General features: G+C 41.9%; 45 protein-coding genes and 2 pseudogenes (2 of these 47 cut by a window edge). 25 read left to right on the top strand and 22 right to left on the bottom strand.

Annotation, left to right across the window (positions count from 1 at the left end):
* Nucleotides 1–340 carry the 5' portion of an ATP-binding protein gene (locus tag CQ839_RS10385; RefSeq protein WP_103668206.1) on the bottom strand. It extends 1,841 nt beyond the left edge of the window, so 340 of the gene's 2,181 nt are visible here — the first part of the coding sequence; its start codon is at nucleotides 338–340; the stop codon falls past the left edge of the window.
* Nucleotides 341–761: 421 nt separating this feature from the next.
* Between CQ839_RS10385 and CQ839_RS10375 the strand changes: the two genes are divergently transcribed.
* Nucleotides 762–1,259: a TIGR02652 family protein gene (locus CQ839_RS10375; RefSeq protein WP_103668204.1), complete on the top strand. Its 498-nt coding sequence runs from the start codon at nucleotides 762–764 to the stop codon at nucleotides 1,257–1,259.
* 79 nt (nucleotides 1,260–1,338) lie between these two features.
* On the opposite strand, the gene CQ839_RS10370 is transcribed toward CQ839_RS10375, so the two are convergent.
* Nucleotides 1,339–2,280: a glycosyltransferase family 2 protein gene (locus CQ839_RS10370; RefSeq protein ID WP_103668203.1), complete on the bottom strand. Its 942-nt coding sequence runs from the start codon at nucleotides 2,278–2,280 to the stop codon at nucleotides 1,339–1,341.
* Nucleotides 2,281–2,301: 21 nt separating this feature from the next.
* Nucleotides 2,302–3,480 carry a glycosyltransferase family 4 protein gene (locus CQ839_RS10365; protein ID WP_146048721.1) on the bottom strand — a complete coding sequence of 393 codons (1,179 nt, stop codon included), beginning with the start codon at nucleotides 3,478–3,480 and terminating at the stop codon, nucleotides 2,302–2,304.
* A gap of 175 nt (nucleotides 3,481–3,655) precedes the next feature.
* Here CQ839_RS10365 and CQ839_RS10360 point away from each other — a divergent pair, with 175 nt between their 5' ends.
* Both CQ839_RS10360 and CQ839_RS10355 read left to right on the top strand, forming a co-directional pair.
* Nucleotides 3,656–5,101 (top strand): glucose-6-phosphate isomerase, encoded by a 1,446-nt coding sequence (locus CQ839_RS10360; protein ID WP_103668201.1) that lies wholly within the window; start codon nucleotides 3,656–3,658, stop codon nucleotides 5,099–5,101.
* Nucleotides 5,102–5,109: 8 nt separating this feature from the next.
* On the top strand, nucleotides 5,110–6,228 hold the full coding sequence (locus tag CQ839_RS10355) for a glycosyltransferase family 4 protein (RefSeq protein ID WP_103668200.1): 1,119 nt from the start codon (nucleotides 5,110–5,112) through the stop codon (nucleotides 6,226–6,228).
* Here the strand turns inward: CQ839_RS10355 and CQ839_RS10350 are convergent.
* Nucleotides 6,225–7,838 (bottom strand): SagB/ThcOx family dehydrogenase, encoded by a 1,614-nt coding sequence (locus CQ839_RS10350; protein WP_103668199.1) that lies wholly within the window; start codon nucleotides 7,836–7,838, stop codon nucleotides 6,225–6,227. The two genes, CQ839_RS10355 and CQ839_RS10350, sit on opposite strands and share 4 nt — an antisense overlap.
* Before the next feature lie 195 nt (nucleotides 7,839–8,033).
* Here CQ839_RS10350 and rpmF point away from each other — a divergent pair, with 195 nt between their 5' ends.
* Complete coding sequence (rpmF, locus tag CQ839_RS10345; protein ID WP_103668198.1) at nucleotides 8,034–8,210, top strand: 50S ribosomal protein L32; 177 nt, start codon at nucleotides 8,034–8,036, stop codon at nucleotides 8,208–8,210.
* Nucleotides 8,211–8,245: 35 nt separating this feature from the next.
* Here rpmF and CQ839_RS10340 read toward each other — a convergent pair whose 3' ends face one another.
* From CQ839_RS10340 to CQ839_RS10330, 3 genes are all read right to left on the bottom strand, one after another.
* Complete coding sequence (locus CQ839_RS10340; RefSeq protein WP_103668197.1) at nucleotides 8,246–8,923, bottom strand: hypothetical protein; 678 nt, start codon at nucleotides 8,921–8,923, stop codon at nucleotides 8,246–8,248.
* A 148-nt stretch (nucleotides 8,924–9,071) separates the two neighbouring features.
* On the bottom strand, nucleotides 9,072–9,941 hold the full coding sequence (gene argB, locus CQ839_RS10335) for an acetylglutamate kinase (protein ID WP_103668196.1): 870 nt from the start codon (nucleotides 9,939–9,941) through the stop codon (nucleotides 9,072–9,074).
* A gap of 152 nt (nucleotides 9,942–10,093) precedes the next feature.
* Nucleotides 10,094–11,242 carry a glycosyltransferase family 4 protein gene (locus CQ839_RS10330; protein WP_103668195.1) on the bottom strand — a complete coding sequence of 383 codons (1,149 nt, stop codon included), beginning with the start codon at nucleotides 11,240–11,242 and terminating at the stop codon, nucleotides 10,094–10,096.
* A gap of 94 nt (nucleotides 11,243–11,336) precedes the next feature.
* Here CQ839_RS10330 and CQ839_RS10325 point away from each other — a divergent pair, with 94 nt between their 5' ends.
* Both CQ839_RS10325 and CQ839_RS10320 read left to right on the top strand, forming a co-directional pair.
* On the top strand, nucleotides 11,337–11,573 hold the full coding sequence (locus CQ839_RS10325; RefSeq protein WP_103668194.1) for a DUF2281 domain-containing protein: 237 nt from the start codon (nucleotides 11,337–11,339) through the stop codon (nucleotides 11,571–11,573).
* Complete coding sequence (locus tag CQ839_RS10320) at nucleotides 11,573–12,055, top strand: type II toxin-antitoxin system VapC family toxin (protein WP_258040693.1); 483 nt, start codon at nucleotides 11,573–11,575, stop codon at nucleotides 12,053–12,055. The genes CQ839_RS10325 and CQ839_RS10320 overlap by 1 nt, the downstream gene beginning before the upstream one ends.
* 40 nt (nucleotides 12,056–12,095) lie before the next feature.
* Here the strand turns inward: CQ839_RS10320 and CQ839_RS10315 are convergent, their stop codons facing one another.
* On the bottom strand, nucleotides 12,096–13,076 hold the full coding sequence (locus tag CQ839_RS10315; protein WP_181016166.1) for a DUF928 domain-containing protein: 981 nt from the start codon (nucleotides 13,074–13,076) through the stop codon (nucleotides 12,096–12,098).
* Between the two features lie 65 nt (nucleotides 13,077–13,141).
* Between CQ839_RS10315 and CQ839_RS10310 the strand changes: the two genes are divergently transcribed.
* The 5 genes from CQ839_RS10310 to CQ839_RS10290 all read left to right on the top strand — a co-directional run bounded on the left by CQ839_RS10310 (nucleotide 13,142) and on the right by CQ839_RS10290 (nucleotide 17,635).
* Entirely contained in the window at nucleotides 13,142–13,735 is a 594-nt protein-coding gene (locus CQ839_RS10310; RefSeq protein ID WP_103668192.1) for a Uma2 family endonuclease, read from the top strand.
* A gap of 30 nt (nucleotides 13,736–13,765) precedes the next feature.
* The gene (locus CQ839_RS10305; RefSeq protein ID WP_258040692.1) at nucleotides 13,766–14,677 is read left to right on the top strand and encodes an ABC transporter substrate-binding protein; all 912 of its coding nucleotides are present in this window, start codon (nucleotides 13,766–13,768) and stop codon (nucleotides 14,675–14,677) included.
* Nucleotides 14,590–15,474, top strand: coding sequence for a DnaJ domain-containing protein (locus CQ839_RS10300; protein ID WP_103668191.1), 885 nt, complete (start codon nucleotides 14,590–14,592; stop codon nucleotides 15,472–15,474). The genes CQ839_RS10305 and CQ839_RS10300 overlap by 88 nt, the downstream gene beginning before the upstream one ends.
* Before the next feature lie 103 nt (nucleotides 15,475–15,577).
* Nucleotides 15,578–16,552 (top strand): diguanylate cyclase, encoded by a 975-nt coding sequence (locus tag CQ839_RS10295; protein WP_181016165.1) that lies wholly within the window; start codon nucleotides 15,578–15,580, stop codon nucleotides 16,550–16,552.
* A gap of 12 nt (nucleotides 16,553–16,564) precedes the next feature.
* Nucleotides 16,565–17,635 (top strand): DUF1517 domain-containing protein, encoded by a 1,071-nt coding sequence (locus CQ839_RS10290; RefSeq protein WP_103668189.1) that lies wholly within the window; start codon nucleotides 16,565–16,567, stop codon nucleotides 17,633–17,635.
* 67 nt (nucleotides 17,636–17,702) lie between these two features.
* Here CQ839_RS10290 and CQ839_RS10285 read toward each other — a convergent pair whose 3' ends face one another.
* Nucleotides 17,703–18,674 carry an ABC transporter ATP-binding protein gene (locus CQ839_RS10285; RefSeq protein ID WP_103668188.1) on the bottom strand — a complete coding sequence of 324 codons (972 nt, stop codon included), beginning with the start codon at nucleotides 18,672–18,674 and terminating at the stop codon, nucleotides 17,703–17,705.
* Nucleotides 18,675–19,116: 442 nt separating this feature from the next.
* Between CQ839_RS10285 and CQ839_RS10280 the strand changes: the two genes are divergently transcribed.
* Nucleotides 19,117–20,160: a hypothetical protein gene (locus tag CQ839_RS10280; protein WP_103668187.1), complete on the top strand. Its 1,044-nt coding sequence runs from the start codon at nucleotides 19,117–19,119 to the stop codon at nucleotides 20,158–20,160.
* A gap of 106 nt (nucleotides 20,161–20,266) precedes the next feature.
* On the opposite strand, the gene CQ839_RS10275 is transcribed toward CQ839_RS10280, so the two are convergent.
* On the bottom strand, nucleotides 20,267–21,163 hold the full coding sequence (locus tag CQ839_RS10275; protein ID WP_103668186.1) for an ABC transporter ATP-binding protein: 897 nt from the start codon (nucleotides 21,161–21,163) through the stop codon (nucleotides 20,267–20,269).
* Between the two features lie 82 nt (nucleotides 21,164–21,245).
* Complete coding sequence (locus CQ839_RS10270) at nucleotides 21,246–23,675, bottom strand: NACHT domain-containing NTPase (protein ID WP_103668185.1); 2,430 nt, start codon at nucleotides 23,673–23,675, stop codon at nucleotides 21,246–21,248.
* 168 nt (nucleotides 23,676–23,843) lie between these two features.
* On the opposite strand from CQ839_RS10270, the gene CQ839_RS10265 reads away from it, so the two are divergent.
* Entirely contained in the window at nucleotides 23,844–24,563 is a 720-nt protein-coding gene (locus CQ839_RS10265; RefSeq protein WP_103668184.1) for an ROK family protein, read from the top strand.
* Between the two features lie 21 nt (nucleotides 24,564–24,584).
* Here CQ839_RS10265 and CQ839_RS10260 read toward each other — a convergent pair whose 3' ends face one another.
* From CQ839_RS10260 to CQ839_RS10250, 3 genes are all read right to left on the bottom strand, one after another.
* On the bottom strand, nucleotides 24,585–25,169 hold the full coding sequence (locus tag CQ839_RS10260) for a Uma2 family endonuclease (protein ID WP_103668259.1): 585 nt from the start codon (nucleotides 25,167–25,169) through the stop codon (nucleotides 24,585–24,587).
* 89 nt (nucleotides 25,170–25,258) lie between these two features.
* Nucleotides 25,259–27,544: a bifunctional (p)ppGpp synthetase/guanosine-3',5'-bis(diphosphate) 3'-pyrophosphohydrolase gene (locus tag CQ839_RS10255; RefSeq protein WP_103668183.1), complete on the bottom strand. Its 2,286-nt coding sequence runs from the start codon at nucleotides 27,542–27,544 to the stop codon at nucleotides 25,259–25,261.
* Nucleotides 27,545–27,733: 189 nt separating this feature from the next.
* Entirely contained in the window at nucleotides 27,734–28,171 is a 438-nt protein-coding gene (locus tag CQ839_RS10250) for an ATP-binding protein (RefSeq protein WP_103668182.1), read from the bottom strand.
* A gap of 171 nt (nucleotides 28,172–28,342) precedes the next feature.
* On the opposite strand from CQ839_RS10250, the gene mrdA reads away from it, so the two are divergent.
* Nucleotides 28,343–30,172, top strand: a complete 1,830-nt coding sequence (gene mrdA, locus CQ839_RS10245) for a penicillin-binding protein 2 (protein ID WP_103668181.1) — start codon at nucleotides 28,343–28,345, stop codon at nucleotides 30,170–30,172.
* 71 nt (nucleotides 30,173–30,243) lie between these two features.
* Here the strand turns inward: mrdA and ilvC are convergent, their stop codons facing one another.
* Complete coding sequence (gene ilvC / locus CQ839_RS10240) at nucleotides 30,244–31,239, bottom strand: ketol-acid reductoisomerase (protein WP_103668180.1); 996 nt, start codon at nucleotides 31,237–31,239, stop codon at nucleotides 30,244–30,246.
* Between the two features lie 319 nt (nucleotides 31,240–31,558).
* The gene (locus tag CQ839_RS10235) at nucleotides 31,559–32,065 is read right to left on the bottom strand and encodes a GNAT family N-acetyltransferase (protein WP_374937740.1); all 507 of its coding nucleotides are present in this window, start codon (nucleotides 32,063–32,065) and stop codon (nucleotides 31,559–31,561) included.
* 216 nt (nucleotides 32,066–32,281) lie between these two features.
* Between CQ839_RS10235 and petB the strand changes: the two genes are divergently transcribed.
* Together petB and petD are read left to right on the top strand one after the other, a co-directional pair.
* Complete coding sequence (gene petB, locus CQ839_RS10230; protein ID WP_103668178.1) at nucleotides 32,282–32,929, top strand: cytochrome b6; 648 nt, start codon at nucleotides 32,282–32,284, stop codon at nucleotides 32,927–32,929.
* A gap of 83 nt (nucleotides 32,930–33,012) precedes the next feature.
* The gene (petD, locus tag CQ839_RS10225) at nucleotides 33,013–33,498 is read left to right on the top strand and encodes a cytochrome b6-f complex subunit IV (protein WP_094528536.1); all 486 of its coding nucleotides are present in this window, start codon (nucleotides 33,013–33,015) and stop codon (nucleotides 33,496–33,498) included.
* Nucleotides 33,499–33,556: 58 nt separating this feature from the next.
* Here the strand turns inward: petD and CQ839_RS10220 are convergent, their stop codons facing one another.
* Both CQ839_RS10220 and CQ839_RS10215 read right to left on the bottom strand, forming a co-directional pair.
* Complete coding sequence (locus CQ839_RS10220) at nucleotides 33,557–35,308, bottom strand: ShlB/FhaC/HecB family hemolysin secretion/activation protein (protein WP_258040691.1); 1,752 nt, start codon at nucleotides 35,306–35,308, stop codon at nucleotides 33,557–33,559.
* 181 nt (nucleotides 35,309–35,489) lie between these two features.
* Entirely contained in the window at nucleotides 35,490–39,857 is a 4,368-nt protein-coding gene (locus CQ839_RS10215; RefSeq protein ID WP_103668177.1) for a CHAT domain-containing protein, read from the bottom strand.
* A gap of 386 nt (nucleotides 39,858–40,243) precedes the next feature.
* On the opposite strand from CQ839_RS10215, the gene aroC reads away from it, so the two are divergent.
* Nucleotides 40,244–41,326, top strand: a complete 1,083-nt coding sequence (gene aroC, locus CQ839_RS10210) for a chorismate synthase (RefSeq protein WP_103668176.1) — start codon at nucleotides 40,244–40,246, stop codon at nucleotides 41,324–41,326.
* Nucleotides 41,327–41,483: 157 nt separating this feature from the next.
* The gene (gene uvrC / locus CQ839_RS10205; protein WP_103668175.1) at nucleotides 41,484–43,367 is read left to right on the top strand and encodes an excinuclease ABC subunit UvrC; all 1,884 of its coding nucleotides are present in this window, start codon (nucleotides 41,484–41,486) and stop codon (nucleotides 43,365–43,367) included.
* Between the two features lie 29 nt (nucleotides 43,368–43,396).
* Here the strand turns inward: uvrC and CQ839_RS10200 are convergent, their stop codons facing one another.
* Nucleotides 43,397–44,326, bottom strand: a complete 930-nt coding sequence (locus CQ839_RS10200) for a glycosyltransferase (protein ID WP_181016164.1) — start codon at nucleotides 44,324–44,326, stop codon at nucleotides 43,397–43,399.
* Between the two features lie 116 nt (nucleotides 44,327–44,442).
* On the opposite strand from CQ839_RS10200, the pseudogene CQ839_RS10195 reads away from it, so the two are divergent.
* Nucleotides 44,443–44,544 (top strand): annotated as a pseudogene (locus tag CQ839_RS10195) (dTDP-4-dehydrorhamnose 3,5-epimerase family protein); the annotation flags it as partial.
* Nucleotides 44,545–44,746: 202 nt separating this feature from the next.
* Here CQ839_RS10195 and CQ839_RS10190 read toward each other — a convergent pair.
* From CQ839_RS10190 to CQ839_RS10180, 3 genes are all read right to left on the bottom strand, one after another.
* Nucleotides 44,747–46,078: a hypothetical protein gene (locus CQ839_RS10190; RefSeq protein WP_103668172.1), complete on the bottom strand. Its 1,332-nt coding sequence runs from the start codon at nucleotides 46,076–46,078 to the stop codon at nucleotides 44,747–44,749.
* A gap of 143 nt (nucleotides 46,079–46,221) precedes the next feature.
* Nucleotides 46,222–47,445: a glycosyltransferase family 4 protein gene (locus CQ839_RS10185; RefSeq protein WP_103668171.1), complete on the bottom strand. Its 1,224-nt coding sequence runs from the start codon at nucleotides 47,443–47,445 to the stop codon at nucleotides 46,222–46,224.
* A 16-nt stretch (nucleotides 47,446–47,461) separates the two neighbouring features.
* On the bottom strand, nucleotides 47,462–48,556 hold the full coding sequence (locus CQ839_RS10180) for a hypothetical protein (RefSeq protein WP_103668170.1): 1,095 nt from the start codon (nucleotides 48,554–48,556) through the stop codon (nucleotides 47,462–47,464).
* Nucleotides 48,557–48,780: 224 nt separating this feature from the next.
* Between CQ839_RS10180 and mfd the strand changes: the two genes are divergently transcribed.
* From mfd to CQ839_RS10150, 6 genes and pseudogenes are all read left to right on the top strand, one after another.
* Nucleotides 48,781–52,209, top strand: a complete 3,429-nt coding sequence (mfd, locus tag CQ839_RS10175) for a transcription-repair coupling factor (protein ID WP_103668169.1) — start codon at nucleotides 48,781–48,783, stop codon at nucleotides 52,207–52,209.
* Nucleotides 52,210–52,455: 246 nt separating this feature from the next.
* Nucleotides 52,456–56,724 (top strand): tetratricopeptide repeat protein, encoded by a 4,269-nt coding sequence (locus CQ839_RS10170; RefSeq protein WP_103668168.1) that lies wholly within the window; start codon nucleotides 52,456–52,458, stop codon nucleotides 56,722–56,724.
* Nucleotides 56,725–56,732: 8 nt separating this feature from the next.
* A pseudogene (locus CQ839_RS10165) lies at nucleotides 56,733–56,900 on the top strand (tetratricopeptide repeat protein); the annotation flags it as partial.
* Nucleotides 56,901–57,003: 103 nt separating this feature from the next.
* Nucleotides 57,004–57,225, top strand: a complete 222-nt coding sequence (locus CQ839_RS10160; RefSeq protein WP_103668166.1) for a hypothetical protein — start codon at nucleotides 57,004–57,006, stop codon at nucleotides 57,223–57,225.
* Nucleotides 57,222–57,503 carry a plasmid stabilization protein gene (locus CQ839_RS10155; RefSeq protein ID WP_103668165.1) on the top strand — a complete coding sequence of 94 codons (282 nt, stop codon included), beginning with the start codon at nucleotides 57,222–57,224 and terminating at the stop codon, nucleotides 57,501–57,503. The genes CQ839_RS10160 and CQ839_RS10155 overlap by 4 nt, the downstream gene beginning before the upstream one ends.
* Nucleotides 57,504–57,556: 53 nt before the next feature.
* Nucleotides 57,557–57,671 carry the 5' portion of a DUF4926 domain-containing protein gene (locus CQ839_RS10150; RefSeq protein ID WP_103668164.1) on the top strand. 134 nt of this gene lie beyond the right edge of the window, so the window shows 115 of its 249 coding nt (coding positions 1–115); the start codon lies at nucleotides 57,557–57,559; its stop codon lies beyond the right edge, outside the window.

Genomic DNA, 57,671 nt, shown 5'->3' with positions numbered 1-57,671 from the left:
GCTGGACATCCCACTGAAAATTACTAGCCGATTCTCCGCGAAATGTAATCTCAACTTCTGCTGTGTAATGCATCTGACCACCACTTAAGCATCGCTCTAATCCATGTCTATGGGAGAGCGCTTTTGGTAGTGATTCATAGAGATTTGTGCCAATCAGCTTAAGGCGAGGAATACCAAGCATTTTGACCCAAGGCTGACTAACTAATATGTAATTTAGATTGCGATCAAACATCGCGATCGGTATTGGACAAAACTCAACGAACCACCGAAGATACTTTTCTGCGTGGTTTGCGCGGTTTAAAACTGATCCCCACTGGGCTTTTGGGTTGGCTTTTGCCATCCTAACCTGACTTGTTTTTAACGACTATTAGTACTTAACGTCAAAATTGTAGCGGGTTACATGTTGTTAGAGTGTGTCATCTGAACTATAAAATGGAAATTTTTGATTCATTAAAGATAAGCACTTCTTATTTTGGAGTTTTCAGAGCCCTAGTCGCTGAAAACTCTATAGGATAGGGTTCATATTTGCTTTTGCCTTTTGATCTAGCGCAGCTATTCTCATTTTAAAAATCAGTTTTGATGAAAGTCCGCCAAAGGCGGGCTTTCATCAAAACTGATTTTAGATTTTTCAGCGCCGTAGGTGCTGAAAAATCTAAAATCAGTTTCATAATGAGAATTGACGTGTCTAACTCGAATGGCAACGGCCATCGTAATGAGCATGTTAAGATCCAATATAAGAATCTCTTACATTTTTATAAGTCATGAGGACAGTCACTTCGGTGCAGCAATATCCGATTTTTGGTTCTGAGATTAAATGTCCTCACTGTCGGCAAATTATTCCTGCCTTGATTTTGACTGACACATATCTTTGTCCCAGACATGGGGCTTTTGAAGTTCAGCCCAACTGCAAAGATTTAGTCCATCTCCAATCCGATCGTCAATGGCGGCTATGGAACGACGAATGGTATCGGCAACATACCCATCCTGATGGGATTCGTTTTGAAATTCATGAAAGTATAGATCGCCTTTATACTCAGGGTTATCGAGCAATCAAGGTGACTATTGCTCATCGCTACATTGGGCTAGTTGATCCTTATCTTGAAAATACGTCCATAGTTTCTAGTTCCCAAAGTTTGTACGGCTTAAACGTAGAGTTTAGCCCACCAGAAGAACAAGAGCCACGCTGGGGAATTATTAACTTTGAATTAGAAAAGGAATTGGGAGTCCCCAAAGGATATCCATATTTTCGTTCTTTCTAGGATTAGAGAGCAAAGCTCTCAAACAAACCCAAACCAGTAAATTTTTTACAAGTGTTGCAAAGCAACACTTGTAAAAAATTTACTGGAGTTTGTTTGAGAGCTTTACGCTGTAAGTTTGCCAACCCTGCCAGCGGCCAAGCCAAGAAGCCCATAATTTTTGTCGCGCCATATCCCCTTCTTTAGGTAAGTATCTCAGCCACTGCAATACGCCAAAAGCTTCCGATGTCCCGATTGCGATCGCCCAAATCGCAAAAACAAATCTTCGTAAAGGTGGTAAATAGCCTAATAATGCCACAGTCTCATTATGTACAGCATTGATCTTCGCCTCAGCATTAAAAGAATTTCTTTGATCTTCATCAAAACGCTGAGCAGGAAAGTGATCTACAGCAATCTGGGGATCGTATATTAATTTCCAACCCTGCTGCCTTAAGGTTAACGAAAAGACCACCTCAAAATGCACCTGAGCACCCGATCCTCGCATTCTTTGATCGAAGCGTAAATCAGCGATCGCCTTACGTCGAAAGCTCATGTTTACGCCCTTAAGTACATCTACTTCGCGTCCCTCCCCGATCCCAATATGATGATTACCAATCAAGCGCCCAAACCAATGTAACTTACCCACAACGGGCTTAGAACCATCTTCTAGTTGTGTACCATGATACACCCAATCCCGCCCACCAACTCCTCCAACTTTCTTGTCTGCCAGATAGTAAGCTTCTATCTTCTGTAACCAACTAGGATGGGGTGCAGCATCATCATCTGTAAAAGCCACAATATCGCCAGTTGCTGATTCCAGACCAATATTCATCGCCGCAATGACTCCAGATGCTGAGACTGTCGCTATCTGCAAAGGCAAATTCCCTCGTTCATAATCTTCCAAAAATTGCCAAGTTGCATGATCTGTATCACGAACAATCACCCACAATTCATCTACTGAACGAATCTGTACTTTAAATGCAGTCAAGCAGCGGGCTAGGTCTAGCGGACGTTGATAAGTCGGAACAACCACAGTTATTTTCATAAAATTATGCATAGGAATTGTTTATGTAATTGCCTCTTCATAGGCGGCGATTGTCTCGGCAGTCATCGTTTCTAGGGTAAACTTTTGTGATAATTTAAGCGTTGTTTCCACCATACGCGATCGCATCTCAGGATTTTCAGCCAGTTGGAGCAGTTTTGATGATAGAGCTTCTAAATCATTAAAAGGAATTATGAACCCACTTATTCCATCTTCAATTTGATCATAAGCTCCAGCAGCAGGTGTGCGTATTGGTAATACCCCACAAGCCATTGACTCTACAATTACTAGAGGAAAGCCTTCAGCTTGGCTTGGTAAAACAATAACATCTGAACTCCAATACACATTACGGGGTTCGTTCACATAGCCTAAAAACATAAATATATGACAATTTTCTTTGTTAGATAATGCATAATTTTCTATCTCTACTTTCTGGTCGCCTGAACCAGCAAACATACATTTAAAAGAATAGCTGGGATTACTGTTGGCAATCTGATTAACTGCATCAATTAAAAGCTTGTGTCCTTTTTCCCATTGAGTTCTCCCAACTAAAGTGATCACAAAATCTTGATTAGATAAATTAAGCTTAGCTCTTGTTTGTTCTATCTCTTCATTACTAGGAGGACGAAAATAGTTAGAGTCAATACCATTAAAAACTTTTTTAACTTTTGATTTAGCAATTCCAATATCTTGAATTAACCATTGCTCAATCTCAGAGGAAATAGCAATGAAAACATGGGGAGAAAAAATCTTGAGATATGTTTGCAAAAAAGATTTTTGAAATCTACGATCTTTGCCTTCTAGAGATTTACCTAAGTGTATAGATTTGAGAAGATGAAATGTCGAAATGCATCTGATACCAGTTAACATCTTAAGCACAAGCGCTAAAAAAAGCATTGAGTAACCATGAACATGGAAAACCTCAATTTTATGCTTCTTGACAGCAGTTAAAATTTTAGAAAGGTGAGCTAAACTTGGGAATACACGCTTAAAACCATCAATTACAACCCATTCTTCGGATAATTCTTTTAAGGCTTCAAAACGCTTTAAAGAATTATCGTCAAAACTGACTTGACCCGTTATCAAAACCACTTTCCATCCAGAATTCTTCAATCCACGGATCAGAGTTTCACAATGAGAAGCAATTCCATCATTACAATCAACTCGATTGAGTAAAAAACCGACAATTTTTTGAGGTTTCACAGCCAAGTTTATTCCTAGATTAACAATATTTAAACATTAAAATAATATAATCATATTATACGGATGGATATTTCCACAAATTGTTTAAGACTGCGATGGAATCTCGATTTCTTAACAAATAATATATAAAAATATCTAAATCCTAATCACGCCTTGATGTAATAGAGTTATAAATATGAGTTACGATCCAGATTTTCCTCATCTTTTAAACCCTAATCAAGACTCTCAAGCTAAATCGACATCAGAAGCATGGCTTGTTCTGAGCTTGTTTGGCTTGACAACCATATTGCTAATTGCACTTGGAAGCTTTGGCAGCAAAATTTTAAATATTTTATTCCCATTGGGATCGTTTTCTGTTGGATGTTTTCTCTATTTCCGACATCCACCATTTTATATTGGCTTTGTATGGTGGAATATATTTTTAACTCCTCTAATAAGACGATTAGCAGACTTTCGCATGGGAGCCTTTACTGATTCTAGTCCAATTTTGTTAGCACCTACCTTAGTAATTTTGGTTTGTCTACATACCCTATATGTAAATTTGCCTAAAGCAAAACAGCAAAACACTTTACCATTTGCTATAGCATTAGTCAGTATTGTATACAGCTATTTTGTGGGATTACTCTATCCATCAATTACTTTTGTTAAAGCAACTGTAGCTTTTTTGGGATGGATAACGCCAGTCTTATTTGGTTACCATTTATACGTAAATTGGCGTAGATATCCTGAGTACAGTCAAACTTTTAAACGGGTTTTTTTATGGGGATGCCTGATAGTTGGGCTTTACGGAATCTATCAATATGTGGTTGCTCCTGAGTGGGACAGATTGTGGCTAGTTGGTTCTGGAATGGATTCTAGCTCTGGCAAGCCTGAGCCTTTCGGAATGCGTGTATGGAGCACGATAAATTCACCTGGACCATTCGCAGATATGATCACAAGTGCACTATTGATACTATTCAGCTGTAAAAGTGGATTGGTTGTCCCTGCCGCTGGAGCTGGGCTTCTCTCATTACTATTGAGTTCAGTACGTACTGGTTGGCTAGGTTGGGCTGGTGGATTACTTTTTTTTAGTTCTTCATTAAAACCTAAACAACTTCTTCGTTTAGTCTTAACTATTGTGGCTTTGGCATTATGCATAATCCCTTTAAGTACCATGGAGCCATTTGCTACTACTATTTCCACTCGGTTTTCCTCACTCAGTAATCTCCAAAATGATACTAGTGCTGTGGGGAGGCAGGGTATTTATCAGTATTTCTTTGAGAATGGAATTTTCAACTTTATCGGGGATGGAATTGGTGTTAATGATACTGTCGATGCTGGGATTATGTCTTTGGTATTAGACTTGGGTTGGATTGGAGCTTTACCTTATACAGGTTCACTTTTACTGTGTGGTGTAACATTGTTTAAAAATTTAGGTAAATATCCAAACGACTTGTTTCTAAGAACTGCTTGTGCAGTGCTTATTAAATCGATCGCATTCTTTCTTGCCGCTAGAGTTACGGCTGGTATTCACGGAGTTATTATTTGGAGCTTTATAGGTATTGGGTTAGCAGGGCAACAGTATTGGAATCGACAACACAATCTAGAATTAGCTCTAATTTACAATAAGCAAAAGAGTTGAATATATCAATGAAAATATGCATAGTTACGCCTTATGTGATTAAAAGTGACGGTCAAGGTCGAGCCAATTATGAAATTGTTTTGGAAGCTATTCGTTGCAATCATCAGGTTAGTCTAGTAACAAGAAAAATAGAACCTGATTTATGTGATAACCCTCTTATTGAATTCGTTAGTTTAACTGTTGACAAATTTCCTACGGAGTTATTACGAGGAATAATATTCGCCCAAAAAAGCGCTAGATGGTTACAATCTCATCGCCATAAATTTGATGTCGTTTTAGCTTGTGGTGCAGTGACAGACGCTGCAAGCGATGTAAATGTAATCCATTTTGTGCATAGTTCTTGGTTGAGATCGCCTTCCCATACTTGGAAAATTCATCACAATCTCTATGGTGCTTATCAGTGGCTATTTACAGCTTTAAATGCTTATTGGGAAAAGAGGTCTTTACTGAAAACTAAAGTAGTGGTGGCTGTCTCCGACAATATCAAGTGCGAATTAAGTGAAATTGGTGTTTCTAGGGATCGCATTCGGGTAATTTATAATGGTGTAGATCTTGATGAATTTACACCGCTATCTAGCGATCGCAGTCAATTTGGTCTTCCTGACAAAGTATGTTTAGCTATGTTTGCTGGGGATATTAGAACTAATCGTAAGAACTTAGATACGGTTCTTAAATCTCTGGTGAATATTCCTAATTTACACTTAGCAGTAGTAGGTAATACGGAGCGAAGCCCATACCCAGAGCTATCTAAACAACTAGGTATAAGCGATCGCGTTTATTTCTTGGGTTATCGGCGTGATGTTGCCAAAATTATGCAAGCAGTTGATTTTTTTGTCTTTCCATCACGGTATGAACCTTTTGGTATGGTCGTAAGTGAGGCCATGGCAACTGGCTTACCTGTAATTACAACAGCAGTGTCAGGCGTAGCTTCAATCATTACGACTGAATGCGGAATAGTTTTAGCGGATCCAGAAGATGGCAAAGCCTTAACAGATGCTCTGATGAAATTAACAAATGATGTTGATTTGAGAGTAAATATGGGTAAATCGGCTAGGACTGTAGCTGAGCAGCATAGCTGGAGAGTTAAGTCAGAACAATATATTCATTTATTAGAAGAGTTTTGCTAACGATGTCTGCCGAGGGTTGTGATGTATAAAACGGCTTCATCACTGGGAATGCCAAGAACTTCATTAACAAGATCGTCAAAAAATCCTGCTATGCCGCTTACCCCAACACCTAAGCCGATCGCAGCCAGATTTAGGCGTTGCCCTAGATGTCCTGCATCCATATGTAAATAACGATAGACGCGATCGCCATATTTGGCCACAGCTTTTTGAAGATCGGCAGTATGGAAAATGACGGCTCCTGCATCGCGTCCAAGGTCTTGACCGAGGCAGAGATAATGCAATTCATCGCGGAAGTTTTTAAAGCGAATTTGGCGTAGCTCTTGTGATTTGGGAGCGTAGTAATAGCATCCTTCTTCCAATCCAGCTACGCCTGTTACGGCGACGAAGGTTTCAATGAGACTCAGATCGAAATAGTCAGGATTACCATCAATACCCTGATCGGTATAGTGTTGCGGCTGATAGGTAAAGTCAAGAATTGCTTTGAGCTCGGCTAGTTCTAACTTCGCGCCGCTATATTCACGGGTTGATCGCCGTTGCAAGATTGTATTCTCTAGCATTTCCAGATCATCGCCCCAGTGAATACTTTCAGTTTTAGTACTGACTTTTGTGCAAAAAGGAAAGTTGTACTTATCGAGATCTTGTTCAGGAATTTGTTCGATATCATCTGATTTTTGGCCATCTATCTGCTCTAAAAGCTTCTGCATATTTGGCTGTTCAGAAATTTGAGTAGATCGGTGTAGATATTCTAAAAGCTGACCATCAGGTAGCTTAGGATAACTGATGACAGTTGCTGATGGCAGGGCTGTCATAATTCCTCTAGAAATATTGAGCGATCGCTGCATTGGTTCTCGCGATTCCTGACCTCTGCCAATGCGCTCTTCATCTTGCAGGTCGAGGATTGGCACGATCGCGATCGCCCCTTCAACCTCCTTATCCAAAAACAACAGCTCATTTACGGCTGCATCGGCAAAGCCGCCAATTAGTGATGATTGATAATCCTCAATTGAGCTAGCAAGCTCAATATTTCCGAGCAGATGCCCCGTATCCAGAAAAATTCGGCGATAAGCCCGATCTTGATAGCGCCATGCTGATCGGTGAAATACTGCGGTAATGGCGATCGCCATGCGGGTATTTTGTAAGGCATGGTGACCGAAACAAGCCTGTTGCAAACTAGGCCAAACATTATTGTCTTGCCAAAAATGGATCAAGCTATGGGTGCGGACTTGATAGTTATAGATTCCTGCGGACAAAAGCGGTGTCCCTGCTGAGATCAGATACAACTCTGCTGGATATAATCCACCAGCCGAAGGAGCTGATCTCAAGTAAAAGGCATCACCTGTTACTGTCGGCACGCGAGCCGTCAATCCATAGCTGCAAAATAGCAGCCGCGATAGCCGCCGCCAACGACTCGCTAGTAACCCATCGCGATCGGACTGAATTTCTTCAGTTAGATAAGGCTTTAGATCATAAACCGTGCCGATTTTATAATCCTTATAAGGTGATGGCTGGGTACTCCAATCTAGCCCCTGACTCTTGCTAGCAAGGGTTGCAGGCGAATACTTAGTCCGTTCATGATAATGTTCGGCGAAGGAAAATCTGGCTTCGGGCATGTTTTTGAAACGTGACTTAAATAGGCGGCTAGCTTAATCTTAAACCCATAAAGTAAGGGCAATTCATGAATTGCCCTTACTTTATGGGTTTAGCTGAAAATTGTGATCGCAACATCCATTATTTCGCTTATGATAGGAAGGTTGTCAAAAATTTTCTAACTAGAAAATAATCACATTTAATATAGGGATCACGTCATGGCAGTACCCAAGAAGAAAACTTCTAAATCTAAGAGAGATAGCCGCAAAGCTGTATGGAAACGGAAAGCCGCAGTTCATGCTCAAAAAGCTATTTCTTTAGGTAAGTCCATCCTCTCAGGCAAAAATGATGGTTTTGTCTATCCAATGGCTGAAGAGGCTGAAACAGAAGAGTAATCTTAAAAAAGCGAGCTAAGCTCGCTTTTTTTGATTTAACTCCATTGGGTAGCTAGTCGCCATGCTTGATAGCCAAGTCCTAGTCCAATCAAACAAGGCATGGTCAATATGCTGATCGCAATCCATAATTTGCGTTGTTTAATCAAAACATCCCCAACAAAGGCGATCGCGGTTAAACCCACCCATGAAATGATCGCAAAAACTATAAGATAAAATTTCGGGCGTACTAAGAAAACTAAACCACCTACAACCAAAAAACCGCTGATCAAATAGCTCCATTTCATAAGAGCATAGTCGGCAAAAGCGGAAATGATTGGCAATAATCCGATTATCACAAAGCCCGCGATCGCTAAATCACGGCGGGCTGGGATGGTCAATAATACTGACAGGAAATAGCCCATACAGCTATAGCTAATCAAAATAATGGCTAGCCATAGCCATAGAAAATGGATTTTTTTGAAGGATAATTTGGGTCTTGATAACTTAAATCTGGGAAATCTAATTCTGGACAAGCCAAATTTAGATTGTCCAGAATTAGATTTCTCAGAGCCAGAATTAGATTTCTCAAAGCCAGAATTAGATTTCCCAAATTTAGATGAGATTAGAGTTTTTAATGTATTGGGTTTTGACGGATCAAATTGAGACGACTCAGAAACACGTTGTGATTGATTCGCCACAGGTTGTTGATTATCTGAATCATCAGTATCTGCCATAATTTTATCCAACAAGTTATACTAATCCGCAAAAGTGTCGGCACACTTTTGCGGATTAAAAGCCAAACCTAGCAAGGGGTTTAAAAACACAAAATCGCTCCGCCATTTTATGTTTTGGTATTAGAACTTGCTTCTCTCGTCCTGACTTTTAGAAGGTATTTTCAGAAGCAACAATCATTGAGCCAACCCCACTATTAGTGAAAATTTCTAGTAACAGTGAATGGGGTACACGACCATCGACAATATGAGCTGCTTTCACACCTTGAGCTAGCGATCGCACACAACACTGTACTTTAGGAATCATGCCACCACTGACGACATTGCTATTCATCAATTCTCTCGCCTTGCTGATCGTCAAACTACGGTAGAGAGTGCTGGGATCTTTGTAATCATGCAAAATACCTGCAATGTCGGTAAGCAAGATTAATTTTTCAGCTCCCAAGGCGGCGGCGAGTTCACCAGCAACCGTATCAGCATTGATGTTGTAGGACTGACCAGTCTCATCGGTTGCCACACTGGACACAACAGGAATATGCCCTGCTTCAAGTAGGGTTGAAAGTAAACCGATATTAATGCCACTAACTTCGCCGACAAAGCCGATCGCATCATTTCCCTGTGGACGAGCACGAATCAAGTTGCCATCTTTACCACACAAGCCCACACCAGAACCGCCAGCAAGGTTAATCATTTCGACAATCTGCTTGTTGACTCGCCCCACTAGTACCATTTCCACTACTTCCATTGTCTCAGCATCGGTGACGCGCAAACCATCGATAAACTGAGGTTTGATGTTGAGCTTAGTTAGCCATGTATTGATTTCAGGGCCACCGCCATGAACTAACACTGGACGCAGTCCCATAAATGACATCGTCACCACATCGCGGATCACGTCCTGTCGCAGGTTTTCTTCTTTCATCGCCGCGCCCCCATATTTGACGACAATGGTACGCCCTGAAAATTCCTGCATATAAGGCAGGGCTTCACTTAGAACCTGAACGCGATCGCTGTCTGTTAGCATTTAACGCCTCAACTAATCTAAAAAAAATACTTTGATTAACCTTACAGCCTCAATTACCCCAATAGATAAGCTAATTAGGCTTTCTATCAATATTTGATGACTTTTGCGAAATTACATATATTTAGAGTAGGCGCTTTGCACCCACTCAAATACTAAACACCTGCGATCGCCATTTCAAAAGCTTGACAAACTGAAGGAATCGAAAATTTAGCTTGGGCTTGGATATAGGCAGTTTCGACTATTCTCTGAGTAGCAGCAAGATCGCTAAAAATTTCTTGCATAGCATCAGCAAGTAATTGCGGATCATTTGGTGGAATCAGTAAGCCTGTAATCCCATTTTCAATAATTTCGCAAGTGCCGCCGCCGATGGTAGCGATCGCAGGACGTTTTGATAATTGCGCCTCCACGATTACCCTGCCAAAGGGTTCAGGAGCTGTCGAACAATGGGCGATCGCATCACAAGCTTTCATCAATTTAGGAATATCATCACGAAAGCCGAGCCAATGCACGCGCCCTTTTAAACTTTCTTGTGCAGCAATATTTTTTAATTTATCGGTATATTCAGCTTCGCCAAAAAGAGCATCACCAACTAACAACACATGTACATCAGGGATTTTACTAGCGGCTTCCAGCAAAATATGTTGTCCTTTCCAATAAGACAAACGACTAAACATGCCAATCAAATTGCGATCGCGGGGAATATCTAATTCCTCACGTAAGGTCTTTTGATTGTCATTAATTTGGTCAAATTTTTCGACATTAAATCCGTTATAAACCGTGCGTAATAATTGTCGTTTCCCACCTACGGCAAGAAAAGCTTCTCCCGTAGCTTGGGAGTTAACAATTACTCGCGTGGCAAACCAATTTGCCAAAGTAACCGCAATGCGACGATTAGTTGGGCTAAAAATATCAGAGGTTAAAATATCGTGCAAGTGCCAAACCACTGGCGCACCGCCAAATAATCTTGCGATCGCCGATACTACAAACCCTTTCTGGTTATTGGCATGAATCAAGTCAAAATCTTTGCTCTTTTGGGCTATTTGCTTACCCAATCGCCATAAATCACCGATAGATTTGAGCGATGCTAATCCACTTGATACTTTCACATCAGCTAGCGATCTCGATGCCGCTAAGACTTCAACCTTCACGCCTAACTCTTCCAGTCGCGTTTTTAAAACACCGTCAGTTAGCAGTACTACCTCACTACTATCGCGATAAGCATGGGCAAAGTCTAATAGGCATAGCTCTCCACCACCTAGGACTGCGGTATAGCTAACAAACAAAATTCTTTTTTTATCCATGTCTGGCGGTGTCGTCAACTCTTGGTAATTCTTGGCTATGCCAAAATTCTAGGATATATAATCGAGATTAATATCTATTACGAAAATAATAATTATGTCTCTTTTGGCTGAGCAAATTTTTCAAACAGTAGAAGTATTACCAACTGAAGATCAGCAACAAGTTTTGAGTTTTGTAGAGTTTCTCTGGACAAAGCGGCGGGAAGCTAGGGCTGCGGCTCTAAAAAATGCTCCCCAATCTTTTTTTGATGTTGCTCAGGCTTTGATTGGTGCTGGGGAAGGTTCTGGCGATATTTCGACTAATCCTGATTATATGCAGGGCTATGGTCAATAATGCACAATCAGGTAATTGCTGATACGGGAGTTTTGATTGCTTTAATTGATCGTTTTGATCACCACCATAATTGGGTAGTAGAGCAGTTAAAGCAGATTACTTTGATTGCTTTAATTGATCGTTTTGATCACCACCATAATTGGGTAGTAGAGCAGTTAAAGCAGATTACGCCGCCATTACTGACTTGTGAGGCTGTGATTTCAGAAAGTTGGTTTCTGCTACAAAGAGTCAAAAATGGTCGAGAGACACTTATCCAATTATTGACTCAAAAATATGTTGTAGTTCAATTTGATTTGGATGCAGAGTTGGAGACAGTACTTACACTATTAAATCGCTATCAATCTGTGCCAGTCTCTTTGGCAGATGCTGAGTTAGTAAGAATGTCCGAGTTGTGTCCCAATAGCCTTATTTTTACTTTAGATAGCGATTTTCATATTTATCGCAAAAATCGAGATCGCCCAATTCCGATACTTATGCCTTAGATAAAGACCACGCAAAGCATTATTGTGGTCTGGAATTTACTTATTTTTTTGGCACATCGGCATTTAATAAACCAATAAAAGAATCAAAATCTAAGTTTTTATTGGTCATAAATCCTAATTTCAAGATTTCGTTTCTTGCCTCTCTAGCTTTTAGATCTTCGGGTTTAAAGTTTAGCCAACGAGTATAGCCATCGATCGCCTCAAACCAATATCCAAATTGAGCATAAATCTTGGCGCGATCGCGAATAGTCAAGGCAAGTTTCAAAGACTTTTGAAGCTTCTCATCAGGTGGCGTATAAACAATCCAGCCGCTTGCCGTAACTTCCTTGGCAAGTTTATCCTGCACAGTGATTTGCCAACGGTAGGTTTTGGACGGTTGCAAAGAAGCTGCGATCGGTATTTTGAAGCTAGATAAACCGCTAGACATTTTTAGATCAGTTTGAAAAATCGTAATCGATTTATCTCCCTCTGATGTTATGAGGCTAAACTTCCCTACAAAAGTATTTTTTGCGTTTACTTTAGACGAATTATTTTCGAGATTATCAATTTCTAATGAAGAAGCTTGAGCATTTTTGTCGTGTAAATGCCAATAAAGCGTAGGTTGTGAAATCGCTGTCCTTGCCCCATCTTCAGGTGTAATCAAGATCAGTAGCGGTAGTTGCTGCTCTCTCAATAGTTGCGGTTGTCTATCGATAGGGGCAGATGGAGAGTCACCTCTAAGCGTTGTGGGGGGAGTGATAGGGACAGCTCTATCAATGTCTAAGTCGCGATTGACCAGTCTTGTACCTCCGCCTGTGCTTGCAGTTTTTGGTAACCCTAAGCCATAATTAGTGCCGCTAAATTGAGCTACTAGCCAAGTTTGAGCGATCGCATCTAATCGCAGTAAGTCGCTAGGTACTACCAAACTCGACAAAGAACAGATCAAGATTGTAAAGGCACTACTGATACAAGTATGAAAAGTTAGCTTGTTAGTTACAGCAGTCAAAGAATTACTTTGAGGAATAGATACTTTACATCTCATAAATTTCAGCGCCATGCGCGTAAAATGGCTAGTAAGTATTTGCTAAGTAATAGCAGTCATAGCATATGAGCATCACTTTATCTAAATCAACTCATATTGAGCTAGAGCAAAAATTACTATTGCCAAGGATCTATAGTTGGCAAGAATTCGAGGTTCTAGAAAATCTGTTAGCAACAGGTGGCTTTCGCGTTACTTATCTTGATGGTTGGATTGAACTGATGACTGTTGGTGAACCCCACGAATTGATTAAGAAGTCTCTAGCGATTTTGTTGGAAGCCTATTTCATTATTCAAGGAATTGAATTTATACCTGTGGGCAGTGCTACTCGTCGCGGGCAAGAAAAGGGGACATCCTTTGAGCCTGATGAGTCTTATTATTTGGGGGAAAAGAAAGCTAATCCTGATCTAGCGATCGAAGTGATCTTGACTAGCGGCAGCTTGGAAAAACTAGAGAAATATCGCCGCTTTGAGATCCCTGAAGTCTGGCTGTGGGAAAACAATCAACTGCAAGTATATGCTTTGATCTCTTCGGAATACCATCTTGTCCATCGTAGTCAGCTTTTACCCGATCTTGATCTTGAACTGTTAGTTAGTTGTGTACAGATGTCATCACGCTTAGAAGCAATGAGAGCTTTTCGCAATGGACTGCGTCATGAGTGATAGAGATATTGGTATATTTGTAGCGATCGCATGACTAAAGAATTAATGTTTAAGTTCGTCAAAAAAATCGCTGGCTTAGCAATTTACACAGGTTTATGCCTTGGTGTAGTTAGCGCAGCATCGCCAGTATTTGCTGAAGACAGCAGCCTCGGCATCGTCATGCGACGCGGACATTTGCGGGTAGGTATGGATGCCGCAATCGGTGGGCCCTATATGTTTTGGAATGCTAAGACCCAGTTTTATGATGGCTTTGAGCTAGAAATTATCCAAGAAATTGCTGCAAGACTAAACATTGAGCCACGTCCAATTAATATTCCTTGGACAACCCAGCCCGAAAATTTGGCATCACGACAAGTTGATATTCTTCTTAGTGCAAGGGAAGAAGGAGCCTTGGAATCAGGAGATAATAAAGGCAAATTCATTGAAACGACACCATATTATCGAAGTTCTCAGCGTTTATTGATTAGGGCTGATGGAACACAAATCAAATCCTTGCGCGATATGATCGGCAAGCGAGTTGGGGTTGTGGCAAATAGCGGAGGCGCTGCGATCGCCGAAACCTATAATAAAAATAGGGGCAACGCCATTCGCCTGTTTTCGTCACGCGATCTTGATCGTATGGTGATCCAATTACGCGATCGCCAGCTTGATGCCATGATCCTTGACGAACCTGTGGCAGTATGGCAAGTACGAAACAATCCCAACTTTATAATTGTTGGGGAGCCGTTAATTCCAATTCGTTTAGTCGCGATCGTCAACAAAGATGATGTATCACTTAAAAAAGCTGTAGATAAGGCTTTAACAGAGATGCGTCAAGAGGGTAAACTCGAACAAATACTTAAGAGGTGGAACCTGTGGGAAAGCCAGAAAACTTTAAAATCAACAAAGGACTTGCCAGTTACGGTATTAGCGATCATTACGCCATACTCGGTTTACCAATGACCACTGATCCAGCGCAGATTCGCAAAAAATTTCTCAAGCTGGCGAAGATTTTGCATCCAGATGTATTTGGCAGAAATGCCGAAGAGAAAGAGAGTGCGACCAAATATTTCTCGAAGATGGTCAGCCCAGCCTATCAATTGCTAAATAGCGATCGCGAGCGTGGTGAATACCTAGCCACCTTGAGAATGTTTGCCCAAAACAAAAAGCAAAAAGAAGAAACACCAACTCTCAGCACTGAAATAGCTCAAAAGCTGTATCGTATCCCCCATGAAATTACCTACAAGCAATATGTCGAGGAAGTTTCACCAAAGCAGTATGAAACACTCGACTCGATCATGGAGTACACTGCCACTCTCAGCGAGTTAAATCTCGTGTATTTGTTTACCCAAAGCAGTCTTAGCTTTTCTTCTGGCAGTAGTACGGCGGCTAATGTTGGCGGTCAGGGCGCTAATGCGGAAGCAACTCCTGCGGCTAAACCTGCCCAATCTCCAGCCCTGCGTAATCTGAATATGGCTGAGCTATTTATTAGCAAGAAACAATGGACAGACGCACTCAAAGAACTGATTAGCGCTGAAAAACTTGATCCTAATAACGCCAAGGTATATGCACTCAAGGGTTTAGTGCAGATGAATCAAAATGCAGCAGCGATCGCCAAAGCAAGCTTTCAAAAGGCACTCAAACTCGATCCTAAAGAGCCAACTGCTGTCAAATACATTAATCAGGTGAGTGCAGCCACAAAACCACCAGAAAAACCACCAGAAAAGAAAGGGGGACTATTTGGCTGGGGTAAGAAATAAATCCCGAGTATTTCTCGCTAAGCTTGGATTTTCGCAAACTTAAAGATATAGCGAGGCAAGCACCTTGGATTTTCGCAGACTAAAATATTATTGTCATAATTCTTTGATTCTAGTTACTAGTGGAGATCGCCAAGTTCTATCGGCGATCTCTGAAGTTTTAAAATCTGAAAAATATAATTTCATCACTGAAACCAGTGGTGAAAAAGCATGGGAAATAATTCTCCAAAAGAAACCTGCGATCGTCATAGCTGATTGGACAATCCCAGACGTGTCAGGTTTAGCACTTTGTCATCGGAGCAAGTCAAATCTTGAGCATCCCGATTTGATGTCAATATATTTTGTCTTGATCGTCAAAGATTCTAACTCTCAACAACGCCAAATTGGTCTAGATACTGGTGTCGATGAATTTCTCAACAATCCCATAGATAGCTCTGAACTCAAAGCAAGATTGCGAACAGCACTCCGACTGACTGCCTTGACGCAGTCCTTAACATGGGCAAACCAAAGATTGCTAGCTCAAAATGAATTGCTGGATGCACTCAGCTTGTCTGATTCTTTAACCAAGGTTTTAAGTGCGCAAGCCTTTGCAACTGTAATGCCAAAGATGATGCAGCAACTTAAGGGATTTGTTGCTTACAAAAGTTACCGTTTCTTGAGTGTATTGATCATTGATATTGATCTGTTTAAGTCAATTGTCGATTCCTACGGTGAGAAAATCGGCGATGAGGCAATTAATGCGATCGCAGGACGCTTAAGCAATAGTTGTATGGCTAACAGTTTGATATATCGTCACGGTTTAGATGAATTTGTTTGTGTCACCCCCCATGGTGATACTGCAAGTGGCATCCAACTCTCTCTGAATCTCCTTACCAGTATTCGTAGTCATCCAATCGCCATTTCTTCAGGGTTGTTATTTCCTCTAACCATTAGTATCGGCGGTGTGGTGACAGCCTTAGAAGATCAAAATCAACGGATTCCTGACCTGAGTTTTGATGAACTCGTCTCTTTGGCTGAGCAATCTCTTCTCCAAGCCCAAAAATCTGGTGGCGATCGCGACTATATCGAAGTTTTTGAATAATTTGAAAATATTATGCGGAAGAAAAAGTTTCAGTTTTTTATATCTACGCTACTCGTATTTCCTGTAGTTCTGGGGATAGAGCTAGGCTTGAGCGATCGCAAATTAGATACAGTCCTGCTCAAAGATCAGCAAGTCTATGCAAAAAGTAGTGCAGGTCGAAGCGGAGGCGGTTCTTTCACCCGTTCAACACCTTCAAGTTCTAGTAGTTCTAAGTCATCAACTCCATCTAAATCATCACCCTCCAAAACATCTAGCCCTTCCAATGATCGCGATGCATTAAATACCCCTAGCCAACCATCATCAAATAGACCCTCAACTATCGTTGCTCCCGTAATTATCAATAATTCGTCGAATAACCCATCCTATGATCCTTATCGATCCACAACTTCCACATCGTCGAATGGAATGTCTTGGTTTGTCTTGATAATAATTTTATTGATTGTTTTTGCGATCGTCTACTTTATTATTCGAGCGATCATGATGCGTTCTAAACAGATTGGAGGAGGAAATGACTTAGGGAATGAAACCTTTACGGTTAGTAAACTCCAAGTTGCACTCTTTGCCCAAGCCCGTGAAGTCCAAGCCAGATTGACGGAGTTAACTCTTGAAGTAGACACTGATACACCAGAAGGGTTGATGACATTGATGCAAGAGTCGGCACTTGCCTTGGTGCGTACCCCCGAGAATTGGACACATGTTTCATGCAGTTCACAATCAGTGCATCGAGACAAGGCTGAAGAAGTCTTTAATAAATTGTCTCTAGAAGAACGTACCAAGTTTAGCGAAGAAACATTAGTGAATGTCAGAGGCAGAGTTGCCCAGAGATCGACAGCGATCGCTTCTCCTGATAAAGACCCATCCGCTTATATTGTGGTGACGCTATTGATTGGCACTGAACACGATCAACCTCTATTTAGTGACATTAGAAATACGCAAGAATTACGCACAGCATTAGAGGCGATCGCAGCGATCCCAGCTAGTCATTTATTAGTATTTGAGTTGCTTTGGAGTCCTCAAGCAGATACAGATAGCCTCACATATGATGAGCTACTGACTGAATACAGCACCATGATTCAAATTTAATTGCTTTTATAGCAATGCAGGCTTTGCTATCCAAATAAAGGAATGCTGAGCTTCGTGCTGACTTCCTTTATTCTTTATGACGTGAAGCTTTAATTTGATCGATAAAAAATTCTTCGAGAGTTTGGCGGGCTAGCTCGATCGCGATCGCCTTTGCCCCAATACTAGCGATATAGGTCAAAAACTCTGGCAAATCCTTAGCTAATTGACCATGCCAAGTATCATTTTGAAAAATTAAATGCTCTAGCCAAGGTTGTAACTCTGACTCAGAGCCACCGTGACCGCTGACCTGATAGGACTGCTCTGTACCAAGTAACTCATTTAAGGTTCCCATCGCTACTAATTCGCCTTTGTTGAGAATGCCAATGCGATCGCAGATCAACTCCACATCAGACAAAATATGACTGTTAAAAAATACAGTTTTCCCCTGATTTTTAAGCATCAAAATGATTTCGCGCACTTGATAGCGACCAACGGGATCAAGCCCAGACATCGGCTCATCAAGAAACACAATTTCGGGATCATTGATTAGAGCTTGTGCTACGCCAATTCTTTGCACCATGCCTTTAGAATATTGGCGCAATTGTTTTTTCCGCGCTACTGACTGAGATAGACCAACAAGATCTAGTAAATCAGCAATGCGCTGACGACGCAAAGATGGGGCAACCCCAAATAAACTACCAATAAAATCAAGTAGTTCCCAGCCTGTCAAATAGTCGTAGTAATAAGCATTTTCAGGTAAATAGCCGATTGACTGCTTGGCTGTGCGATCGCCTAGAGGATATCCTAAAATTTCACCAGTTCCTGATGTGGGCTTCACAATACCCAACAAGATCTTTAATAATGTGGTTTTGCCTGCCCCATTAGGACCTAACACTCCAAAGGTCTCGCCTTGGCGAATGGTTAAGGAAAAATCCTGTAAAGAACTAATTTTTTGATTTAACCAAAAGCCAGTGCGATAAGTTTTGCTCAAACCATCCGCCACAATAGCGTTGCTCTGAATAATTTGTGTCTGGGATTCATTAGTCAATACTTCTACCATAGCTTCCGATCAAAGCTGCAAAGTTCATACGTTAAAACATTATTTTAACGTCAGTTAGGGTTAATTTAAAAATGAGGATAATCTTCACAGTAATTCTCATTATAAAAATCGGTTTTTTGAAATCCCGCCTACGGCGGGATTTCAAAAAACCGATTTTGGTGTTTCAAGCGCCTTGGGCGCTTGAAACACCAAAATCGGTTTCATAATGAGAATTGCTGTAATCTTCAGATCTACATATTCCTATCAATTGTAATTTTGGGATTGGCTTCGTATAGTCGAAGCCAATCCCAAAATTACAATTCCTGCCCCACACCATTAATTTTTGAATGGTATAGCAATGTAAGATCTAGGACAGAGATAAAAATCGTTACGCTCCAAATATATTATGTGTCAGTAGAAAACCTATACAATGTAATGAAACAAGGCTAGATAGCGCCCAGCTATGAGTAACATTTTTTTGCTGCCACCAAACCTAGACAAGAAGGAGCGTTTTGCTGCTTGTTGGGAATATTTACTAGAAAATATTTCAGATTTAGGTCAAGATTTCGTTGACTTTTTAACACAGCGATCAGGCAAGCCAAGTTCAACCTTTGTTAAAGCTGTTAGCTATCCCTTTTTTGCGTCAGGTATCCAGCCTGACATACTTTTAGAGTGTAAAGATTTTGATATTCTCTGCGAGCATCACTTGGAGAGCCAGCTAAGCAAACTCTCTCTAGACGCATTATTCATTTTGGCTAAGTCTCAGACTAGGAAGACTTATATAGCCGTAATTAGCAATAGTTATTGTCTGCTCGATCCTGAGATTTTAGCTGGTGTTTCTGCAAAACAATATTATCTCCAGCCATATGATGATGTGAATTCATCTATGCCGTATTTCTGTTGGCAAGATATATATGCTCTGGTAGCTCAAAAGCCTGTGCGCCTTGCCCATGAGTTTGCTGAATACATGCATTTCATGGATATGCAACCTTGGCAGCATAGCGAATGGGGTAATTTGTTTCTTAATCCTAATGTCGCAAAAACTTTTAGTCAGCAATGGGCGCAAACAATCGATTATTTCCAAGGCATGACCATTGACGCTAAGCTAAGTGGTTACAGTGCTTTAGAGGTCATTTATCCTCTACCTTGGTTGCAATTGCTTTATATTTATGCAGCCAGATCTGTGAGTCATAATGATCTACAAGCTGTGAGTCCCTATCTTGTAGCGACAATTTGGATTAAGGGGGATGCAAAAGCTCAGATTCAGGCTTTTCATGGCATTTCTGATCGCTTTACGCTACCAGATAATAATCGTATAACGGTGGAGATTAGAGCGAGTTTAGCCGACGGTCTATGGACAACCAAAGCTGGTAACCGCCCCAAACTAGCTGCGACATATTACACATCTCTTGATCGTCTTGTTGCATCAGATTCTTTGCAAATTCAGCAAAACTTGCTGGCTTTTTCTAAGGCAGTTTTTATCCATGCTCAAAGCATAGAAAGTTAAATGCCTCCTTTATACCAATTCACAAAAGTGTGACAACACTTCTGTGAATTAAAAAGCAAACCCTGTAAGGGTTTTAAAAACACAAAGTGGCTACTTGATATTAGGCTTATTTTGGGCCTTGGGTGACTTCTACGTAGATATTTTCAAGGCGGACGGGTTGACGCATGATCGAGTCAATTGCGATGCCTTCAAAACATTCCAAAATTTCTTTTAGTTCCATTACATTAGGCAACCAAAAAGCTAAATCTCGTCCATAGTAGCGATGAGGAAATCCCAACTCAATCGCTCTAGCGATCGCTAAATCCTCAGTGGGTGTACAAATGATCGCAATTTCTTGAGCAGGGACATGTTTGCGAAGTTCTTCGAGGCTACCTTCGGCGAGCAAACTCCCTTGCTTGATAATGCCAATCCGCTGACAAAGACGTTCTGCTTCCTCAAGCATATGGGTCGTCAATAAAATTGCCGTATCTTGACTTCTAAGTTTACGAATCAATTCCCAAACTTCATAGCGAGCTTCAATATCAAGTCCCGTTGTTGGTTCATCAAGTACAACTAATTGCGGCTGATGTACAAGAGCGATCGCCATACTCAGACGACGTTGCATTCCACCACTCAGACCATCAGCAATACTTCTAGCGCGATCGCCTAGCCCCACTAACTCCAAACAATATTGTGCTTGTTTTCGGCAAGCTTCATTACTCAGCCCATAGAGCTGTCCAAAAAACCGCAAATTTTCTTCACAGGTTAAGCTCTTATAAAAAATATTTTCTTGTGGGGCAACACCGATTAGCGAGCGGGTTGAGCTAGATGCATTTTGCCCATTCATCGTTACATTGCCGCGATCGGCTTTGATTAAACCACACAAAATGCTAATCGTAGTGGTTTTGCCTGCTCCATTTGGACCAAGTAACCCATAGACTTCCCCCGACTGAATGGCAAAACTTAAGTCTTGCAAAACTTGCTTTTTTCCATAAGATTTACAGATTTTGCGAACTTCTAGCACAGGGTATGTATCTCTTTAAAGCAATGCCTAAAGTATAGCAATCGCTATTACAAAAGCACAAAAGAAGAAACTTTACCTTTTTTTAGTGCAATATGCTGTACTCACCTTGAGGTAGTAGTAATGTTGACTCGATTTGACTCTTGACTAATGGGCTGACATATTCAGAATTATTCAGACATTCAATCAAAAGCTTATTAGCATCATGGTATGTACGCAACAAATTAAGCTGATTTTCGCTGAATTGCCATTCTTGCGAGCTTTTACGGTGCTGGACGATTAAGTTGCGTAACTTTTTTGACCAATCTAATCCCTTAGATTGCCACCACTTCGCAAAAGTTTCTCGACCTTGAATTTTATAAGGATCAGGAAATTTCTGACGCAAAAACAGTAACCCTCTATGTAGATCTGGCTCAAGTACACAAGCAAGCTCTAAAACAGGGTGATTAGCAACGTATAAAGCTAAGTCAAGGTTGAGAGCTAGATTAATTGTGTAATCGATGTCAACCTCAGTTTCCATCGTATTGTCTAGACCCATTGACTTAGAGCGAGCGCGTTCTAAAGAGCGGGAATGGGCGATATCTAAAGCACGAGCGCGGTCGAGCGATCGCGTATTTTCTAAATCAATATCTAGATATAAAGCACGAATCGTCACCGCTTTGTATGGGGTTTGAATTTGAATTGACTGTTGGTTAACCCATGTCAGAAATGACTGCAATTGCGGATCTTGGCTCACCAAATCATCAATTTTACGTTTCATCATCTTCAACATGCGATCTGCTTGTTGGGAAATGCTGACGGTCATGACGATCACACCATGCCAACGCTTGAGATATATCCGCTCTAGCAAATATTTTTGGGCAGCAGTAGGTGCGCTATTGGCAATCCGATAGGCCGCAAGATAGTCATGCAGAGTAGTGTAGTTGAGTGAGTAAAGTCCTTTGGCACATTCAACTAATAGGCTATGTTGCCACTTGAGACTCTGAAAAAGCTGGGCATGATCAATCGCTAACTTGGATAAGGTGCGACTAGTTGCCATACAAGCCTGAAAGTCTTCCTCAAGTTGATTGTTTTGCCACATATAACCATGTCGATCAAGCGACACGATCGCCACATAGGAGAGCAAATCTAGCTTTTGAGAAGCTGATAATGTTGGATTAGATGAGCTAGGCAAACATTTAGTTTGCTCCCATTTGGTCAATAGTAGATTTAAGACTTCCTGATAAAAGTTTGTTTTAAGAGAATCACAACTGTTAAAGACAGTACAGAGATAGGTTAGTAGTAGAGGATTACTGGCGATTTCTGCTAGAGGTTGATTTGTGGTGAGCAATTGTTGAAACTTTTCATTGCTTTTCGGCTTTTGGGTGCAAGTAGTTTGAAACCACTTATTTGCAAATGTAGTAATTTGTGATTCTCCAAAAGGAGCTAATTCCAATGTCGAAAATGATTCGAGAATATGACCATAGATCGGATTACGTGTGGCGAGAACTGCTCGATTCTTAGGATAGCGATCGCTAAAGTCAGAGATTTTTTGTGCGATTTCTGCGTGATAAATCTCAGGCAGGTCATCTAATCCATCCCAAAGAAATAAAAATTGTCCTTGATTTAATAATTGCTCTAAGAATTTGCCATCCAAAAATTCATCAGAACATCCATAGTTAATAATTTGTTGCTTTAACCATATAAATGGGTTGCAAATGTCATTAAGAGAAACAAGTGATCGCAGTGGCAAAAATACAGGTAAATATTCAGGCAGAATATTGCCTGCTATGCAAGCCATTGCCCAATATTTAAGTAATGTCGTCTTGCCTGAACCTAGACCACCAACTAGCAGAATTTGTTCGGATTCTTCTAGAGCCTGATTAGCTGAGATTGTGGATGGACGGATTTTGGATAAATAGAAGCGATCATATTGTTCAGGAGATACATTTGCAAAAGTTTCATCTAAATCAATGTTTTGACTGCTCGGCAAACCCGTGAAAATATTAGCCTCAGTATATAATTCATGTAAATGAATTGGCGTATTAACATCAATTATTCTGAGACGATCACATTGACGTATTAACGCAGGAGATATAATCTTACGGATTTTCTGCAACGATTGATCAAGTCCATTTTTCCCACTAATGGATAAACTATCACTTAAACTTTGAGCGATCTTTTCTATAATATTATTGTCTTTCTGAATTGCATTTGATACAACATTATTATCAACAATATTGCCATTAGTTGATACATTAAGATTGGATGTTTGAAGATTTGAATTATCTTTGTCTTCTATCGGCTTTTCTACTGATAGATCCTGAACAGAATTTATAGAAATGTTTAGTTTTTCACAAATTAAGTTATAAGTATTGCGATCGACAATTTCTCCATTCAAGAAATTCTCGACCAGTTGTATTGCAAGACTAAGCTCAGTCGCCAACTGAAGAGGTGTGTATCCTCTAACTGCGAGTTCATCTTGTACTTTACAAATGATTTCTGATGGCGCTCTTAGCATTAAGGCTATAGTCATTTTCTTGATTCCTCTTTTGCCTACTTCAACAAAAATTTGTCAGCAATTCTAAATTATGAAATTAATTTTGGTATTTTAATCATCTGTGGCGCTTAAAATGCCAAAATTAATTTTGATGAAACTTTGCTTTAATCAATTCTATTATCTACTACAAGAAGTTTATACACTGTGAGTTTGTTAACATTAGCGATTGATGTGGGTGGGAGTAGTATCAAGGCAATCATATTGCAAGAGGATGGCACTAATGCCTCAGCGAGATCGCTTATTCATACGCCCCATCCTGCAACTCCTGATGTCATCGTGGCGACATTAATCGATTTGAGCACGAAACATTGTGTATATGATCGCATTTCTATTGGTTTTCCTAGTGTTGTCGAAAATGGGGTGACAAGGGGAGCAATTAATTTGCATCCTGACTGGGACGGCTTTCCCTTAGCTGAGGTATTACAAAATAAATTAGGTAAGCCGATCGCGATTGCTAATGATGCGGATGTGCAAGGTTGCGGGGCGATCGCAGGGCAGGGAGTAGAGTTAGTAATTACTTTAGGAACTGGTTTTGGATCGTCGCTATACCTCAATGGTAAGCTGCTGCCAAATTTGGAGCTAGGTCAACATATTTGGTGCGATCACGATACTTACGAAGATCGCTTAGGGCAAGCAGCCCTAGAACAGGTGGGGATTGAAGTATGGAATATGAGGTTAATAGAGGCGATTGCTACGCTCTATAAATTATTTAACTACGACAAACTTTATATCGGCGGTGGCAATGCTCGCTTAGTGACTTTGGCTTTACCGCCAAATTTATCTGAAAAAGTTGCGATCGTTTCCAATGATTTGGGTCTGATTGGCGGACTTGCTCTGTGGAGATCTAGCGATCTGAAAAATTAGAGTCTGTGCTTAGCCGAAATGTTAATCCCAGCCGAATATATGACCAGACTGTAAAACAAAATTTGGCAGTACATTTTCACCATCAAGAGTTTTAGGATTATCCAGAATTTCAACGGGTTGTCCCTGGCGATAGATAGCTACGCGCTTATGTTTCGGATCAATCAACCATCCCAAAATACAGCCATTGTCCATATATTCCTGCATCTTTACTTCTCCTTGTTTCCATGAATCACTAGGTGATAAAAGCTCGATGAGAAACTCTGGACAGAGAGGCAAAAAACCTTTTCGCTGTTCAGTCGTGAGCGATTCCCATTTTGCGAGAGAAATCCATGCAGCATCAGGAGAGCGATCGCTACCCTTCGGCAAACTAAACCCTGTCGATGAATCAAAAGCTTTACCTGATTTAAACTCCCGATTCCATAGGTAAAGTTCACCATTAAGATCAAAATTAAAACTGCCAGTTTCTCCACCTGTTGGGGACATAACGATTAATTCTCCTTTAGCTGTACGCTCTAGTTTCATATCAGGATTTGCTGCGCAGAGCTTGACGAAATCTTCGCGAGTCAGGGTAATCACAGAACTGAGATCGATAGTTTGAAAGTTCATAATTTTTGATCCTTCCATAATTTAATAAAGAACCAATTCTTTGTGGCGAGGCAAAGCCGCGCTGCAAAGAATTGGTTCCTGCTAAGCCCTTATTCAGCAACAAGTCGCGAAACTGACAGGGTGTCACACATTTTATTGATTTGATTACAAACCCGATCAAATTGGTGGCGATCGCTAATATCGATACTCAAATCAATAATTGCTGCCTTACCTTTTTTGGTTTGCACATTTGCCTTACGGACATTAATTTTGTTATCCGATAAGCGCGTCAAAATATCTCGCAGTACACCTACACGATCAATTGTTTCCACCCGAATATCAATGGGATAGGTTTGGACATGATCAGACTCTTTATTCTGATTCCAACCTACGTGTAACAAGCGATCGCTAGGAATATTTGCCAAATTATTGCAATCATGACGGTGAATTGTGATGCCACGATTGCTACCTAACGCAACCACTCCTGTAATTGTTTCCCCAGGCAACGGAGCGCAACAACCTGCGATCGAGTAAACCATCCCCTCCAGCCCCAAAATTGGTGACTTGGAGTTATTACTATGAGCAGGTTCATGGCGTGCCTCATACTTTTGAGGATTTAAATATCGATCATTGTGTTGATTCTCACGCAGTTTGTTAACTACAGAATTAACTGAAGTTTCACCGTAGCCAATACCTGCAATTAGATCCTCAACATTGTGATAATTACAGCGCTCAGCTAGCTTTTGCATCTGATCAGATTTGAGCAAAGCTTCTAAACCATTTTTGCCCAATTCTCGTTCTAAGGCACTGCGACCTAATGCAAGATTTTCATCACGGCGCGATCGCTTAAACCATTGCCGAATTCTGCTTTTTGCCGAATTAGTAGCAACAAAATTAATCCAATCGGTACTTGGATGAGCATTGTTTTGAGTAAGAATCGTGACAATATCGCCATGTTTAAGCGGACGTTGCAAAGGAACCATCACATTATTTACCAATGCGCCAGAGCAATGATTGCCAACTTCCGTATGCACGCGATAGGCAAAGTCTACAGGTGTCGAGCCTCGTGGCAAGCAATACACGTCCCCCTTAGGACTAAAGACATAAACTTCGCTATCAAATAAATCTTCCTTAACACTATCAAGATATTCTTGGGGATCTTTCAGTTCACGCTGCCATTCGACCAACTGACGCAACCAAGTAAATTTTTGATCATCCCCCTTAAGCGGTTTGCTAGTCGAATTGCTCTCTTTGTATTTCCAATGGGCGGCAATTCCATAATCAGCAATATGATGCATTTCCCATGTGCGAATTTGAACCTCAACAGGTTGACCTTTTGGTCCAATTACCGCCGTATGCAACGACTGATAACGGTTTGGTTTAGGTAACCCAATGTAATCTTTAAAACGACCAGGAATCGGACAGAAATGATCATGGACAACGGCAAGAACTCGATAGCATTCTTCTTTGGTATTGACGATTACTCTAACCGCTTGAATGTCGTAAATCTCATTGTATTGTTTCTTTTGGCGTTCCATTTTGCGATAGATGCCGTACAGATGCTTAGGTCTACCGCTAATTTCAAAATCATCAATTTCCATTGACTCTATGCGATCGGCTAACACCCTCGTCACTTCTGTTAACTGCTCTTGTCGATCCTCATGGGTCTCGGCAACCAGAGACACCATCGTTTGATACTGCTCTGGCTCAATATATTTAAAAGCAATATCTTCCAATTCCCATTTAATTTGCCCTAACCCCAGACGGTTAGCCAAAGGTGCAAAAATCTCTCTCGTTTCTCTAGAAATTAATACTTGTTTCTCAGGGCGCAAATGCTCAAGAGTTCGCATATTGTGCAAGCGATCGGCAAGTTTTACGATAATCACACGAATATCTTGAGCCATCGCCAGAAACATGCGACGAAAATTTTCGGCTTGGCTTTCAGTTTTACTCTCAAAACTCAGTTTCGATAACTTGGTGACCCCTTCAACCAGTTGTCGTACTTCTTTCCCAAACATTTCTTCGATCTGATCACAAGACACCTCAGTATCTTCAACCACATCATGCAAAAATCCTGCGGCGATCATCGCATTGCTGCCACCTAAATCCTTCAGAATTGCGGCAACTGAGATCGGATGTAATATGTAAGGCTCTCCCGATGCACGGCATTGACCATCATGGAGTCTATAGGCAAAATCTAATGCTCGACCAACAACATCTTCATCATCTAAACTTTCCCCCCTTTGCGATTTCTCCCAACTAATTCTCAGCCAGTCTGGAATCCATGCATCCACTACCGCATTACATTCCCACACGGTTGCGCAATCTATTTGATCATCAATCGGATGACCTAGACGTTCTACTGGAGCTTCGGCTAATAATGTCATCGGAGTCATATGTTTAATTTCGCCCTAGCAAAGAAGTTATTAAGATCTGCATAACCTTATCTTAAACTTTATGTTATTAAATATACGATTTTGTCTCTAGGAAAACAAATTCTGATGTTTTTTATACAGTAGGTAAAAATGAAAAATTATAGAGAGAAGACTGCTCTATGGGTTGCTTTCCCTATTTATCGATATAATTCAAAAAATCATTGGCTTACTTAATCGATCAATACGCTTACACAAAGTCAAACGATGTGTGCAAATATCCCAATGCACATGTTCAAAAATCTTGCGTAATATATAAAAGCCTCTACCACATTCCAAATCATGACATGGTGTGGGATCATCTTTTGAACCGCCAGAGGATTGCAGATCGTTACCCTGATCAGTGATCACCCACCAATAGGCTTGCGAAACTATTGAAAATTTAACAGTGATTTGCTTGCATGGATCGAGCGAATTACCATGCTTTACTGCATTAACTAATGCTTCTTGCAAACCCAATCGTAATTCTGGCTGCCATTCTGACGGGACTTCGTCAAGCAACAGGTCTAAGACTGGAGCAAGATAGAGAGTTGAAGTAAAACTGAGATTTCTCCACTTTCGTCCTACAGGACGCACAGGTGTCACAATCACTGACTTTTAACTCCTCTGAAAGACTTCTGTAGCTTGATTTTGTGCTTTGTGAACAGCAAAAATATTCACTAAACATGCAATGGAATTAATTAAATTCACGATCGCCATACAATAGATCTATATCTCTATATTCTAGCGAAAAAATCTTTCTTAAAATCTTTCCTAAGCAATATGACTTTTACGCAACGACAAATTTCTCCTTTTAATCCCACCGAAAATACGCGCACGATGGGAAAAGGGATGCGGGCGGCTATTTTATTTTTGTTAAGTGTATTAGTGCTAATCGGGGTTTTAGGCGGACGATTATTTTACTTGCAGCTGATTGAAGGCGATCGCAATCAACAACTTGCGGAAAATAATCGGATTAGATTAATTGCTAAACCGCCAGAGAGGGGAAGACTATTTGATCGCAAAGGTAATATTCTCGCTTCAAGCCGCTTAGCGCATGTAGTTTACCTATGGCCGATCGCTCAATCTAAAGACAAATGGCAACCAATTATTAATCGTTTAGCTGGGTTAATTGGCGTTTCAGCACAGACGATTACAGATAAGCTTGAACAGGAAGGCTATAACTCACCGAACCTAGTCCGAATTTCTGCGTCGATTAGTCCCAAGCTCGTAACTGTTCTCTCCGAGCATAGCCTTGAATTACCGGGGGTAAAGGTTGAGGCTGAAGCAGTGCGCTATTACCCCAATGGTGATGTTGCAGCTCATGTGCTGGGCTATACAGGAGAACTAACTGCCGAAGAGTTACCCAAATTACGCGAAAAAGGTTATCGACCTGGGGATGTGATTGGTAAAGCAGGAGTAGAATATGCCTTTGAAAATCAGCTGCGTGGCGAATGGGGCGGACAACAGGTAGAAGTCGATGCTTTTGGTAAGGTGCTGCGAATTTTAGGTCAGAAACCACCTAAAGCGGGTAACGCCGTCAAAATGACACTTGACGCAGATTTAGAAAAAGCAGTAGAAAAGATTTTAGGCGAGCAGCAAGGCGGGATTATCGCGATGAATCCTAATAATGGGGAAATACTCGCCATGGTTAGTCATCCCGCCTTTGATCCAAATCTATTTTCGGGCAAGATTTCTGACGCAACATGGAAACGACTGCAAGAAAAAGACCATCCCTTTGTCAATAGGGTTTTACAGGTATACCCCCCTGCTAGTACTTTTAAGGTTGTGACGATGGCCGCAGGTTTAGAAACCAACAAATTTGGCATAAATGATGTCCTTGCGACCTACCCATATCTTGATATCGGTGGTTTTCAGTTTTGGGATCACAACAAAGCAGGGTTTGGCACAATTGGTTTTTATGAGGCGATGGCATATAGCAGCAACACTTTCTTTGGACAGGTAGGTATGCGCGTGGGTGAGAAAGATCTTGCCGCATGGTCGCATAAATTTGGTTACGGTGAATATTCAGGCATTGAAATAAAAGAGGAAGAAACCAAAGGTACAGTTCCAGACGAAGAGTGGAAAAAGCGGGTAATTGGCGAACCTTGGTATGTCGGTAATACTCTGAATATGTCGATTGGACAGGGTGATGTGCAGGCTAATCTTGTGCAAGTTTCGATGATGACTGCTGCTGTTGCTAATGGTGGATTTAAAATTAGACCCCATTTGCTCTTGGACGATAATGATGCAAGGGAATGGCGACAATCTCTGAATATAGCGCCATCAAATTTGGCAGCATTGCAAAAGGCTTTAAGATCTGTATTTGAGTTCGGTACTGCCGCATCGCTAAATTCATCGGAAATAGCGATGGCAGGTAAGTCTGGCACTGCCCAAGATCCTCCTCGTCTTAATCATGCATGGTTTACAGTATATGCACCCTATGAAAAACCTGAAATTGTCGTAACTGTATTTGCAGAGAATGCAGGTGGGGGTGGTGGTAGTGCAGTTGCAGCCCCTCTGGCAGTGCAAACGATTGAGGCTTATACGCAAATCAAAAAACAGCCAAATTCCCCCAATAATACGCCAGCTCCTGCGGTAACAAACAACTAAAAAAGCGGCGCTTCGCGCCGCTTTTTTATCTTAATATTCAGCAATATTTGAGCGAATCTTGAGCTGTTTGCTTAGATCTTCTTCAACCAGCTAAACATTGCTCGGAGATCTTTGCCAACTGACTCAATCTGGTGCTCTGCTTCTTGGCGACGCATCGCGGTGAAACCAGGTTTGCCAGCTTGATTTTCGAGGACAAACTCACGAGCAAATTGACCAGATTGAATTTCCGAAAGAATTTTCTTCATTTCGACCTTAGTCTGCTCATTAACCACGCGAGGACCACGAGTGTAATCACCATATTCAGCCGTATTAGAGATGCTGTAACGCATATTCGACATACCGCCTTCAACCACCAAGTCCACAATCAGCTTCACTTCATGTAGGCACTCGAAGTAGGCGAGTTCGGGCTGATAGCCAGCTTCTACAAGGGTTTCAAAACCAGCCTTGATCAGCGCGCACAAGCCACCGCAAAGTACAGCTTGTTCGCCGAATAGATCGGTTTCAGTCTCTTCACGGAAAGTCGTTTCGAGAACACCGCCGCGTGTACCGCCGATACCCTTGGCATATGCCATCGCGCGATCGCGTGCTTGTCCTGTGGCATCCTGATACACAGCAAACAAAGCAGGAACTCCTTGACCTTGGGTATATGTGCGACGCACCAAGTGTCCAGGGCCTTTAGGAGCAACCATGATCACATCGACATCCACAGGAGGCACAACTTGCCCGAAGTGAATGTTAAAACCATGGGCAAAGGCTAGGGTATTACCAGCTTTGAGGTTTGGAGCAATTTCGTTAGCATAGATTGCTTTTTGAGTTTCGTCAGGCAATAAAATCATAATTAGGTCAGCAGCAGCCGATGCGTCTGCAACAGTCTTAACTGTTAGACCTTCAGATTCTGCTTTTTGCCATGAAGGACTGCCTTGATATAACCCCACGATGACATCCACGCCGCTTTCTTTTAGGTTAAGGGCATGGGCGTGACCCTGAGAACCATAGCCGATAATTGCAACTGTCTTACCTGCTAGAAATTCAAGATTTGCGTCCGTGTCGTAGTACATCCGAGCCATAGTGTGGTTATCTCCGAGACAAAAGATTGGGTGAGTAGTTTTTTAGATGTAGTTTGGAAGATTTATTGTCAATTGCCTTCAAACACTTTTCCTAGTCTATCAAAAATCGTCACAACTCTTTAAAGATATTTACCGTGCTGACAATTCTCATTATCAAAATGGGTCTCATAATGAGAATTGCTGTTACCGTGCCATGCCTATAGCAAGGTAAATGTCTTTACAAATGACATTCTAATAGAATAATCCAAATCAAAATCATTGCGGCGGGCAAAGTCCGTCGCAATGATTTTGATTTGGATTGTGTATTGCTTAGCCGTCTCTAAGTGCGCCGCCGTAAGCGAGGACGATTGCGATCGGCTTTATCTCGTTCGTAATTGATTAGTCTACCGTAATATTCATGTTTAGCCAGATTTAGGGATAAGAAAACATGTTCTCTGGCATTTCCAAAACCTTTGCGGGTAAAGAAATTAATTGCTGGCGTATTTGCGGGATCGGTATCAACGAGCATAAACCTTACATTGTCCTCAATCATCCGCTCAACGATTTTATCGACTAGGCGATCGGCAATACCCCGACGCTGAAAACTTGGGCTAATACCTAGCCAAGTAATATATCCATATTTCCATGAAGCTTTAATAATGATTGTGCCGAGAATAAATCCTGCTAGTTGATCATCGACTTCGGCTACTAAGCAATATTCAGAATCGGTATTATACATACCGATCACCTCCCACTCGTCCCATGTGCGGTAGAGATATGGATAGAGATCGCTGGTAAATAATTGCTCACCCAAGTGAAAAATCGGGGCAATATCATCGATATTCATCTCGCGGATCGAGACACTATTGCTTTCAGGGCGATCGCGATCGCTATCCTTGTCGGTAGATTTATCAGGTAAATCGTTCATAATTGTTATGTATATTTTTAAAAACCTGTTAAAAAACTATGTTTGAGTTTGCTTACATCTGTCAAAAGCATTAAAATATATTACAGCTATCAAAAAATTGTTAAATAGTTCAGCAATCTTGGGTTTTTCAATTACATGAGTAAAGTTTACGATTGGTTTAACGATCGCCTTGAAGTCGGGGCGCTCGCTGAGGACGTTACTAGTAAGTACGTTCCCCCTCACGTCAATATTTTTTACTGTCTCGGTGGCATCACCCTCACCTGCTTCCTGATTCAGTTCGCGACAGGTTTCGCGATGACCTTTTATTACAAGCCATCTGTAACCGAAGCATTTGACTCAGTACGCTACATCATGACAGATGTTAACTTTGGTTGGCTGATCCGCTCAGTCCACCGTTGGTCAGCAAGCATGATGGTTTTGATGATGATCTTGCACGTTTTCCGCGTGTATCTAACTGGCGGTTTCAAAAAACCCCGCGAATTGACATGGATTACTGGTGTAATCCTTGCTGTAATTACTGTTACCTTTGGTGTAACAGGCTACTCCTTACCTTGGGATCAAGTAGGATACTGGGCAGTAAAGATCGTATCTGGCGTACCTGATGCAATTCCTGTTGTTGGCGGAACGTTAGTTGAACTATTGCGCGGTGGTCAAAGCGTTGGTCAACCGACTCTTACCCGCTTCTACAGCTTGCATACCTTTGTATTGCCTTGGTTGATTGCGGTATTCATGTTGGCTCACTTCTTGATGATCCGTAAGCAAGGTATTTCTGGTCCTTTGTAAGGTTTCTTATCCTAGAAACACTTATTGAATTTTCCTATTAGATAATTTTAGAAAATCATAACGCAATAATATCGAGCAATAAAATGGCAAAGACTGAGAAGCTCCCCGATTTAAATGATCCAATTTTGCGTGCAAAGTTGGAAAAGAACATGGGTCACAACTACTATGGCGAACCAGCTTGGCCAAACGACCTGTTGTACATGTTCCCAGTTGTAATTACTGGCACGATCGCATTGATCACTGGTTTGGCTGTGCTTGACCCCACTATGGTCGGCGAACCTGCAAACCCTTTTGCAACTCCTTTGGAAATTTTGCCTGAGTGGTTCTTATATCCTGCATTCCAAATTTTGCGGATTGTTCCTAATAAGTTATTAGGAGTACTGCTCCAAAGTTTGATTCCTGTTGGCTTGATTCTCATTCCTTTCATTGAGAATGTAAACAAGTTCCAAAATCCTTTCCGTCGTCCTGTAGCGATGGCTGTTTTCTTGTTTGGGACAGCTGTTACTCTTTGGCTAGGAATTGGTTCAACAATGCCAATTGACAAGTCTTTGACTTTAGGCTTGTTCTAAGCATCACGCCAATTTAAACAAAAAGAAGGACAGCGCTTCGCGCTGTCCTTCTTTTTGTTTAAAAATTTGCATTTACTGAGAAATAAAGTCCTGAATCCTGTAAATTATTGCCAGAGTTAGAGACATTTACTAGAGGAATACCATAGTCAAGACGCAGGGTTAGATTGCGTAGTGGTTGATAGGTCGCGCCTAAGCCCAGACCAAACAATGACTGAGTTGTCGAATTTATACCTGAAGAATTCCAAATTGTGCCAGCTTCCACAAAAGGTAATAGTTTGACAATGGCTGATCCTTCTTCATCTCGCGCCACAGGGAATTGAAACTCTACCGAAGCCTGAATCCCGCTATCACCCGCCAGTTGATTTTGGCGATAGCCACGAATAGATTGAGGACCGCCAATACTAAACCGATTAAGAGACAGTAACTGATCTCTTGAAAACTGCATATTGAGTCGAAAGAACGCCAAGGTATCTTTATCATTACCAAGACGTTGAACTCTCAGCACCTGTCCAATCCAATAGAAAAATCTACCATCAGGCGAACCATCATTGCGAATCGTTGCTCCAAGAATATTTAGACCCAGATTTAGAGTAGAGCGCAATACCCAAGCACCATCTGGATCGCGGTTTAAATAATCTTGACTAAATCGTAAAACTCTTGACTGCGATCGCCCATCATCAAACTTAAAATTTTGAAAATTAAACGATCGATTACCAAAATAAGAGCCACTATTCTCAAAAGCGATACTGGCTCCAAGGGTAAACTCTTCACGTGGCGATCGCAATAAAGGTTGACGGTATGCTAATTCATAGGTTTGCGAATCTGTGAGAATATTTAAGCTATCGAAGGGCTTCTCAGTAATCGGGTTTTGACCTGCGGAAAAGTTAAAGCTTATGGTTCCAGCTTGGGGATTAATCGGGTATTGATAATTGAGTTGATAAACATCGGAGCTGCCAGAACGAGTATATCCTGCAAAAAGTGAGTCCCCAATACCTGTGGTGTTAAGTTCTTGTAGATTTACCCCAACCCGATAGATCCCAGTAGAAGTGTTGCCATAGTTATCAAAAAATGGACGGATGCTCAGAGACTTTGCTTCGCTAAGCGTGATTTGCAAAATGCTCTGATTTTGTTGGCTACCTGTCGTTAAATTAGCTCTAATATCCCCAATTAAAGGATCAGAGCGCAATAACTGAAGAGCATCTTCTAAGCTCGTAAAGTTAAGAGGTGTTGATCCTGCTTGCAAAATGCGATCGCGGATATAGCTATCATTTAATCTGCCGACGACATCTCCCGATCGCTTGACATCAACTCGCTCTAAAGATCCTTCTCTGACTTGAATTGTGACCACACCATCTTTAATATCTTGCGGTGCAAGGATCGCACGAGAAGTAATATAATTGCGATCTTGATAGATTTGAGTGATTTTATCGGCAATTTGTTGCAACTGGCTGAGCGTAACCGATTTATTTTGGAGGGGCAATACCAGTGTTTCTATTTCCCCTGATGTGAGAATTGAACTTCCTAAAATATCAATTCGCTTGACTGGAATTAAGGTTCCATTTTGAGGTACTCGTAATGGTTGATCTGGTGAGCTGGTAGAAGGGTTTGATTGGGAAAGATTGAGAATCGGAACTTGAGGTTTAACTGGCAACCTTGGGGATAGGGATTCTGGTGGTCGGGTTAACGGGGAAGATGAGGGGGCTTGTTGGGCATAGCTAGGCAATCCGATGCAACTAAGCAGTAAGCTAGGTAGCGAGACCATGATGATTTTGATACTTGTCTTGATCAGACAGTTAAAATTTTGCTTCACCCTACACACCTCAAATTGATAGCTTATATAAATCTTGTAGCCTCAAGATTATGATCGCATTACTATACACAGCAATTACAGCAATTTAAGATCAAAAGCCCCAGAACCAAGTTTTTTTAAAGTGTTGCAAATCAACACTTTAAAAAAACTTAGTTCTGGGTTGAGAGCAACGTGATGTAACTCATAGCCAATTGCCCACCAAAATAAAGGACGACCAAAAGAAAGGGTGACTAATATCGACATTTCCAGTTCCCTTTGGCAAAGTGATCGCGGCTAAACCTTCAACCCCGACAATTTGATTATTCACAATCTTAACTTTCTCTTTTATCAAAGCAAGCTGCGCTTTTCTTAAAGCCGTAGCCTTGCTAATTGCATCAGGAAAAGCTTTGTAAAAACTAATCATCAAAGGTGCTGTCCCTGCATCCGACACTGCCCACAGAGACGCAAGAATGCTTCTTGCCCCTGACTCAACCGCCAACCCACTAATACCAAGATTGTTGCCAACAGCAGTTTCACAAGCACTTAAGGTCAGCATATCAATCACAGGCTGATCAAATCTTAGTCCAGGAATTTGATGCGATCGCAGCTTACTATCCCAAAACTGAATAAACGACTCATTAGAGCGATCTTGCAAGAACTTTCCATGAGTTCCTAAATGGAGAATTCCATATTTCGCCTTACCGCGTTGCGCTTGAAGATTATTGACAGTAAAGTCTCGATCTAAAAACGTAGTCCCAGCTAGCACCTGATTAGCAATCGTTCTAATTTCCACTTCCACGGCTGGCAAGGCACTCAAGCCTTCTCTTGCCTCGGTTAGCCCCATTGCTAAAACCCGTGAGTTTTGGCGATCGCGTTCTTCTAGTCTGGTCACTCGTAATGCGGGAATATTTGCCGAAGCATAGCGCTCTACTAAGAACTGTTTGCCATCATGAAGGGCAGCAGGAGGGATCACTCGCAAGCCAGAGTCCATCACAAATACAACTGTTTCAATCTTTAGTGCTTGTAGTTGAGCATCAATCGGACGCATCACCCAGTCATAGAGCTTCTGCGCTTGCTCTAGATAATCTAGTGAACTTGTATCGCGGAGGCTGGCTCGATAATCCGTCAAAACTGTAATGATTTCTTCTTCGCTAGAATAGTTGGTATAGCGATGAAAAGGTTTGCCAAGTTCTTTAGGCGGGATGACTAGAATCTCGATGCGATTGTTCAGCATGATCGGATAGATAAGCACAGAGGGGCTTCCAGATCGCTTTGAAACATCGCTTAGGATATCTTGGGCTTGGTTGATGCTTAATGTCGGTAGCTTGAGAGTTTCTCCCAAGAAAACCCCTAACTCTGAGATATAGGCTTTTTCAATAGCCTCAAAAGCTTTTTCTAAGTTCTCTTCTTTTAAAAAGCGATCAACGTCTTTTTTCATGATATCCCTGATTTGGATCAGAATCTTCGTCTCAGGAGGATTGGGATTGACCTCAACTATCTTCTTTGGCGGTGTGAAAACAGTTTCACCTGCAGGAGCGACAAGAATATTGCCTTGTGCAAAAATACTTGTGCCGACGGGAATAATTCTGCCTAAAGCCAAGGTGGAAGAACCAGTAGTGACGATGCCTGTAGTTCCATTGGTACTTGAATTACCAATCACAAAAGGAGTAAGTCCACCATGACGCAGAAATATCTGACCACCTGTGCCACCACTGTTACTGGCAGAACAAATGCTCGCTCCTGCACAAGCGGCAAATACATTAGACACAAAGCCAGTAACTCTGATATTACCACCTGTAGATGAAGCAAAGAAATTGCCACCTTGAATCGATCCCGATGTATTCGCAGAGGCTAGAACAATGTCACCGATCGGATCAAGGGAAATATTGCCACCGACACCGAGATCACTGCTGGTATTAAGGTTAGTGGTTGTAATGCTATTACGGGCTTTGAAGTTAATATTGCCACCATTGCCATTGATAGAACTAGCATCAATATCTCCTGTGGTTGTATTAATCGATCCATTACTACTCATCAAGTTAATGACACCACCACCTAAGTTACCTGTCGCCAAAATTTCGGATGTATTTATATCACCAAATGCTTGAAAACTAATAGTTCCACCATTCCCATTCCCTCCATTGATCCTTGCTCTAACAGTACCGAGGGTCGTGTTAATCGATTCACTAGTGCTAGTAACAAAGATAGATCCTGCGTTACCTATGAAATTACTACCTGCGGCAAGATCACCAGTTGAGATATTTCCTAATGCTTGAAGGAAGATGCTCCCGCCATTCCCCAATGAAGTAGTACTTAGTAATCCTGCGGTGGAGTTAATAAAACCAGATTGACTAATCAAACTGATTCTCCCACCGTTACCATTCCCGTCAAATGTTCCAGCCGATATAGTCGCAGTAACGATATTATTTGCTGCTAGAAAGAAAACATTGCCACCATTGCCAATATTTGAATTTCCAGCCCCCACCTCGCCCAAACTAGTATCAATTGAGCCACCTAAACTAGTAAACGAAATCGTGCCAGGAATACCATTACCACCAAAAGCAATAAACGAGCCCACAGCCGCAAGTGGCGCAACCCCAGCTCCAGTCTTAATATTACCGAATGCTTGAAATGTAATATTGCCACCATTCCCGATTGTAGCAACTGCATGGACACGCCCAGAGCTAACATCGATCGCACCGTTAGTACTTGTTAAAGAAATATTACCTGCATTGCCAACTGGAGAAGCATTGGAAGAAATGCTGTAAGTAATACCAAATAGTGAAGTAAAGGTTCCCGTAGTTTGAATATTTCGCCCTGCTTGGATAGTGACATTGCCACCATTGGCAGGAGGCACAGTAACAGCATTGGAAATTGTATCAATGCTATTCAAACTGACATCTCGACCTGCCGTAAGGTTTACGTCAGCGGCACTATCAGTAGCAGGAGATGTTTTTAGCGCTCCTACTCCGACGATATCTCGACCTGCTGTAAAGTTAATTGCCCCAGCATTTGTGGCGATATTATCGTTGACGTTGATATCCCTGCCAGCTTGAGCCGTCAACCCCACGCCTAATGTAGTAATTGCTACTGGGGTATTGAAATTTATATCATTGGTAGCCTGTAATATGACATTCGATGTTGCGCCGTTAATCAAACCTACAGTTAGGAAGTTACCTGGTTGAAATGCAGTATCTGGATCACTAAATTGATCTACATCAGTCAATCCAGCAAAAAAACCTATAGTAGCAAAGAGAACAACGTTAATATCTGTGGGATCAAGTAGTAATGTTCCTGTTTTTCCATTAGGAGCTAATGTATTTACATTTCCTCTGTAATCAAGATTCTGTTTTCCAGAGACTTCCACAAAGCCTCCATCACCAGAAAGAGTTCCACCCTTGGCAATAATCGATCCAAGAAATCTCGTATTAAGATCAGACCAGACGATCGCAGTACCAGCATTTCCACGCAAGATGGCGCTAACATCGATCTTCGAGCTACTATTCACAAAAGTTTTCAGTGCATTTGGAGCAATTCCATTACCCTGAAAATTGCCGCCAATCAGAACTGTTCCGCCCCCAAGCGCTCCCGATGCATCAACCTGAGCATTCACCAATCCTACTTTTTCACCAAAAACTCCAATACTGCCTGCTTTTGAGTCTGAAGAAGATACATCGACTCTTCCCGATATAACTGACATTCCATTGGTCACCGTAATATCGTTAGCCGCAGGATTTGCCACTAGAGCCAGCGAACCATCAGCTTTGACCACTACTTGATTGGCTTCTGGTACTTTGCCAGTAAGTAGCTCCGCTAGTTTGGGTAACTCTGTAATTTTGCCGCTCCAGTTAGTAGGAATAGCATTATTTGTCACTTGCAAACCTAAAACTGCATCAGGCGATCGCAACTCAACTAGACTATTTCCTGCCACAGCAGTTAAGGCAATATTGCCACTAGGCGCAGTTAATGCGCCTGTATTGATAATGCTGCCACCAGTAAAAGTAATAGATTTACCAGTATCTACTGCTAAATTGCCTTGATTGATAATGCCAGCAGGTTGAGAGACAGCAAATCGAATAGTTTTCGGATCGCCATTGGGAAAGCTGAGGGAATTTCTGTCAACGCTAAAAGTACCGCTGTCAAAGCCCAATCCTGTCCCAGTTGTGGCATGAAAGGAGCCACCAATATCTAAACGAGCATTTTGTCCAAATACAATTCCATTGGGATTCATCAAATAAAGATTGGCATTAGGAAAAGCTTGACGGCTCTCAAGCGTGCCTAAAATCGCAGAGGGATTATCGCCTGTAACCCGATTGATAATGTTACGAACGTCAGCGCCATTTACCGCAGAGTTGCCAGTATTAAAGATTACGCCCGACTGCGGTACGTTAAATTCACTAAAGCTGTGATAAAGATTATTGCCATTGACAGTACCTGCTCCTGTTGGGGCGATCGCATTGCCATTTACTTGAGTAGCCGTAGTGCCATCAGTGGCAATCTGGGCTTGCGTTGATTGGGCGATGCTTAAGGAAGCGATCGCTGACAAAAGTAGACACAATTCATTTCTCATTTCAATTCACACCAGAGAAAAATTAATAACTACTGTCAGCAAAAAAATAGATCCAAGTAGGAAGGCTTAATTAAGAGTAGGATGCGTTAGTGAAACGTAACGCATCAACATCAATTAGTTGTTAATGATGGGTTAGCGATAGCGTAACCCATCCTACGTTTAATTCTCAAGAACTTATCTTCCCCCAAATTATCATGAAGTCCTAAAACAGTAAAGGATTTTTATTCGGCAATTTCTACTATTTGTTAAGCAAAAAAATGAGCGTCGGTATGAATCGATTAGAGTCATCTGTTTTCTGCTTCGACGAACAGACGTTAAAATTAGGTAATGGTCAAACTTAGGTCATCATTCATTTTTTAGAGTTTTTTAGGATTCAAAATTTAAACATGGGTAGTACATTCGGACATTTATTTCGCGTCACGACTTTTGGGGAATCACATGGCGGCGGTGTGGGGGCGATCATCGATGGATGCCCACCGCAGCTAGAACTGAGCGAAGCCGATATTCAAACTGACCTCGATCGCCGTAAACCAGGACAAAGCAAAATCGTCACCCCACGCCGCGAAGACGATCGCGCCCAGATCTTGTCAGGCGTATTTGCTGGCAAAACCCTCGGCACACCGATCATGATTTTGGTGCAGAACAAAGATGCTCGCAGCCAAGACTATTCCGAAATGGCTGAAAAGTTCCGCCCATCCCATGCTGATGCCACCTATCAAGCAAAATATGGTATTCGTAATTGGCAAGGCGGCGGCAGATCTTCAGCAAGGGAAACGATCGGACGGGTTGCCGCAGGTGCGATCGCTAAAAAAATCCTCAAACAAGCCGCAGGTGTAGAAATTATTGCCTATGTCAGACAGGTTAAAGACATGGTTGCATCTACCATCGATCCGAATACGGTCACAATGGAGCAAGTGGAAAGCAATATTTTGCGCTGTCCCGATCCTGAGATGGCGGAAAAAATGATCGACTTCATCGACAAAATTCGTCGCGATGGCAACTCCGTCGGCGGCATCATCGAATGTGTGGCGCGAAATGTACCTGTCGGTTTGGGCGATCCTGTATTCGACAAATTGGAAGCGGATCTAGCTAAGGCAGTCATGTCTTTGCCAGCTAGTAAGGGTTTTGAAATTGGCTCAGGATTTGATGGCGTTCATTTAACTGGTCGTGAGCATAACGATGAATTCTTCATGGAAGGCGATCGCATCCGTACAAGGACGAATAACTCAGGCGGCATTCAAGGCGGTATTTCCAATGGTGAAAACATCATTTTACGGGTTGCCTTTAAGCCTACTGCGACAATATTGCTAGAGCAGAAGACAGTATCAGCCGCAGGTGAAGATACTACCCTCACAGGTCGAGGTCGCCATGACCCTTGTGTATTACCTCGTGCCGTGCCGATGGTAGAGGCAATGGTGGCTTTGGTGTTGTGCGATCGCTATCTCAGCCAAAAAACAGTAAGTATTTAAATAAGCCAAGAACTAAAGTTCGTGGCTAAAAGCTCAAGTCGGTTGAAACCGACTGAAGAAATTCAACCCGTTAAAACGGGTTTTAGCTCTTAGCCCGCACTTGAGTGCAAGGCTTCTGCGCGGCTGGTTTGAGACAGCCTTTGGATATAATTGGATTATGACTGAGCCATTACTGCAAGATTCCGAAAAATTACAGGCGCGTTTAAAAGAAATACCTCTGGAAGCGGGGGTTTATTTTATGCGCGATCGCCATGATGGCGTGATCTATATCGGTAAATCTAAGGCTCTACGCAATCGCGTGCGATCGTACTTTCGTAGCAGTCAAGATCTATCGCCTCGCATCGCGATGATGGTGCAGCTAGTCCATGAAATCGAGTTTATAGTCACAGACTCCGAAGCCGAAGCCCTCGCCCTTGAAGCGAATCTGATTAAGCAATATCAACCCTATTACAACGTTCTTCTCAAAGACGACAAAAAATATCCATACGTCTGTATTACTTGGTCAGAGGACTATCCGCGTATTTTTATTACCCGCAAACGGAAGATGGGCGGGACAAAAGATAAATATTACGGGCCATATGTCGATGTCTTCAATCTCAAACGCACTTTAGGAATTATCAAACGCGCTTTTCCACTCCGTCAAAGACCAATACCAATGTTTAAGGATCGTCCTTGTCTGAACTATGACATGGGCTTATGTCCAGGAGTATGTCAGGAGCTGATTTCGCCCGAAGAATATCACAAAATCATGGTGCGAGTTGCCATGATTTTTCAAGGTAGATCCAGCGAGTTGATAGAGACTTTTACCGAGAAAATGGAATCTGCTGCTGAGGCTTTAGAATTTGAGAAGGCGGCAGATTTACGCGATCGCATTCAAGTTTTGCAAAATCTGGGAGCCAATCAAAAGGTATCTCTGCCAGATGATACTGTTTCACGCGATGCGATCGCCATGGCACAAGACGAGCAACATACTTGCATTCAGCTATTCCAAATTCGTGCAGGGCGACTGGTTGGGCGATTAGCCTTTGTTGCTGATAGTCAAAGTGACGTACCAGAGGCTATTTTGCAACGCACTTTAGAAGCCCATTATCAAAACTGTGATCCTGTCGAAATCCCCAATGAAGTCCATACCCAATTAGAACTGCCTGAAGTTGAGATTTTGCAAGCATGGCTTAGTGAGCGCAAAGGGCGTAAAGTTGCGATCGCCACACCGCAAAGGCAACTCAAAGCAGAACTAATCGAAATGGTGGAACGTAATGCTCAGTATGAGTTAGCGCGAATTCAAAAACAAAGCGATCGCAATTTGCAAGGATTAGAAGACCTAGCAGAAATTCTCAATCTCGCTAGTTTGCCGCATCGTATTGAAGGCTATGACATTTCCCACATTCAAGGCTCCGATGCCGTGGCAAGTCAAGTAGTCTTTATCGATGGTATTCCCGCGAAACAACATTATCGCCATTACAAAATCCGTAATCCAGACATTCAGACTGGTCATTCCGATGACTTTGCCAGCCTCGCAGAAGTCATTGCCAGAAGATTCAGAAATCACACCAATTTCAATGACGCTCAATCCCCAATCCCCAATCCCCAAAATGATTTCCCCGACGTAGTAATGATCGATGGAGGGAAAGGACAACTTTCATCAGTGATGAAAATTATTGATAAGTTGGGTTTGCGCGATCGCCTTACGGTAATTAGCCTTGCGAAAAAGCGCGAAGAAATCTTTTTGCCAGAACAGTCTGAGCCATTAATTGGCGGCGATCCAGAACGGGCAGGCGTACAAGTATTGCGCCGTTTGCGCGATGAGGCACATCGTTTTGCCATTACATTTCACCGCAAAAAACGTAGCCAAAGAATGCAGCGATCGCACCTCGATCAAATCACTGGTTTAGGTCATCATCGGCAAAAGGTATTGCTGGAAAAGTTCCATTCTGTTGATTATATCCGCCAAGCAACTGTTGAACAGATCGCTGAAACTGATGGTATTGGACATAAGTTAGCTCAGCATATTTATAACCATTTTCATTCAACCAATGACTGAGAATAAGCCGTGCAAAGCGCCGCCTATTCTCAGTCATTGAAGAGTAACTTACTTTCTTTATCCCAATTGCGATACATCCAAATTACTGTGTACCAATTCATATAAATCCGAAAAATCTCCATCGCAATTTCTGATTTACCCTGATCGCATAACCATGTTAATAAAGGCTTAAGCGTGCGATCATTAAGCGTACCACCAAGGGTGAGAATCCCCCATAGCGCAAGATGTAGCCAAGTTTTTTGAATCATTAACTTGACTTCCCATGTTGGATGTTTTTGATAAAAAATAATGCTCATTCGACCGCGTTGTTCCTCTAAATCAAGCAATCGGGGCATTTTATCAATGGAAAATTTAGCATGGTAATGGAAAGCGATCGCCCCCGCACAGGTCAAACGTTTTAAGCCCAATTTTTTAACCCGCATTCCTAACTCAAAATCTTCCCAACCATATTGGAAAAACCCAGTATCAAATTTTCCTGCTTCCAATAACCATTTACGGGCGATCGCTAAATTACAAGTATCAAAAATAGCGGCGGTAAAATATGGCACTGCTGAGACAGCCTCGGAATCAGGAGACTCCAGATTACTAGTATCTATGATCCGTCCATAGCTATAAACTTTTTCCCCTTGGGCAAGGGTTTCAGTATGAGCTTGAAGATATTCAGGATTAACCGTGATATCACTATCGACAAAGGCAATGTATTTACCAAGTGCAGCATCAATGCCATAGTTGCGGGCAGTAGCCGCAGCCGCATGGTCTTGGGTTAGTAGTCGCAGATGTGGATAGAGATCGCGATTAGCAGTTAAAAACTCCACCGTACCATCGGATGAGCCATCATCAATCACCAAAATCTCATATGACTGAGTTATGGTTTGTTTTTCCAATGCAGCAAGACATTTTTGCAAAATTGGCAAGCGGTTATAGGTTGGCACAACCACTGACCACAACATTTCCGACACTATGTTTCTCCTAAGCGATCGCAAAAAGGATTATAACCCTAAGTGTCTTTTGGCTTAGTGCGGTAAATGGACGATTTTAAGACATAATTTTGAGGTTGATGTCTCGCAAGATTTGCATGAAAGTCGAAATCACAGCAATTCCTGATATTTTGCTAATTACACCTAGAGTATTTGGCGATAAGAGGGGATTTTTTTATGAATCCTATAATCAAATGGTTTTGCAGTTTTAATCGAAGCTTGCACGCTCCGCTCCCATGCATCCGTACCAATATCGAAGACACATTATTATTGCTAGAAGCGGCTCGAAAAAATAAAGGCACTGGTTGCTAAAGAAGTGCCTTGTTAAATTGCTTTCTTTTTTATACCATTCCCTCTTGATCACTATTTCAGGGAATACATTACTATCATTTTTAATTTATATTAACCAATTTCAAGCTTCTGCATTTCTCGGCTTTCAAGATTTGGCAATAAGTAAATAAATCCACTAAAAAACCAAAAGTAAGGCAACATTGTGGGGTCAGTTACTAGCTGTCTACCTACATGAATTAGTTGAAATATAAATATAGCTAGCGCTAGTTTCTTATAAAAAGGATTTTTTAGATTGAGAAATACAGAGTATAAGGATATTAAAATAACTAATCTAAGTCCATACCACAAAATAAACCCCAATAGTCCAATTTCTATCATAACCCGCCCAGGCTCCTCTTCGGAAGGCGGCAATGATTCACCCGCAGGAAGTTCTAAAATCTGTCTCAGACTTGCTGCTCCACCTTGGGTGGCTCCTGTCCCATAACCGTCAAACCTATCTTTAGCAAAAACATCAGTGAAATATCCGAACGCACGATCAACCACTGAGTCACTAGCAGTATCAGCTCGATTATTATAGGATTGAATCGCTGGTTGAAAAAAGACTATCGCCATTAATGTTACTAAAGCGACAGGTAGAAATAAGCGAGAAACAAAATTCAGAGCAGTTTTATAGCTATTAAAAAACAAACAAACAAAATAGCTAATTGTGAATAATAATATGTACAAGATGATAGCCCTTGCTCCGCTCATAAAGCAATTCGCAACAACAAGTGTCAACTCAAATATATAAATTGTCTTCCACTTGAATGAGTCCGTTTGGGAAAGCAAAACTATTAGCAATGAGAAACAAACTGCAAGATAAACTTTAAGTCCTTGCAAATAAGAAAAAGTTCCTGTGATTCTGACAAACTCACCTGCTGTGGCAATTTCGGCTTCTGAACCAGACACATATATATTTAAGGGACTATCTATAGGGCTAAAAAATTGAACAATACCTAAAATACAAATAGGAATTAGGAGGAGTAAATAGTTCCGCAAAAAGTCATACAGCTCTGACTCAGAGTCAAACAGATGAGGAATTATCCATATAAGAGGAATGTATAACAAGTATGCTCTAATACCAAGTAATCCGATGATTGGGGAACCAAGGCTGGGATTGAAAGACTGAAGGAAACAAACAATCGCGATAACTAATGACAATTCTTTGATAAACGGATATCGATCTTCCAGTTGTCGAGGTCGGCTAGCAAAACCAATATAAGCGCCAATCAGTATGAAGTCTTTAAGAAAGTAGATTAGATCTTTTACTTGGGGAAAAGCCCATCTCCTCAAAGCCCCTTCTATCAAAACAATGACAAGAATAGTTTTGATAGATAGCTTCCAATTCTGTGATGCTCCAAAGATGATTAGCACCACAAATGTCAATGCACCTATTATTTCCATTTTCCAAAGTATATGCTTATTTGATTATTTCCTATAGTCCCTTGCTGACGGTAGTCATACAATGTAATTATTTTGTGGGCACTTTGCACCCACAAAATAATTACTAAAAACAATTACTTTGCAATACCACCGCTCCTAAATGACTATGATACTTTCTCTGGATGAAGATCAACAGGCTCAATCAATTTATCTAATGCTTGTACGATCGCTTCTGTATTTTCTTTTAGAGACCAAGACTTCATGCGCTCAGTAGCAGCCACGCCCATTGTCCGTAATTGTTTACGATTAGCAAGAATCTCTATAAGAATCTTTGTAAGTTGCTCCACATCGCCACAAGGATAAATAAAGCCGTTCTCACCATGTCTAATTAAATCGTAACCTGCGCCCACTTTATCACTTACGATAACAGGGCAGCCGCAAAGCATGGCTTCATTGACAACTACACCGAAAGGCTCATAGTCAGAAGATAAGACAAACAAATCTGAGGAACAGTATACAGAAGATAACTTAGATTGGTTGACAAAGCCCAAAAATCTAACTCTATGTTTAATTTCTAAAGATTCTGCTTCCAATTCGAGTTCTACTCTAAGAGTTCCATCTCCAGCAAATATTAGATAGCTATTTGGGACATTAGCTTTAGCAAAAGCTTTTAGAACATCTTGAGGACGTTTCCAAGGTTGAAGTTTGGCACAGAATAGTAAAACAGCCGAATCTGGGGGGACATTCCACTTTTTACGTACCAATTGCCTATCCACTTCATTAGTTTGTGATATCCACCAATCATTATCTACAGCAAATGGCGTAAGAGCAATCCGTTCTTCTGACATACCCAAACTACGAGCCACTTGCTTACCAGGAGTTGAGTTAACCATGACAATATCCGCTAGATTAAAAATTGGTGGCAGCAGCAATTTCTTTAACCAAGTTTTAACTCTTTGCTTATTACGCGGTTCTAGCCTACTAGTGTCAGTACAAAATAAAAACTTTTTTCTTGTCAATTTGGCAGATAAAACTGCGATCCAAAAACTGGCATAAGTATAGCCAGTATAGACAATCACAGCATCGAAATTCTCTTTGGCAATTAGGTTCCACAGTCCCAAATTTATAAGTCCCCAAAATTTGCCGCCAAGGCTAGGCTTAGGAGAATTATTCTCAACCTGTATCCAAGGAAATCCCTCTAACAGTGGGATATCCCATGCCACCTCGATCCCAAATCCATCATCATAACTAGCTTGAACTCCATTCATACTGCAATAGGCAACTTGGATGTTAAGTTTAGGATGCTTTGCCATAAGTTTAAACAGAGGGGATGCATACTGAACTGGGTGAGAGGCGACAATAAGAACTCGATACTTATGATTACTCATTAACTTTCTTCTTGTTCTAATGATTTAGGTACTTAGTAAATATTTTGGCTTGTGCAGACAAGTTATGCGTCTCGTACCAAGCATGGGCATGATTAGCTATTTCATATCCTGCCTCTAACGATAATTTGTTGCTTTTGTAAATAGTCGAAAAATAATGCTTATTCATTTCTAGACCATCTATTGGCGTTGCACTAGCATGAACCATACAGGGGATTAATCCATGGGCGCAGTAAGTAGCAAAAACCGAAGATTTTGCCAGATATTTAGGTGGAGGAAAGTTCAAAAAACCAACCAGAGAGTCTTTGAATATTTCTCTGATTTCTGAAGCTTCAATAATTCCTTTTTCTAAGATAGGAATACTAATAATATCTGATAATGTTAAACCAGTGGAAGCACCGATATCATAAATTTCTTCAATATTCAGACTTTGGGAAATTTGCTCTAACTCTACTAAACATTGTTGATAAACTTGCTTTCTACTATTTTTATGTCCAAATACTACTAATCTTTTTGTGCGTTCCAATGGCGATGGAAGATAGTTTGGCTCGCCAATGGTAGAAAATATGGGCAGAGTCACGATCGCTTTTTTTGGATTTAGATTTAATCTGTATAATGATTCAGCATAATCTTGGTTGCTGGTAATGCAGCGATCGCTTAATTTTGCTAATCTTGTGACTAATTTTTTTTGTAGTGGTGAAAGCCAAAAGGAACTCGTCCAAGGTGGAGTTCCAGATGCATAAAGTTCATGGAACATGGTAACAAGTATGCGATCTGGATACAAATTTTTCCAACGCTGTAAACCCTTAATCAACCAGACTGGACAACCGCGATTGGCATAGCCATAACCCACATAATGTAATAGAACTGGCGAGGTGCGATCGCCTTCTAAAAAAGACGTAAGTTGATCAGAGCTGCTATCTACAACTTGATTAATAGGAAATCCCTCAAGTTCTAATTCCCCTTTCCATTCAGGATTGCCAACAATAAATTGAGTTTGAATATTAAAATCCTTACGAAGCTGACGAGCTAAATTTAAAGCATAATCGCCAACGCCATCAATTGCCTTGGGAAGTCTAGGAACTATAGAGATTACAGTGGATAAATCACTCATAGTCTTAGTAAAATTTTACAGATTTGCCTAATATACTCTACTGTCATGCAGTCAGAAATATTTATAGCAATGCTCGAATTAGGTGGGACAACTCAAACCCAAAACAATATTTACATTGCTATACTTGGGAATTGCGTGAACATATCAAACCCTAATTGTTGCTAGACTTAGTAATAAGTGCCACCGATCGCATTTGTAAATTCGCTAATTTCACTATCTAGACCATGCCATTTTCCTCTGTAATTCGTTCATTAATCCGATCGCCTCTCACTGATGAACTAGAGAGTAAACTGGCACGTTCGCATCAACTCATTCTTTCGGGCTTATCACGAGTGGGTAAAGGCATCGTTAGCTCTACCCTGAGCCAAAAGCAAGAAAGACTGATGTTAGTCATCGCCGCTACGCTTGAAGAAGCGGGGCGCTGGTCGGTACAACTAGAAACAATGGGTTGGCAGACTGTGCATTTTTATCCCACCTCCGACGTATTACCCTACGAATCCTATACGCCAGAATCGGAGATCATTTGGGGACAGATGCAGGTTTTGGCGGACTTGACGAAGTGGGACGAGCAAGAAGGTGACAAGAAAAAAGTAGCGATCGTCGCCACCGATCGCGCCCTCCAGCCACATTTACCAAGCCCTGAAGAATTTAAAGAATATTGTCTATCCTTAGAAGTTGGTTCAGAGATAAAACTGAAGGATATAGCAGAGAAATTGACTCTGATGGGCTATGAATATACATCAACGGTCGAAACAGAAGGACATTGGGGAAGGCGTGGCGATATTATTGATATTTTCCCTGTTTCCAGTGAAATGCCCGTGCGGATTGACTGGTTTGGCGATGAAATAGAACGTATTCGCGAATTCGAGCCTTCTACTCAAAGACCACTTGATAGCATTGCTTCAGTTTTATTAGCGCCGATTAGCTATGGGCATATTCTCGGTCAATTGCCACAAAACGATCGCGATCTTGATGATGAATTCACTACTCAAGGGTTTGCTGTTCATCCTAGTTCTACGGCTTCTCTATTGGACTATTTGCCTAAATCAGAGCAATGCTTAGTGGTAATCGATGAAATCGATCAATGTCAAGCGCATTGCGATCGCTGGTATGAATCTGCGGAGGAAATTGCTCCTCTATCCTCTAAGGGCGAGGGGAAACTCCACCACTCCTTTGCAGAATGTCTAGAACAAATCCAAAAATTTGATCGCCTCGAACTATTTGAACTAGCCGAAGAAAATCGCGGCGTGAATATGTCCAGCCGTTCAATTCCTGCAATTCCCCATCAGTTTGGCAAACTTGCCCAAACAATCCGTGACTATCGCGAACAGAAATATAAAATCATTCTCGTTTCGGCTCAACCTTCCCGCACGGTTGCCCTCCTGCAAGAGCATGATTGCCAAGCCCAATTTATTCCTAATGTCCGCGATTATCCTGCGATCGAGAAAACCCATAACCTGCGCATCGCCGTTGCTTTGAAATATTCAGGCATTGCCGAAATCCAAGGTTTTGTGCTGCCTACTTATAGAATTGTGGTGATCAGCGATCGCGAATTTTTTGGACAGCACGCTCTTGGCACTCCCAACTATGTTCGCAAACGTAGACGCGCAGTTTCTAAACAAGTTGATTTAAATAAACTTTCCGCAGGTGATTACGTCGTCCACAAAAATCACGGCGTGGGTCAATTCATCAAATTAGAGAAGCTGACCCTAAATAATGAAACCCGTGAATATTTAGTCTTGAAATATGCTGATGGATTGTTGCGCGTAGTAGTCGATCAGATGTCGATCCTGTCACGTTATCGGGGGATGAATGAGGGCAGACCAGAGCTGCACAAGATGACGGGCAAAACATGGACAAACACTACTGCTAAAGCAAAGAAAGCAATTAAAAAGATTGCTTTTGATTTATTAGAACTTTATGCTAAGCGATCGCAACAGGTGGGATATGCTTTCCCGCCCGATAACCCTTGGCAGCAGGAGATGGAAGATTCTTTTCCCTATCAGGCGACACCAGATCAACTTAAAGCAACTCAAGATGTCAAACAAGATATGGAAAGTTGTCGTCCAATGGATCGACTCGTTTGCGGTGATGTGGGATTTGGGAAAACTGAAGTCGCTATTCGCACAATTTTTAAAGCTGTGACAACTGGTAAACAAGCTGCTTTACTCGTGCCAACGACTATTCTCGCACAACAGCATTATCACAGTTTACAAGAACGTTATGCTGCCTATCCAGTTAATATTGCTCTTCTCAATCGTTTCCGCACTACATCTGAGAAAAAAGAAATCTGTCGCAAGCTCAAAACTGGTGAACTAGATATTGTTGTAGGAACGCATCAACTTCTATCTAAAGATGTGGAATTTAAAGATTTAGGATTATTAGTAATTGATGAAGAGCAACGTTTCGGAGTTGCCCAAAAAGAGAAAATCAAAACCATGAAAACGGAAGTTGATGTGCTCACCCTCTCAGCTACGCCAATTCCGAGAACCTTATATATGGCGATGTCTGGGGTGCGCGAAATGAGTCTGATTACCACACCGCCACCATCAAGGCGCTCAATTATGACCCATCTCTCCCGCTATAACCTTGAACTAGTGCGAGCTGCCATCCGTCAAGAACTCGATCGCGGTGGACAGATTTTTTATGTGGTGTCGCGCATTGATGATATTGAGGAAGTCTCGGCGCGAGTTCATGAAATGTTGCCATCGGTACGAATGGCGATCGCACATGGACAGATGCCAGAATCCGAACTAGAGTCAACCATGCTCAGCTTTAGCAGTGGCGAATCAGACATGATGATTTGCACCACAATTATTGAATCAGGGCTAGATATTCCGCGCGTGAACACGATCATCATCGAAGATGCCCAAAGATTTGGACTTGCACAACTCTATCAATTGCGCGGTCGCGTCGGTCGGGCTGGCATTCAAGCCCATGCATGGTTGTTTTATCAAGAAAAGGGTGAACTAACCGATGTTGCACGCAAGCGGCTTAAAGCGATTCAGGAATTTACGCATCTAGGATCAGGCTATCAATTAGCAATGCGCGATATGGAGATTCGCGGTGTGGGTAATCTCTTAGGTGCGGAACAGTCTGGACAAATCAACACGATTGGCTTTGATCTTTACATGGAGATGCTGCAAGAAGCGATCGCGGAAATACGTGGCTCAGAGATTCCTGAAGTCGATGATACGCAGATCGATTTGCCGATTACCGCCTTTATCCCTGCCGAGTATATTCCCGACGGCGATCGCAAAATGAGTGCATATCGCGCCGTTTCTTCGGTGACTTCACGCCGCGAACTTGCTCAAATCATCGAAGATTGGCAAGATTGCTATGGGAAGGTTCCTGCTCCTGCGATGCAACTTCTCAAAGTAATGGAATTAAAATTAATCGCTAAGAGAATTGGCTTCTCGCGGATCAAGCCTGAAGGCAAACAACATGTTGTCCTAGAGTCGAAGATGGAGGAACCTGCATGGAAATTACTCCATCAGCATTTACCAAGCCATTTGCAGTCACGCTTTGTTTATAGTCAAGGTAATGTCACAGTAAGAGGATTAGGCTCACTATCCCATGACAAACAGCTTGATAGCCTGATTGAGTGGCTAGATAAAATGCATCTTGCAAAAGCCGAAGCACTGGGCAGCTAGGTAATACCAAAACACAAAGTGACTACACCACTTTGTGTTTTTAAAACCCTTACGGGGTTTGCTTTTTAATTCACAGAGGTGTTGTCACACTTTTGTGAATTGGTATAAGTAGCTAGTCATAATTGATTACACATCCAAACCCGTAAAGTTGCACCACTGCGGGGCACAACTTTACGGGTTTGGGTAATTTATTTTGCGTAAGAACTTATATGATTATTAGATGTCACTGCTGATCATCGAGGGGTTATGCCTGTAATTACGATTCGTGAAGAGCAACAGGTGGATGATGGCTTTCTTGCCACTTTGCGGATTGATGGTCGCGATTATCCAAATATCAAGATTAGCGATCCTTTTTTGAAGTCGGAGGAGGCTCGGCTGGAGTGGTATTTCGAGCAGTGGTTGCGGTTTCCGATGCTGGATACGACTAGGGCAGCGGATGTGGCGGCGAGTATCAGGGAATATGGCACGCGGTTGTTTGATCAGATTTTTGCGGACAGAAAGGCTTATGCTGACTATTTGCGATTAAGGGACAATCTGGGGACTTTGCGGTTTGAGATTGAGGCAATCAATCCAGAGTTTCAGGCTTGGCATTGGGAGGCGATGCGAGATGCGGAGTTGCCGTACCCCTTGGCAGTTGATTGTGTGATGGTGCGAAAAAGTACCAGACCAACGGCGGTGATGGCGGCGGTAAATCAGTCGCCGACACTGAATGTGTTGATGGTGACGGCGCGACCTTCTAAAAACGATGTGGCTTATCGGGTGATTTCGCGTCCTTTGATTGAGGCTTTGGGCAATAGTCAGTTGCCTGTGAAGATCGATTTGTTGCGTCCTGCCACCTTTGAGGGTTTGTCAAGGCATTTGGAAGATAGGGGAGCAGGTCATTATCACATGATTCATTTTGATTGTCATGGGGCTTTGTTGACCTATGACCAGTGCAATGTCGAGAATAAGGCGGGAGCGGATGCACTGACCTTTAAGCAACGGTATGGCAGGACTCAGATTGCAGCCTATAGCGGCGTGAAGGCATTTTTAGTATTGGAGGGGAATGAGGATGGCGAAGAGGACTTAGTGGAGGCGACGGAGTTGGCGGATTTGCTGACGGGAAAGCGGATTCCTGTCTGTATGCTGAATGCTTGTCAGTCGGGGAAACAGTTGGGAACGGAGACTGGGTTAGTAGAGAACTATCGCGAGACGAGTCTTGGTAGTCTGCTGATGGCGGCGGGTATGCAGATGGTAGTGGCGATGGGCTATAGCGTGACGGTGACGGCGGCGAAGGTGATGATGGCGGCGGTGTATGAGCAGATTTTCAATAAGAAGCTATTGGAAGATGCGGTGCGGTTGGGGCGGCGCGAGTTGTTTAACCAGAAGGAACGGAGTGCTTATTTTAATTATGCAATTCCGTTGGAGGATTGGTTGTTGCCTGTGGTGTATGGCACGCAGCAGGTGGATTTGAATTTGCGGGAGTTTACGGCGCGAGAAGAGGAGGCTTATTTTGAGTCGTTGGGTCGGGCGTTTCAGTTTGTGCAGCCTGAGTATGAGTTTGTGGGGCGAGATTTGGATATTCTCAGGATTGAGAAGGCGTTGGCGCGGCACAATATGCTGCTGTTGCAGGGGATGGGCGGTACGGGTAAGACGACGCTGTTAAATTTTTTGCGGGAATGGTGGGAGAAGACGCATTTTGCAGATGGTGAGAAGGGGGAGCAGATTTTCTATTTTGGTTACGATGAGCGGGCTTGGACGCTAGAGCAGATTTTATTTGCGTTGGGACAGAGGCTGTATGACCGCTTTGAGATGGGTAGGTTTCAGGCGATGAGTCAGGCGGCGCAAGTGCCGAAGATGGTGGCGCTGTTGCGGGGTGCGGGTCATGTGTTGATCTTGGATAATTTGGAGTCGGTGACGGGGGAACCCTTGGCGATTCCGAATACTTTGCCGCAAGCTGAACAGGTGAAGTTGCGAGATTTTCTGAAGAAGTTGGCGGGGGGCAAGACGCGGGTAGTTTTTGGGTCGCGCTGTGGTGAGGATTGGCTGAAGGCGGCGACTTTTCAGCAAAATGTGTATGGGTTGCGGGGGCTAGACCAAGAGGCAAGGACGCTGTTGGCGCAAAGGATTTTGGCGCGTCATGTGCCGCAGAGGGTGAAGGCGATCGAAGCCGATCCTGAGTTTACAAGGTTAATGAAGGTGTTGGCGGGGTATCCGTTGGCGCTGGAGGTGGTGTTGCCCAATCTGAAAGGTCAATCGCCTTCGCAGGTTTTGGAGGCGTTGCAGGCGGCGGATTTTGATTTGGATAGTGGGAGTGAGGATAAAACCAAGAGTATTTTGAAGTGTGTGGAATATTCCCACAGTAATTTGTCGCCCGATGCTCAAAGGTTATTGATTTGTCTCGCTCCGTTTACAGGGTTTATTAGTCGAGATGCGATTCCCAAGTATGCAGAAGAATTACAAAAGTTAGAATCGTTTCAGGATTATGACTTTGCGAATTTTGATGCGGCGATTCAGGAGGCGATTAATTGGGGTTTATTGGAAGGAATGGATGAGGCAAATCGTCTGCTGACAATTCAACCGATTTTCCCCTATTTCCTAAAAACTAAGTTAGCAAGTTTGGATGAACCACCTCGTAAGGCACTGCAAGAGGGGTTTAAGAATCACTATCAAATTGGTTCAGCTTACTACAATCAGTTAATGAAATCCAAAGATCCGCAACAACGTCAGATAGGGATCTTCCTTTGTCGATTGGAATACGAAAATCTCTACAATGCGCTGCAAACTTGTTTGGCTAATCAAGAAACTATTGATATTTTCTTCTGTTTGGATGAATATTTTGAAGTTATTAACGATATTCAAAGCAATCTCAAACTATCAGAATTTGTTTGTAAAGCACAGGAATCCTACTCAACTAGAATAAGAGAAGGTGAATATGGTTATCAGATTGGCTTTGCCCTTCACACCCTTGCTAGCAGGTATCAAGAAACTAAGCAATACCAACAAGCAAAGATTTATTATGAGAAAGCCTTAGAGTCTTATAAAGTTCTAAAAGAAACAGAAGAAAAAGACAAGAAGATTTGGAGTGCCAGCACCTACAATAATTTAGGAGCAGTAGCCAAAGATTTGCGAGAATATGGAGAAGCGCGGCAAAACTATCAACAGGCTCTCGCGATCGATATCGAATTTGGCGATCGCTACTCCCAAGCCAGCACCTACCACGAGTTGGGAAGGTTAGCCCAAGAATTGCGAGAATATGGAGAAGCGCGGCAAAACTATCAACAGGCTCTGGAGATCAAAATCGAATTTGGCGATCGCTACTCCCAAGCTCTCACCTACCACCAGTTGGGAATCTTAGCCAGAGAATTGCGAGAATATGGAGAAGCGCGGCAAAACTATCAACAGGCTCTCGCGATCTTTATCGAATTTGGAGATCGCCACACCCAAGCCAGCACCTACCAAGAATTGGGAACTGTTGCCCTAGAATTGCGAGAATATGAAGAAGCGCGGCAAAACTATCAACAGGCTCTCGCAATCTATATTGAATTTGGAGATCGCTACTCCCAAGCCAGCACATACCAAAATTTGGGAATCGTCGCTCAAGAATTGCGAGAATATGAAGAAGCAAGACAAAACTATCAACAGGCTCTCGCAATCTATATCGAATTTGGCGATCGCTACTCCCAAGCCATCACCTACCACCAGTTGGGAACTGTTGCACTAGAATTGCGAGAATATGAAGAAGCGCGGCAAAACTATCAACAGGCTCTCGCAATCAAGATCGAATTTGGCGATCTCTACTCCCAAGCCATCACCTACCACCAGTTGGGAAGGGTAGCCGAAGAATTGCGAGAATATGGAGAAGCGCGGCAAAACTATCAACAGGCTCTCGCAATCAAGATCGAATTTGGTAATCGCTACTCCCAAGCCAGCACATACCACCAGTTGGGCAGAGTCGCCGAAAAATTGCGAGAATATGGAGAAGCGCGGCAAAACTATCAACAGGCTCTTGCGATCAAAATCGAATTTGGTGATCGCTACTCCCAAGCCAGCACATACCAAAATTTGGGAATCGTCGCTCAAGAATTGCGAGAATATGAAGAAGCAAGACAAAACTATCAACAGGCTCTCGCAATCTATATCGAATTTGGCGATCGCTACTATCAAGCCAGCACATACCACAATTTGGGTTATGTAGCTCAAGATTTGCGAGAATATGGAGAAGCAAGACAAAACTATCAGCAGGCTCTCTCGATCTTGATCGAATTTGGTGATCGCTATTCCCAAGCCATTACCTATGAAGGTTTAGGTCGCGTTGCGGAAGAATTAGAAGAGTTTCCAGAAGCAAAAAATAATTTCTTACAAGCTTTGCGGATTTGTCACAAATTTAAGGATGAATACAACATACAAACCTATTCTATTCCTAATCTCTCTCGACTTTATCAAGCCACCCAAGACCAGAGCCTATTAGAAGAGATTTCTCAGGTTTTAGGAATAACTATTGAGGAAGTTCGACAAAAGTTAGAGTCAACTTAAAATTTGATGAATTGCGAGAATATGGAGAAGCGCGGCAAAACTATCAACAGGCGATCTCGATCAAGATCGAATTTGGCGATCGTTACTCCCAAGCCCGCACATACCACCAGTTGGGAACTGTTGCCCAAGAATTGCGAGAATATGGAGAAGCGCGACAAAACTATCAACAGGCGATCTTATCAAGGCAAAATTAAAAAGGAAAAAGGAAAAAATGGATGATGATATTTATCGCGATTTAGCTGAAGTATAATAAATTCAAGTGTTTAGCTGTCCAAAAACATGACCACCATCCCCGAAACGACCTTTACTAAAATTTTAGAAGCAGCCGATCGCCTTCAATTAGAAGATCAAGAAGACTTGATTCGGATTTTGCAAAATCGACTACGCGACAGACGCAGAGCCGAACTAATTCAAGACGTACAAGAAGCTCAACAAGAATTTGCACTAGGAGAATGTAAACCCGTAACACCATCACAACTCATGGAGGAACTTCTCGCGTGAAGTATGTACTATTGCGCTCCAACGCCTTTGTCCGTGCGGCTCGAAAAACCCTAAAAAAACAACCAGAATTAGCCTCAAATATTCAAAACACTTTAGAACTACTGTCAACCGATCCATTTCACCCTCGTTTAAGAACTCATAAACTAAAAGGAGGATTTCTAGAATCATGGTCATGTAGTGGCGGATATGATTTGAGAATTATTTTTAAGTTTGTAGAACATGAAGAATCACAGGCAATTCTTTTAGAGACAATTGGCACACATGACGAAGTTTACTAATTGGATCAAAAGTTTCAATTTATTACCCTGAAACCATACAAGGAGAGAAAATCATGAATCTCGAACTATATCAACAAGTTTATCTGAACCACGATCTGCCAGAATATCAACTAAAAAAAGGCGATATCGCCACACTAATCGACTTTGTACCCCATCCTCACAATCAAG

Source organism: Pseudanabaena sp. BC1403, from assembly GCF_002914585.1.
In the GTDB taxonomy this organism is placed as follows: domain Bacteria; phylum Cyanobacteriota; class Cyanobacteriia; order Pseudanabaenales; family Pseudanabaenaceae; genus Pseudanabaena.
This window is presented reverse-complemented; position numbering and strand designations above follow the sequence as displayed.

What these genes read in the sequence shown, in the direction of transcription:
- mfd (WP_103668169.1), top strand. Translation starts at nt 48,781, where the DNA reads ATGCCATTTTCCTCTGTAATTCGTTCATTAATCCGATCGCCTCTCACT.
- CQ839_RS10160 (WP_103668166.1), top strand. Translation starts at nt 57,004, where the DNA reads ATGACCACCATCCCCGAAACGACCTTTACTAAAATTTTAGAAGCAGCC.
- argB (WP_103668196.1), bottom strand. Translation starts at nt 9,941, where the DNA reads ATGCTAACAGACAGCGATCGCGTTCAGGTTCTAAGTGAAGCCCTGCCT.
- CQ839_RS10375 (WP_103668204.1), top strand. Translation starts at nt 762, where the DNA reads ATGAGGACAGTCACTTCGGTGCAGCAATATCCGATTTTTGGTTCTGAG.
- ilvC (WP_103668180.1), bottom strand. Translation starts at nt 31,239, where the DNA reads ATGGCTCGGATGTACTACGACACGGACGCAAATCTTGAATTTCTAGCA.
- CQ839_RS10215 (WP_103668177.1), bottom strand. Translation starts at nt 39,857, where the DNA reads ATGAGAAATGAATTGTGTCTACTTTTGTCAGCGATCGCTTCCTTAAGC.
- mrdA (WP_103668181.1), top strand. Translation starts at nt 28,343, where the DNA reads ATGACTTTTACGCAACGACAAATTTCTCCTTTTAATCCCACCGAAAAT.
- CQ839_RS10260 (WP_103668259.1), bottom strand. Translation starts at nt 25,169, where the DNA reads ATGAACTTTCAAACTATCGATCTCAGTTCTGTGATTACCCTGACTCGC.
- CQ839_RS10280 (WP_103668187.1), top strand. Translation starts at nt 19,117, where the DNA reads ATGAGTAACATTTTTTTGCTGCCACCAAACCTAGACAAGAAGGAGCGT.
- CQ839_RS10340 (WP_103668197.1), bottom strand. Translation starts at nt 8,923, where the DNA reads ATGGCAGATACTGATGATTCAGATAATCAACAACCTGTGGCGAATCAA.
- CQ839_RS10315 (WP_181016166.1), bottom strand. Translation starts at nt 13,076, where the DNA reads ATGAGATGTAAAGTATCTATTCCTCAAAGTAATTCTTTGACTGCTGTA.
- CQ839_RS10235 (WP_374937740.1), bottom strand. Translation starts at nt 32,065, where the DNA reads ATGAATATCGATGATATTGCCCCGATTTTTCACTTGGGTGAGCAATTA.
- aroC (WP_103668176.1), top strand. Translation starts at nt 40,244, where the DNA reads ATGGGTAGTACATTCGGACATTTATTTCGCGTCACGACTTTTGGGGAA.
- CQ839_RS10290 (WP_103668189.1), top strand. Translation starts at nt 16,565, where the DNA reads ATGCGGAAGAAAAAGTTTCAGTTTTTTATATCTACGCTACTCGTATTT.
- petB (WP_103668178.1), top strand. Translation starts at nt 32,282, where the DNA reads ATGAGTAAAGTTTACGATTGGTTTAACGATCGCCTTGAAGTCGGGGCG.
- CQ839_RS10355 (WP_103668200.1), top strand. Translation starts at nt 5,110, where the DNA reads ATGAAAATATGCATAGTTACGCCTTATGTGATTAAAAGTGACGGTCAA.
- CQ839_RS10360 (WP_103668201.1), top strand. Translation starts at nt 3,656, where the DNA reads ATGAGTTACGATCCAGATTTTCCTCATCTTTTAAACCCTAATCAAGAC.
- CQ839_RS10350 (WP_103668199.1), bottom strand. Translation starts at nt 7,838, where the DNA reads ATGCCCGAAGCCAGATTTTCCTTCGCCGAACATTATCATGAACGGACT.
- CQ839_RS10320 (WP_258040693.1), top strand. Translation starts at nt 11,573, where the DNA reads ATGCACAATCAGGTAATTGCTGATACGGGAGTTTTGATTGCTTTAATT.
- CQ839_RS10255 (WP_103668183.1), bottom strand. Translation starts at nt 27,544, where the DNA reads ATGACTCCGATGACATTATTAGCCGAAGCTCCAGTAGAACGTCTAGGT.
- CQ839_RS10190 (WP_103668172.1), bottom strand. Translation starts at nt 46,078, where the DNA reads ATGGAAATAATAGGTGCATTGACATTTGTGGTGCTAATCATCTTTGGA.
- CQ839_RS10370 (WP_103668203.1), bottom strand. Translation starts at nt 2,280, where the DNA reads ATGAAAATAACTGTGGTTGTTCCGACTTATCAACGTCCGCTAGACCTA.
- CQ839_RS10180 (WP_103668170.1), bottom strand. Translation starts at nt 48,556, where the DNA reads ATGAGTGATTTATCCACTGTAATCTCTATAGTTCCTAGACTTCCCAAG.
- CQ839_RS10325 (WP_103668194.1), top strand. Translation starts at nt 11,337, where the DNA reads ATGTCTCTTTTGGCTGAGCAAATTTTTCAAACAGTAGAAGTATTACCA.
- CQ839_RS10330 (WP_103668195.1), bottom strand. Translation starts at nt 11,242, where the DNA reads ATGGATAAAAAAAGAATTTTGTTTGTTAGCTATACCGCAGTCCTAGGT.
- rpmF (WP_103668198.1), top strand. Translation starts at nt 8,034, where the DNA reads ATGGCAGTACCCAAGAAGAAAACTTCTAAATCTAAGAGAGATAGCCGC.
- CQ839_RS10270 (WP_103668185.1), bottom strand. Translation starts at nt 23,675, where the DNA reads ATGACTATAGCCTTAATGCTAAGAGCGCCATCAGAAATCATTTGTAAA.
- CQ839_RS10305 (WP_258040692.1), top strand. Translation starts at nt 13,766, where the DNA reads ATGACTAAAGAATTAATGTTTAAGTTCGTCAAAAAAATCGCTGGCTTA.
- CQ839_RS10170 (WP_103668168.1), top strand. Translation starts at nt 52,456, where the DNA reads ATGCCTGTAATTACGATTCGTGAAGAGCAACAGGTGGATGATGGCTTT.
- CQ839_RS10185 (WP_103668171.1), bottom strand. Translation starts at nt 47,445, where the DNA reads ATGAGTAATCATAAGTATCGAGTTCTTATTGTCGCCTCTCACCCAGTT.
- uvrC (WP_103668175.1), top strand. Translation starts at nt 41,484, where the DNA reads ATGACTGAGCCATTACTGCAAGATTCCGAAAAATTACAGGCGCGTTTA.
- petD (WP_094528536.1), top strand. Translation starts at nt 33,013, where the DNA reads ATGGCAAAGACTGAGAAGCTCCCCGATTTAAATGATCCAATTTTGCGT.
- CQ839_RS10310 (WP_103668192.1), top strand. Translation starts at nt 13,142, where the DNA reads ATGAGCATCACTTTATCTAAATCAACTCATATTGAGCTAGAGCAAAAA.
- CQ839_RS10285 (WP_103668188.1), bottom strand. Translation starts at nt 18,674, where the DNA reads ATGGTAGAAGTATTGACTAATGAATCCCAGACACAAATTATTCAGAGC.